Annotated in this window: 46 protein-coding genes; 14 read left to right on the forward strand and 32 right to left on the reverse strand. The window is 47.7% G+C overall.

What is annotated here, in order from left to right:
• Window positions 1-543: 543 nt before the first annotated feature.
• Window positions 544-2,874 carry a multiheme c-type cytochrome gene (locus tag C8N47_RS16190; protein ID WP_170111427.1) on the forward strand — a complete coding sequence of 777 codons (2,331 nt, stop codon included), beginning with the start codon at window positions 544-546 and terminating at the stop codon, window positions 2,872-2,874.
• Between the two features lie 259 nt (window positions 2,875-3,133).
• Here the strand turns inward: C8N47_RS16190 and C8N47_RS19135 are convergent, their stop codons facing one another.
• From C8N47_RS19135 to C8N47_RS16240, 9 genes are all read right to left on the reverse strand, one after another.
• Window positions 3,134-3,436 (reverse strand): type II toxin-antitoxin system RelE/ParE family toxin, encoded by a 303-nt coding sequence (locus tag C8N47_RS19135; RefSeq protein WP_107823620.1) that lies wholly within the window; start codon window positions 3,434-3,436, stop codon window positions 3,134-3,136.
• Window positions 3,433-3,675 (reverse strand): type II toxin-antitoxin system ParD family antitoxin, encoded by a 243-nt coding sequence (locus C8N47_RS16200; RefSeq protein WP_107823621.1) that lies wholly within the window; start codon window positions 3,673-3,675, stop codon window positions 3,433-3,435. The genes C8N47_RS19135 and C8N47_RS16200 overlap by 4 nt, the downstream gene beginning before the upstream one ends.
• A 229-nt stretch (window positions 3,676-3,904) precedes the next feature.
• Window positions 3,905-4,567, reverse strand: a complete 663-nt coding sequence (locus C8N47_RS16205; RefSeq protein WP_170111428.1) for an SIMPL domain-containing protein — start codon at window positions 4,565-4,567, stop codon at window positions 3,905-3,907.
• Window positions 4,568-5,374: 807 nt separating this feature from the next.
• The gene (locus C8N47_RS16210; RefSeq protein WP_107823623.1) at window positions 5,375-5,599 is read right to left on the reverse strand and encodes a hypothetical protein; all 225 of its coding nucleotides are present in this window, start codon (window positions 5,597-5,599) and stop codon (window positions 5,375-5,377) included.
• Entirely contained in the window at window positions 5,596-5,793 is a 198-nt protein-coding gene (locus tag C8N47_RS16215; RefSeq protein WP_107823624.1) for a hypothetical protein, read from the reverse strand. The genes C8N47_RS16210 and C8N47_RS16215 overlap by 4 nt, the downstream gene beginning before the upstream one ends.
• Before the next feature lies 1 nt (window position 5,794).
• Window positions 5,795-6,655 (reverse strand): putative beta-lysine N-acetyltransferase, encoded by an 861-nt coding sequence (gene ablB / locus C8N47_RS16220; RefSeq protein ID WP_107823625.1) that lies wholly within the window; start codon window positions 6,653-6,655, stop codon window positions 5,795-5,797.
• Entirely contained in the window at window positions 6,648-7,961 is a 1,314-nt protein-coding gene (kamA, locus tag C8N47_RS16225) for a lysine 2,3-aminomutase (RefSeq protein WP_107823626.1), read from the reverse strand. Before kamA ends, ablB begins: the two co-directional genes overlap by 8 nt.
• A gap of 766 nt (window positions 7,962-8,727) precedes the next feature.
• Window positions 8,728-9,378 (reverse strand): hypothetical protein, encoded by a 651-nt coding sequence (locus C8N47_RS16235; protein ID WP_107823628.1) that lies wholly within the window; start codon window positions 9,376-9,378, stop codon window positions 8,728-8,730.
• A gap of 11 nt (window positions 9,379-9,389) precedes the next feature.
• Complete coding sequence (locus C8N47_RS16240; protein WP_211316181.1) at window positions 9,390-10,208, reverse strand: metallophosphoesterase family protein; 819 nt, start codon at window positions 10,206-10,208, stop codon at window positions 9,390-9,392.
• 245 nt (window positions 10,209-10,453) lie between these two features.
• Here C8N47_RS16240 and purT point away from each other — a divergent pair, with 245 nt between their 5' ends.
• Window positions 10,454-11,623, forward strand: coding sequence for a formate-dependent phosphoribosylglycinamide formyltransferase (purT, locus tag C8N47_RS16245; protein WP_107823629.1), 1,170 nt, complete (start codon window positions 10,454-10,456; stop codon window positions 11,621-11,623).
• 112 nt (window positions 11,624-11,735) lie between these two features.
• Window positions 11,736-12,842 (forward strand): serine hydrolase domain-containing protein, encoded by a 1,107-nt coding sequence (locus C8N47_RS16250; protein ID WP_107823630.1) that lies wholly within the window; start codon window positions 11,736-11,738, stop codon window positions 12,840-12,842.
• A gap of 3 nt (window positions 12,843-12,845) precedes the next feature.
• Here the strand turns inward: C8N47_RS16250 and C8N47_RS16255 are convergent, their stop codons facing one another.
• Complete coding sequence (locus C8N47_RS16255) at window positions 12,846-13,091, reverse strand: thiamine-binding protein (RefSeq protein WP_107823631.1); 246 nt, start codon at window positions 13,089-13,091, stop codon at window positions 12,846-12,848.
• Window positions 13,092-13,094: 3 nt separating this feature from the next.
• On the reverse strand, window positions 13,095-13,742 hold the full coding sequence (locus tag C8N47_RS16260) for a class I SAM-dependent methyltransferase (protein ID WP_107823632.1): 648 nt from the start codon (window positions 13,740-13,742) through the stop codon (window positions 13,095-13,097).
• Window positions 13,743-14,203: 461 nt separating this feature from the next.
• On the opposite strand from C8N47_RS16260, the gene hypD reads away from it, so the two are divergent.
• Entirely contained in the window at window positions 14,204-16,651 is a 2,448-nt protein-coding gene (hypD, locus tag C8N47_RS16265) for a trans-4-hydroxy-L-proline dehydratase (protein WP_245915734.1), read from the forward strand.
• A 31-nt stretch (window positions 16,652-16,682) separates the two neighbouring features.
• On the forward strand, window positions 16,683-17,585 hold the full coding sequence (locus tag C8N47_RS16270; RefSeq protein ID WP_107823634.1) for a glycyl-radical enzyme activating protein: 903 nt from the start codon (window positions 16,683-16,685) through the stop codon (window positions 17,583-17,585).
• 76 nt (window positions 17,586-17,661) lie between these two features.
• On the opposite strand, the gene C8N47_RS16275 is transcribed toward C8N47_RS16270, so the two are convergent.
• The 16 genes from C8N47_RS16275 to rsmA all read right to left on the reverse strand — a co-directional run bounded on the left by C8N47_RS16275 (window position 17,662) and on the right by rsmA (window position 37,428).
• Entirely contained in the window at window positions 17,662-19,908 is a 2,247-nt protein-coding gene (locus tag C8N47_RS16275) for a DUF4838 domain-containing protein (protein ID WP_170111429.1), read from the reverse strand.
• A gap of 1 nt (window position 19,909) precedes the next feature.
• Window positions 19,910-21,814 (reverse strand): YaiO family outer membrane beta-barrel protein, encoded by a 1,905-nt coding sequence (locus C8N47_RS16280; RefSeq protein WP_107823636.1) that lies wholly within the window; start codon window positions 21,812-21,814, stop codon window positions 19,910-19,912.
• Window positions 21,815-21,846: 32 nt separating this feature from the next.
• Window positions 21,847-23,289: a glycosyltransferase family 2 protein gene (locus tag C8N47_RS16285; protein WP_211316182.1), complete on the reverse strand. Its 1,443-nt coding sequence runs from the start codon at window positions 23,287-23,289 to the stop codon at window positions 21,847-21,849.
• On the reverse strand, window positions 23,289-24,458 hold the full coding sequence (locus C8N47_RS16290) for a HEAT repeat domain-containing protein (protein ID WP_107823637.1): 1,170 nt from the start codon (window positions 24,456-24,458) through the stop codon (window positions 23,289-23,291). Before C8N47_RS16290 ends, C8N47_RS16285 begins: the two co-directional genes overlap by 1 nt.
• Before the next feature lie 11 nt (window positions 24,459-24,469).
• Window positions 24,470-24,847, reverse strand: a complete 378-nt coding sequence (locus tag C8N47_RS16295) for a response regulator transcription factor (protein ID WP_107823638.1) — start codon at window positions 24,845-24,847, stop codon at window positions 24,470-24,472.
• 419 nt (window positions 24,848-25,266) lie between these two features.
• Entirely contained in the window at window positions 25,267-26,694 is a 1,428-nt protein-coding gene (gene rodA, locus C8N47_RS16300) for a rod shape-determining protein RodA (RefSeq protein ID WP_107823639.1), read from the reverse strand.
• Window positions 26,694-28,520, reverse strand: a complete 1,827-nt coding sequence (mrdA, locus tag C8N47_RS16305) for a penicillin-binding protein 2 (RefSeq protein WP_107823640.1) — start codon at window positions 28,518-28,520, stop codon at window positions 26,694-26,696. Before mrdA ends, rodA begins: the two co-directional genes overlap by 1 nt.
• A gap of 2 nt (window positions 28,521-28,522) precedes the next feature.
• Window positions 28,523-29,032, reverse strand: coding sequence for a rod shape-determining protein MreD (gene mreD / locus C8N47_RS16310; RefSeq protein WP_107823641.1), 510 nt, complete (start codon window positions 29,030-29,032; stop codon window positions 28,523-28,525).
• The gene (gene mreC, locus C8N47_RS16315) at window positions 29,025-29,873 is read right to left on the reverse strand and encodes a rod shape-determining protein MreC (RefSeq protein ID WP_107823642.1); all 849 of its coding nucleotides are present in this window, start codon (window positions 29,871-29,873) and stop codon (window positions 29,025-29,027) included. The genes mreD and mreC overlap by 8 nt, the downstream gene beginning before the upstream one ends.
• Before the next feature lie 33 nt (window positions 29,874-29,906).
• Window positions 29,907-30,929, reverse strand: coding sequence for a rod shape-determining protein (locus tag C8N47_RS16320; protein ID WP_107823643.1), 1,023 nt, complete (start codon window positions 30,927-30,929; stop codon window positions 29,907-29,909).
• Between the two features lie 46 nt (window positions 30,930-30,975).
• The gene (gene purH, locus C8N47_RS16325; RefSeq protein WP_107823644.1) at window positions 30,976-32,568 is read right to left on the reverse strand and encodes a bifunctional phosphoribosylaminoimidazolecarboxamide formyltransferase/IMP cyclohydrolase; all 1,593 of its coding nucleotides are present in this window, start codon (window positions 32,566-32,568) and stop codon (window positions 30,976-30,978) included.
• 354 nt (window positions 32,569-32,922) lie between these two features.
• A complete protein-coding gene (locus tag C8N47_RS16330; RefSeq protein WP_107823645.1) occupies window positions 32,923-33,885 on the reverse strand; it encodes a succinylglutamate desuccinylase/aspartoacylase family protein in 963 nt (320 codons plus the stop codon).
• 6 nt (window positions 33,886-33,891) lie between these two features.
• On the reverse strand, window positions 33,892-34,764 hold the full coding sequence (rimK, locus tag C8N47_RS16335) for a 30S ribosomal protein S6--L-glutamate ligase (protein ID WP_107823646.1): 873 nt from the start codon (window positions 34,762-34,764) through the stop codon (window positions 33,892-33,894).
• A gap of 41 nt (window positions 34,765-34,805) precedes the next feature.
• Complete coding sequence (locus C8N47_RS16340; RefSeq protein WP_107823647.1) at window positions 34,806-35,279, reverse strand: ATP-dependent zinc protease family protein; 474 nt, start codon at window positions 35,277-35,279, stop codon at window positions 34,806-34,808.
• Window positions 35,276-36,637, reverse strand: a complete 1,362-nt coding sequence (gene mgtE / locus C8N47_RS16345) for a magnesium transporter (protein ID WP_107823648.1) — start codon at window positions 36,635-36,637, stop codon at window positions 35,276-35,278. The genes C8N47_RS16340 and mgtE overlap by 4 nt, the downstream gene beginning before the upstream one ends.
• Window positions 36,638-36,651: 14 nt before the next feature.
• A complete protein-coding gene (rsmA, locus tag C8N47_RS16350; RefSeq protein WP_107823649.1) occupies window positions 36,652-37,428 on the reverse strand; it encodes a 16S rRNA (adenine(1518)-N(6)/adenine(1519)-N(6))-dimethyltransferase RsmA in 777 nt (258 codons plus the stop codon).
• A gap of 197 nt (window positions 37,429-37,625) precedes the next feature.
• Between rsmA and C8N47_RS16355 the strand changes: the two genes are divergently transcribed.
• From C8N47_RS16355 to C8N47_RS16365, 3 genes are all read left to right on the forward strand, one after another.
• A complete protein-coding gene (locus tag C8N47_RS16355) occupies window positions 37,626-38,621 on the forward strand; it encodes a lysylphosphatidylglycerol synthase transmembrane domain-containing protein (RefSeq protein ID WP_245915736.1) in 996 nt (331 codons plus the stop codon).
• 30 nt (window positions 38,622-38,651) lie between these two features.
• Entirely contained in the window at window positions 38,652-39,902 is a 1,251-nt protein-coding gene (locus C8N47_RS16360; RefSeq protein ID WP_107823651.1) for an ABC transporter permease, read from the forward strand.
• A gap of 234 nt (window positions 39,903-40,136) precedes the next feature.
• On the forward strand, window positions 40,137-40,775 hold the full coding sequence (locus tag C8N47_RS16365; RefSeq protein WP_107823652.1) for an NUDIX hydrolase: 639 nt from the start codon (window positions 40,137-40,139) through the stop codon (window positions 40,773-40,775).
• Here the strand turns inward: C8N47_RS16365 and C8N47_RS16370 are convergent.
• From C8N47_RS16370 to C8N47_RS16380, 3 genes are read right to left on the reverse strand one after another with little or no spacing between them, the layout of a single operon-like run.
• The gene (locus C8N47_RS16370; RefSeq protein WP_107823653.1) at window positions 40,759-42,195 is read right to left on the reverse strand and encodes an MltF family protein; all 1,437 of its coding nucleotides are present in this window, start codon (window positions 42,193-42,195) and stop codon (window positions 40,759-40,761) included. The two genes, C8N47_RS16365 and C8N47_RS16370, sit on opposite strands and share 17 nt — an antisense overlap.
• 18 nt (window positions 42,196-42,213) lie before the next feature.
• Complete coding sequence (locus tag C8N47_RS16375) at window positions 42,214-44,205, reverse strand: putative porin (protein WP_107823654.1); 1,992 nt, start codon at window positions 44,203-44,205, stop codon at window positions 42,214-42,216.
• Window positions 44,202-44,618 (reverse strand): hypothetical protein, encoded by a 417-nt coding sequence (locus tag C8N47_RS16380; RefSeq protein ID WP_146161551.1) that lies wholly within the window; start codon window positions 44,616-44,618, stop codon window positions 44,202-44,204. The genes C8N47_RS16375 and C8N47_RS16380 overlap by 4 nt, the downstream gene beginning before the upstream one ends.
• Before the next feature lie 85 nt (window positions 44,619-44,703).
• Between C8N47_RS16380 and C8N47_RS16385 the strand changes: the two genes are divergently transcribed.
• The 5 genes from C8N47_RS16385 (at window position 44,704) to C8N47_RS16405 (ending at window position 51,706) form a co-directional block, all read left to right on the forward strand.
• The gene (locus tag C8N47_RS16385; RefSeq protein ID WP_107823656.1) at window positions 44,704-45,579 is read left to right on the forward strand and encodes an adenine nucleotide alpha hydrolase family protein; all 876 of its coding nucleotides are present in this window, start codon (window positions 44,704-44,706) and stop codon (window positions 45,577-45,579) included.
• A 354-nt stretch (window positions 45,580-45,933) separates the two neighbouring features.
• Window positions 45,934-47,778, forward strand: a complete 1,845-nt coding sequence (locus C8N47_RS16390) for a DNA topoisomerase IV subunit B (protein WP_211316183.1) — start codon at window positions 45,934-45,936, stop codon at window positions 47,776-47,778.
• Window positions 47,779-47,802: 24 nt separating this feature from the next.
• Window positions 47,803-50,439, forward strand: coding sequence for a DNA gyrase/topoisomerase IV subunit A (locus C8N47_RS16395; RefSeq protein ID WP_107823657.1), 2,637 nt, complete (start codon window positions 47,803-47,805; stop codon window positions 50,437-50,439).
• Window positions 50,440-50,949 (forward strand): shikimate kinase, encoded by a 510-nt coding sequence (locus C8N47_RS16400; RefSeq protein ID WP_107823658.1) that lies wholly within the window; start codon window positions 50,440-50,442, stop codon window positions 50,947-50,949.
• Window positions 50,942-51,706: an MBL fold metallo-hydrolase gene (locus C8N47_RS16405; protein ID WP_107823659.1), complete on the forward strand. Its 765-nt coding sequence runs from the start codon at window positions 50,942-50,944 to the stop codon at window positions 51,704-51,706. The genes C8N47_RS16400 and C8N47_RS16405 overlap by 8 nt, the downstream gene beginning before the upstream one ends.
• Window positions 51,707-51,839: 133 nt before the next feature.
• Here C8N47_RS16405 and C8N47_RS16410 read toward each other — a convergent pair whose 3' ends face one another.
• The gene (locus C8N47_RS16410; protein WP_107823660.1) at window positions 51,840-52,037 is read right to left on the reverse strand and encodes a cold-shock protein; all 198 of its coding nucleotides are present in this window, start codon (window positions 52,035-52,037) and stop codon (window positions 51,840-51,842) included.
• Window positions 52,038-52,047: 10 nt separating this feature from the next.
• The gene (locus C8N47_RS16415; RefSeq protein ID WP_107823661.1) at window positions 52,048-52,401 is read right to left on the reverse strand and encodes an RNA recognition motif domain-containing protein; all 354 of its coding nucleotides are present in this window, start codon (window positions 52,399-52,401) and stop codon (window positions 52,048-52,050) included.
• 451 nt (window positions 52,402-52,852) lie between these two features.
• On the opposite strand from C8N47_RS16415, the gene C8N47_RS19020 reads away from it, so the two are divergent.
• The gene (locus C8N47_RS19020) at window positions 52,853-52,987 is read left to right on the forward strand and encodes a hypothetical protein (protein WP_281257088.1); all 135 of its coding nucleotides are present in this window, start codon (window positions 52,853-52,855) and stop codon (window positions 52,985-52,987) included.
• Window positions 52,988-53,338 lie beyond the last annotated feature (351 nt).

Below are 53,338 nucleotides of genomic sequence, written 5' to 3' on the forward strand. Positions count from 1 at the left end.
AAATCATAGTACATCCTTTTTTTTGTGAAACATCAAGGATGTGAAAATCGAAAGAATAATCCCGAAAGCCTATACGTTATCGTGGAGACGGATACACTTTTTTCGCTTCGTCTATTGCTCAAAGAGGAGCTGCGTTCTGCCGGACGGGGTCCCGTTTATCAGCAATGGCTTTAGCCATTCCCTACCGATTAGCAATTGAATTGAGCCTTATGCGAAACATTGAAAAGCAATTGCTATAGTCTGAGTAGCACGGCACCCCGACAAGTTACGACAACCGGATATCCGAAAATCTCAACTTTCATCCTCTAAAATCAAGGATGTTTTGTGCAGGGAGAAACGTGATTTTCGAAGCCGAACAACTGCCATGCCCAAAACAATTGAGGCGAGCAAGACGTTGATATTGCGTTTGCACCTGACCAGGTAGTGGAGGGGATAGCCGCCAAGGTTGGCAGGAAGGCGATTACAGGACCCTTGCCGGAGATGCGCTTTATTTTTGGGGTGCAGGCAAGTTGTTTGTTCCGGCAGAAATGGATCAGTCCGGCAATGCATATTTTTATCACGATGATGGAGATTCGAAAACACACCTTTTTATACCGGATTTTGCTATTTGTTGCAGTCGTGGCAGTGCCCGTTTATTTGTTGATCGAGTCATTGGGGGAACAAGCCGAACAGGAGGAGACAGAGGTCTTTTTTACAGGCAAGGAAACTTGCAAGGAATGTCATCTTGCGGAATATCGCGACTGGGAACAATCGCACCACCGAAGAGCCATGGATTATGCAACCGAGCAGACCGTTCGTGGCGATTTTAACGGGACAAGCCTGCAGGCGCAGGGACGGACACACCGATTTTTCAGGGAGAGTGGTAAGTTTATGGTCAATACCGATGGGGCTGACGGGCAGATGCATGATTTTGAAGTGAAATATGTCTTTGGCTACACGCCTCTGCAACAGTACCTGGTCGGGTTTCCGGGTGGACGTCTGCAAACCCTGCCGCTAGCCTGGGATGCGGAGAACCGGAAATGGTATCATCTGGCAGATCACCTGTATGCCGATCAGACTATCGATTCGAACAACTGGCTGCATTGGACCAACCAGGCCCAGAACTGGAACAGTATGTGTGCCGACTGTCATTCAACCAACCTGGTTAAGGGCTATGATCCGCAGACGGACTCGTATCAAACCAGCTGGTCCGAGATTAATGTCAGCTGCGAGGCTTGTCATGGCCCCGGTTCCCGGCATCTGGAGTGGGCCTCTTTAGCCGACGAGGAGCGTGGAAGGATGGCCAATTTTGGCTTGCAAGTAAAAACCAGCGGCATCGACCATCAGCAATATGTCAATAACTGCGTTCGCTGTCATAGTCGTCGCGAGGCATTGCAGGATTTCGATCATTCGTCGGCAAGTATTTATGATCATCTGATTCCCAATTTACCGGAAGACCCGACCTGGTTTATTGACGGGCAAATTCAGGACGAGGACTATGTATATGCTTCCTTCCTTCAGAGTAAAATGCACACTAAGGCTGTTCGGTGTAATAATTGTCATAATGTGCACAGCGGAAAACTGTTGTTCGGAAATCAGGGGCGGCAGTACAACCAGCTTTGTGCACAATGTCATCAACCCGAAATTTATGATACCCCTGAGCATCATTTTCATAAAACAGAAGGGATGCCCGGCAAGGGGCTGGTGAGCGTATCGGGGAAAAAATTTGACGTTGGCTCGGGATCCCTCTGTATCAACTGTCACATGCACGGTCGCTACTATATGGGCGTGGACTACCGCCGCGACCATAGTTTTCGCATCCCTCGTCCCGATTTATCGATCAGATATGGGGTTCCGAATGCCTGTAATCAATGTCACACCGATAAAACGAATGAATGGGCCGACGACTATATTACGCAGTGGTTCGGTAAAAGCCGCCGGTATCATTATGCTGAAGCATTTGCCGCTGCCCGGCGGGAAGAGCCCGGCGCTGCTCAGCAGTTGAAAGCGATCAGTGGGGACGAGCTGTATCCGGTAAACGTTCGGGCCTTGGCCGTTCAGCATCTGGGAAATTACTTTCCGGATTCGCTAAAGGCTGCGGGGGATGCTTTCCTGCACGATGGGGATCCAACCATCCGGCTGGCTGCTGTGCGTGCTGTCCCGCTTGCTACAACTGCCGATATTCAGCGCCTGTTGCCCATGCTGAACGATGATACAAAAGCTATCCGAACCGAGGCCGCACATCTCTTGCTGGCAGTGGGCGAAGCACAGATTCCTGCTTCCTATCAAGCGGCTTTTAAACAAGCCTGTGCCGAATACGAACAAACGTTGATGTATAATGCCGACTTTCCGGGTGGTAAGTTTAATTTGGGCAATTTTTACTATAACCAGGGCGAAATAGAACAAGCCGTGCGGTACTATGCCAAGGCGTTGGAGCAGGATCGGGAACTGCATTTTGTGAAGCTGAATATGGCCTATAGTTACAATAAACTTGGTCAGAATGGGAAAGCGGCAGCTTGTTTTGCCGATTATCTGACACACGAGCCCGCAGATGCCGCGGCCTTGTATTCGTACGGTTTGTTGCTGGCTGAGATGGGCAGCTATGAGCAGTCGCTGGAGATCTTGCTTCGGTCGTACCAGCAGGATCGGCATCGTCCGAGAGTGGCTCATAATATTGCCATGATGTACGACTTTATGGGCCAAAAGAAATTGGCCGCGGACTACCTGATCCGGGAAGTTGAATTGATGGGGGATTATAACAGTAAGGCCGAATTGTTACGCTTTTATCTGAGCAACCAGATGAAAACGAAGGCATTGGTTCTGTCAAGGGGTATGCTGGCACAGTTCCCCGGCAATGGCGAGCTGAATGAGCTTGTAGAACAGCTGGAACGATAGCAGCAGTTGGTGGGGACTGGCAGATGGTGCAGCCTGTTTTGCGGAATCAAGAAATCGGAGGTCTGGTTGGTAAGAACGGCTTTGCAAGGCCAACAGTACCGACTAAATTCTACCCCGTAAGGAACCCGCAACATAGAATGACGATACTGTCTCTATCTGGCGGTCTTTGGGGTGGTTATAGCGGTGATTCAATGAAGCCTCCAATGGCCGGCGTATGCTAGCAACGCTTGCTTTGATGTTAAGTGTCATAGGATTGGTTTTATTGCAGGTGTTTTTTAATATTCATTCGTTGATGTAAAATTCGAACGATTTCCACAATGTCATTTCCCACTTTTCGGTAAAAAATAAGATGCGATTTTATTTTAGTCACACGGTAATTCTTTCGAGTATATTCAACTGATTTTCCAGTAGAAAAGTGGTCCGCAATAAATTCGATTTCTCCGATTATCAATTCGTAATATCTGTCCGCCTGCTCTTTCGACCATCTGTTGAGCGTGTAAACCCAAATTCTGTTCAAGTCATTAATAGCCTCTTGACTTATGCGGTATTTATTTCGACTCATAAGTGTTTGCGATGTAATTCAGTCAGATTTTGTTTTGGATCGAAATCTTCAATAAATCCGCTTTGTTCACCTATTTCAAGAGCTTTAATTAATTCTTTTTCTTTTTTTTCTTCCCGTTCTAAAAGTCGTAAGGCAGAACGAATTACCTCGCTAACAGAACTGTATCTGCCCGATTTCACCTCCTCATTTATAAAATTCTCGAAGTGATCGCCAAGTGATATTGATGTGTTTTTCCCCATTTTAACTACAAGTTTAATCAAATGTACCAAATCGTGGTAACGTAGCCAAATTGCACGCAACAGTGAGCAGTCGGCTAAGCAAAGGGGAGGGTAGCCAAGGGGGGCCGCTCATCCGGCTCTTGCAAACAACGCTAAACGTTTTAGCGTGTTGTGCCTCCTTGCCAATGGTCGAGTAAGCCCGTATATGTACGCAACGCTTGATTAGGGGCTAAGTGTTATAGCTCGGCTTTTATTTTTTCCCAATGTCAAATACGACAAATACTTTACTCTCTAATACAATCTTTTTCCCATTTGGAAGACTAGTGTCTTCTCCAGAACCTGAGAGTGAATCACATTCGTATGGTGCATTGTTTCGAGAATACTGTTGAATCGGTTCTATGTCAGAGATTGTATTTGTTCCAACTATTTTAATGTTAGCTAGTTTTGTGTATTGTTCTGCTTTTTCTTGAGCATCTAAAAATGCCAATTCTCTAACCTTCTTTAAATGTTCCTTTTTGTTTTTAAGATTGTAATTTATTTTACATTGTTTCATATTTGATAGTAATCCCGATATGCGACTAATGAAAATCTTTGCCATCGTTTCATTTTCAGAAGTAACATCCATTTCAATAGTTACTTGCTGTTCAACTTTATAACCGACAAAAATATAGGTGTTCTTTTTCCACTCATATTCAAGGTCAAAATTCAAATCAACAACATTTACAATCTCTTTTTTTATCCCAACCGATTCTGCCAACCGATAGAGGCTTGTCATATCTTTGTTTATTTTTTTCAGTGAATTATCCATTGTGTCAGATATGCAGCCCAGGGAAACATCGATTGTAAAATAGTTTGGTTTTACGAAAATTCTTGAATAACCCGTGACTGAAACTATGTATTCTTTTTCCTTCATTGAGGTCATGGTGTTGTTTGATTTATTGATAGGTTGCTGTTCCTTAAAACTACCTGTGGCGTTCTAGTAATTCATCCATCGTTATCGTATGCTGTTAAATTAGCAATAATAATTAACATTGCTATTCTGTTGTTTTGTTTAAAAACGAATGTTGGTAAAAATCCGGTTGAACGATTCCCCGGTCGAGATCCCCCTTTTTTGCGAATTTTTGTTCCCGAAACAACCGGAATTTCGTCGGAGCAAAGCCTACCTTTCTGTAAGGTTCCTGTATGCTTTCTGTAAGCTTACTGTATCTGAAGATAGAGAAAGCTAGTTGAATGCCCGTGGAAAAATGGGCAAAAGTCTGGTGTTTGCATGGAGCAAGCTCGTTGTGGATTGCTGGGTGTTCGGATTATCGGAGGGCTGGATTGTAGGATTTCCGGATTGTTAGATTGCTGGATTGTCGGATTGAGGGATTGAAGGATCGACGGATTGAATGCCTGATGGACCAGCAACCAGTAACCAGCAACCCGCCAGCCTGAAAGGCCAGGTCAATTCAGCCCGGGCTGAGCGACGAAGCCTGCCTGTGGTAGGCAAGGAGCGGCACTCCGGGATAGAACGTCCCCACGTCGCCCATCGATGTCGGGAAAAGCGCCGATGCTGCTGACGATGAATTTCCAATATTCAATATCGAATAAGCTTATGGGCTCCGAGCGAATACGCATCTTGCCAGTTGTCAATGGTAGATTGTTAAATGGTAAATTAACCCTTGCTACGACTGATCACTGGCCCCCGGGAGGATGTAGAAAATGTCACTGTTGGTCAGGTTTATTCTTGCAACCGGCCGTTGAGCTCGTATACCGATGCATGTTCGGCGTTTCTGATGTAGCCCTTGCTGGTAAGTGCATGAATCAGTTTTGCGCCGTTCGTGGGCGAAATATTCAAGTTTTTCAGGATGTTACCGTAGAGGCACTGCCCATCCTGACTAAGTAAGCGGACGATGGCTTGTTCTTCTTCATTTAGTTCATTCAGGCTAATGATATTTGTTGTCATACGCTGTTTGGTTTTTGGTTTTCGGGGATTTCAAATTCCTTGTATTGTTGGCAGTTGTCCCAGCCTTTCTGTCCGCGATGGCAAAAGACATTGCGGTACAGAAAAAGCGGCAGGCCCGGTGTTTTATGTTTTCCGGCAAACACCGGGCATTGGTTGGCATGGGGACAACGTTGTCCTAACTTTCGCTCTGCCATTCTATAGTTGTTTATAATACAAGTTCATACTTTCGAGCTGTCCGGCAATATTGGTGTTCTGAATCAGTGTTCCGGCATACCGGTAATTGCGTCGCAGAAAGGTTTTATTCATCGGCAGCGAGTTGAGCCGCGCAATGGTATAGAGTGTCTTAATTTTCAGACTCAGCATCTCGCGTTCCATATATTCCAACAGGTGTAGCGACAGGCCTTTGCCCAGGTGTCCGGGTAGGGTCGAGAAATCGGTCATTTCCGCATTTCCGCCTTTAAAGTCGATCTCGGACGATGATAAAGCGACCAGCTTTCCATCCTGTTCGGCTCCAAAATACATGACGTTGTCGGCCATGGTTTGGCGAATGTATTCGGGATCGAAAATCGGGAAAGGATAACTGGCAAACACCTGTTGGTAGATGGCTGCAGTCGGTTCTGCATCCTCCGGCGTTAATTGCCGGAGGGTATAGCCTTGTGGTAAACTGCGCTTGTTGCTTGTTGACGTGGCTGTTGCAAACAGTTTCCGCAACTGCTGTAGCTGTTCCTGTTCGCGAAGCTGTGCACGTTCGGCATGGCGGTACCGAGCCATGAAAAAGGCATCTTCCCGGCCCTGGTAAAAGTCCGGGATGATGGCCTCGGCAGTGAATCCATCATCCTGAAAACGAGCTACCAGATGTTGTGGTATTTTGCAAAACAACTTACCATAATCCTGTTCTTCGGCTAGCTGGTTCAGCTGCGTCAGAATCTCCGCTTCATCGCCCGGATGGACCTTCATCAGGTAAATCCGGTCGTTGTGCTTTCCGTGCTGGAGCAGTGAGCCGTGTCCCAGCTCAAGCAGTGTGTCGGTCGTTGTTTGTATTGTTGGGTTAGTCATTGATGTCTCTTCGTTGCAGGCGTTCGTTATTTTCCGGAATCAGCGAGATGGTATCGCAGGAATCCGACAGTAATTTTTCAATCCCAATAGCTTCGTTTTCGTCCACCCCATCGATGTTGAGCTCCAGGGTGCATTCCGAACAATTGCGGTCGCAATTTTTAAGCTCGTAGCTGTCGGGTTCCTGGTAAGTGGTGATAACACCTTCGTAGTTACGAAGCACCACTTTGTTGGTCGACCAGGAAATGATGTAGTTGGGCATCACCGGTATTTTGCCACCGCCGCCGGGCGCGTCAATAACGTAGGTGGGGCGTGCAAAACCACTGGTGTGGCCAATCAGGCTCTCCATAATTTCAATGCCTTTGCCAATGGGCGTGCGGAAATGCGAGAGCCCTTCCGATAAGTCGCATTGGTACAAATAATAAGGGCGTACCCGGTTTTGTACCAGCTTGTGAAGCAGCGATTTCATGATGCGCGGGCAGTCGTTCACATCGGCCAGTAAAACCGATTGGTTGCCCAGCGGAAAACCTCCGTCGGCCAATTTGGCCAGTGCTTCCCGGGAGGAGGCTGTAATCTCGTTGGGGTGGTTGAAGTGGGTGTTGATCCACAAAGGCTGGTACTTTTTCAAGATCGACACCAGCTTGTCGGTAACACGGTAGGGGAGAACCACTGGCATGCGTGTACCCAGACGGATGATCTCAACATGCGGAATTTGGCTGATCTCTGAGAGCAACCAATCCAACTTTTCGTCCGGCAACATCAGCGGGTCGCCACCCGAGAGCAACACATCGCGTACCTGTGGGGTTTGTTTGATGTAGTCGATCCCTTTGCGTAGCTGCTCCTTTGAGGGGACAAAGTCGATATCGCCGACCTTGCGCTTGCGGGTGCAATGGCGGCAATACATGGCGCATACATTGCTGACATGAAACAACACCCGGTCGGGGTAGCGGTGCGTGATTCCCTCTACCGGACTGTCCTTGTCTTCCGACAGCGGATCGGCCAGCTCCGACGGCAGGGTTGTCAGCTCCTCGACAGCTCCGAAGGCTTGTTTAAATACCGGGTCATTTTTATAGTTTTTTTTGTCGATCAGCGATAAGTAATACGGCGTGATGGAAAGCGGAAATTTGGCGAAGGTAGCTTCCAGCTGCGCGCGCTCCTCATCCGAAAACCGAATCCCTGTCAGGTATTCGAATTGCTCCAGATTGCGGATGTGGTGCTTGAGCTGCCATTTCCAGTCTTTCCAGTTTGATAATTGTGGTTTGTCGTCGATTTTGTTTGCAAGTGCCTGTTGCGAATTGGTGTAAATCATAGATTACTCTTTTCCTCTTTTATATGGTTCAAATTTCAGCGATTGCTGTATCGTGGCCTGCATGGGCCTGTTATTTCAGGTGTTGCATGAAGAGGTGCCTGCACTCTGCCCTGAAAGTAGAATAGTTTCTGTGCGAACAAAAATACAAAAATTGATTGGTAAAATGAAGTTGAAGCCGATTGTTCAGGCAGTTGTGTCGTTCGTTAGATCGATTAGTTTGATTGTGTTTTTATCAATGTGTTGAATGTTTTTGTTTTGTAATGGCGTGTATGTGAGATGGTAGGGGCTGTGGTGAGCGGGTTTTGCCCGGTGCGTGGAAACGTCTTCCATAGAATCAGTTTAAATTTCGAGATCCGTAGCGGTCGAATGTGAATTGTTTGTGTAGAAATGAATATATAGGGGACGGATTGACGGACTGACGGACTGAAGGAGTCGCAGCCAGTGATAATTTGCAATTTAACGATTTACTATTGACGATTGGGAGAAACCGCAGTCGCAGTCGCAGTCGCAGTCACAGTCACAGTCACAGTCGCAGTCGCAGTCGCAGTCGCAGTCGCGGACTACTGGATATTCGGATTACTGGATTGAAGGATTGAAGGATTGAAGGATTGAATGCCTGATGGACTAGCAACCAGTAACCAGCAACCAGCAACCAGTAACCAGCAACCAGTAACCAGCAACCAGTAACCAGCAACCAGTAACCAGCAACCAGTAGCCAGCAACCAGTAGCCAGCAACCCGCCAGCCTGAAAGGCCAGTGTCTTTTCCTAAAATACCCGGTAGCGGATGCCCAGCGACAGCCCGATGATGTCCCATGCATGGATGGTTTGATTGCCAATGGCGCTGATCACATAAAGGTCGTTGGTGCTTATTTCGTAATAAAACGACAGCTCCTTCCCAAACAGAGGCGACTTGTCGAGTTTCAGGGTGATGGCCTGCCCCACGAAAATATTGAAGCGTGTGTTGACAGCCCAAAAGTAGTAGCCATTGGGATAACGCTCCGGGAGTTTATTCCAGAAATATTCGCCAAATATTTTATTCAGGTAGGCGCCTGTCGTGAGCGGCTCGAAGCTGAAGTCGTCATTTATCGACAAACGCCAGGGAGTGTATGTTTCTTTTAAGGTGATGGTTACATGGCCATCCTGCCGGTTCATCTTAGGGATAAATCCCAGGAAAAGGTCGGTCTCCCACTGGTTCTTTTTGCCGTAGTACCAGCCTACCGAGCCGGAGAACATCCCCATCGATCCGGCGAACTGAAGCTTATTTTGCTTGGGGATCAAATTGGCCCACTTGCGTCTTATTTGTTCTTCTTTTTGAACGCGTCGGGCTTCGCGGTCAGCGTATTTTGAGTTTTCTTCGGCCCACAGCGGCAGGCTTAGGATTAAAAATGAAAGACATAAAAGGAGTGTTGTTTTCATGGCAGAGGCAATTAAAATTGTTCGATCGTGTAGCTGTAGTTCTCGGGCGTGACGGTAAAGACCATATAGCTTCGTTTGGAAATATCTTCGCAGCCATAGTACAGTATGCCATTGTCGAAGAAATCATTGACCTCTAATTGGTGGTTGTGCCCGTGCAGGCAGAAACGCAGGTTTTTATACTCCCCGAGAATATGATTGAACATCAGTGCCGAATTGTTATTAAACTGGTCGCTGTAGGGTGGTGCATGCATCACAACAATCGTTTGATCAATGTCGGCCGAGTCGGTCATAAACCCCAGCATATAATCGAAATCGGGAACAGGGGTGGAATAGTCAAACTCGAGTGCATTCGTGTTCAGACAAATAAACCGGGTGCGGTGCGAGACGAAGGAGAAGTTGTAATCGCCAAAAACGGTCAGGTAAACTTCCTTGCCATGACCAATAACATCGTGGTTGCCGATTAACGTCACGAAAGGAACTTGCAGCTTGTCTAGGATATCGTACATCCATTCATATTCCTTACTAAGGCCAAAGTCGGTAATGTCGCCGGCATGGATCACAAAATCAATATCGTTGCGTTGGTTGATGTTGTCAACGAAATCCTCTGTTTCGTCGTAATAGCGCTGACTGTCGCCAATAAGCACAAAGCGAAGCGTGTCTGATTGATTGTCCTGGAGTTCAATCTTTGCGATGTTTGCCGCGTTCACCTCAGTTTTGTCAAAGTTTTGAGTGTCATAAGGATGGTACTCGAATAGCTCGCAGGATGCGAGAAATAAGAGCACGACCGGGTAAAGCCACGATCTTTTGATGTGCTGAAGCATTGTTTCCATAACGTTGTTTTCTGTTTTCAGCATCAAAATTACATCGTTTTGCCCAATGTGCAGGGGATGGGCGGTGAGGGTTAATAATTTCGTAACAATAGTTGATCTTGTCAACTATGCTGTTTTTGCTCACTTGCTGGTATTGAAATCATTCCGACAGCAATTAATTGGGACGGCTGTGTTTGTTTGAAATTCGGCAGAAGTCTCGGAAAATCTTAACTTTGCAGCTTATACAAAAAACGAGATAAGGCTATATGCAAAAGAAAATTATGTTGCTGGGGTCCGGCGAATTAGGGAAGGAGTTTGTAATTGCTGCACAGCGTTGGGGACAAACCGTTATTGCTGTCGACAGTTATGCCAATGCGCCGGCTATGCAAGTGGCTGACGCTTGCGAGGTCATCAATATGTTGGATGGCGCGGCACTTGACCAAATTGTTGCCAAGCATCAGCCGGATTTAATTGTTCCGGAGATTGAGGCGATCCGTACCGAACGTTTTTACGACTACGAAAAGCAAGGTATTCAGGTGGTGCCCTCGGCTAAGGCTGCAAACTTCACCATGAACCGCAAAGCGATTCGTGACCTGGCAGCGAAAGAGCTGGGCTTGAAAACCGCCAATTACCGCTACGCCAAAACCTTCGAGGAACTGAAAGCTGCCGTTGAGGTGGTGGGTATTCCTTGCGTGGTGAAGCCACTGATGTCGTCGTCGGGTAAAGGTCAGTCGACCATTAAAACCGAAGAAGAAATTGAAAAAGCCTGGAAAATTGCTGCGGAAAAGGGGCGCGGTGATGCCGAAGAGGTTATTGTTGAGGCTTTTGTTCCTTTTATCAGCGAGATTACCTTGTTGACGGTGACCCAGAAGAACGGCGATACCTTGTTTTGTAAGTCGATTGGTCACCGCCAGGAGCGGGGTGATTACCAGGAGAGCTGGCAGCCCGCCGCACTGCCCGAAGGTTTCGAGGAGCAAGCACAGCAAATGGCTGCTAAAGTCACAAAAGCACTTGGCGGAGCCGGTATTTGGGGCGTTGAGTTTTTCATTACAGCCGATGGCGTGGTATTCAGCGAATTGTCACCCCGGCCGCACGATACCGGTATGGTCACTTTAGCCGGTACGCAAAACCTGAACGAGTTTGAGCTGCACTGTCGCGCGGTGTTGGGCTTGCCCATTCCGGAGATCCGTCAGGAAAAAGCGGGTGCCAGTGCCGTTGTTTTGTCGGGCATTGAAACTAACAATCCGGTTTATACGGGCTGGGATGTTGTGTGCCAAAATCCACAAGCCGATTTCCGTTTATTCGGCAAAGAAGCCGCGCGCGAACATCGCCGGATGGGGGTTGTGTTGTTAAATTCAGAGCCCGATGCCGATACGCTGGAGCTTCAAAAGCAAGCCCGCGAGCTGGCCGATAAAGTAGCGGTGAAAGCGAACTAGCCTGCCGGTTTCGTTTTGTGCAAGCTACGATTGCGTAAAAAGATAAGTCAAGAAGAAGAGAGGTGAAATGCCTCTCTTTTTGTATTTTAGACCTAACCAAAAGCTCAGGTCTATGATGCGTTACCTTCCTTTTTTAGTACTGCTGGTTTTGCTCGGCTGTAGCAAAAGTTCGGACGATACACCGGAACCAGATCCTGTGTCTTCGGATTTGTATTTCCCGCCGGTGACTTCTGATTCGTGGGAAAGTTTGACTCCCGCCAGCTTGGGCTGGAATGAAACAGCATTGAATGAGCTCTACAGCTATCTGGAAGAACAAAACTCCCGGGCTTTGATCATCCTGAAGGATGGAAAGATGGTTGTTGAAAAGTATTGGGGCAAGAATCTGTTGGGAAATGCTGACTTTACAGCTGCCACGCCATGGTATTGGGCGTCGGCAGGAAAGACGCTAACGGCTTTTTTAACGGGAATAGCACAAGAGGAAGGATTGCTGGACATCGCGGATCAAACATCGGAGTATTTGGGTGAAGGCTGGACGAGTGCACCCAAGGCAAAGGAGGACTTGATCACCATTCGCCATCAGCTGACCATGACCACCGGTTTGGACTACGATGTTGACGATCTCGACTGCACCGATCCTTCGTGCTTGCAGTACAAGGCCGATGCCGGTACACAGTGGTTTTATCACAACGCAGCCTATACCTTGATTGAGCAGGTGATTAGCAATGCTTCGGGTGAAACGTATAATGATTTCACGCATGAGAAGGTAGAGCAACCAACCGGTATGAAAGGAACCTGGATTCAAACCGGTGAAAATAATGTGTATTACAGCACGGCCCGCGATGCTGCCCGGTTTGGTTTGTTGCTGCTGAACAAAGGGACCTGGGATAAGGCAGCTGTACTATCGGACCAGGACTATTTTACCGCCATGACCAATACCTCACAAAACATCAACTTATCGTACGGGTATCTCACCTGGCTGAATGGCAAAGAATCGGTTATTTTACCGGGCTTAACCATCCCTGTCAACTATACAATAGCACCTGCTGCACCGGATGATTTATATGCTGCGATGGGGAAGAACGGGCAGTTTATCGATGTAATTCCCTCTGTCAATCTGGTGGTTGTTCGGATGGGTGAAGCACCGAACGACGCCTTGTTGCCCTTGCAATTGCACCTGAGCATGTGGGAAAAAATTGCAGCTGCTATTCCGTTTGAATAGTGGCTATTTGATTTCGCAGGAGTTGGAAATCTTTAGGTTGAATACCGACGGGTATTTGTCCATCAGCTGGCGCATTGTTCCTGTCAGTAGGGCCATCACCGGTTCATATTCGCCACGCAGCAACGTACTCATTGTTCCGGTTTCAGTCTCAACATCAGCTTGCTTGTCAAGCAGGGCCAGTAATTCGTTAACCGGTTCTTCGTAGCGTTCCTGCAGCGGGTAATAGCTTATTTCAACGGTGATGTGCATAGCTTAATCTTCTTTTTGAACACAGGCAGCCAAAAACACCCCCGGAACTGTTTTTGCATCATCTGTTCCATCCAATACTTCCGAATTGGCCGTGAGATGAACACATTCGACAATTTGGGGTATCCCAAAGCTTTCCAGATAGGTTTCCAGATCGTTTTTTGTCATAAACTCACCGTGGCAGTATACCGGATCGTCTGCTTTGTTTTTTCCTAAAACTGAACTGTCATTCAAACAGCCAACGATCAACCAGCCTCCGGGTTTTAAAACGCGGTACATTTGAGCAAAGGCTTGCATTTGGTCTTCAACAAATTCAAGTGCGGTGATGACGGCGATATTTTCAACAGACTCGCTTTCGATCGATAAGTTCATCATATCCGCTTTTCGGAATTCCACGCGTCCGGCCAGTTTTTGGCGGGCATGGGCAAACATGGCATCAGAGACTTCGGAGGCAGTAACCGTAAAGCCCTGTTCCAGGAAAAACTCCGTCCAGTGACCGGTGCCACTGCCCAATTCAAGAAGTTTTCCGCGCGGAACGTCCTTCATTACTTCCAGCAAGGCTGCACGTTCCAATTCGTCTACTTTTTTGCCAAATTCTGTTTCGTAATACGAATCGTAAGCATTGGCAACTGTCTCGTCTGCAAAAATATTCATCTGCTCATTTTATTTCGTTTCAAAAATAGGATGAAATTCGATACCAACGACCTCTTTGTGCTTCAAAATAAAAGAAGACGGATTGAAGCCCTTCCGGTCAGAGGCTTAAACGGATAATTCCTGAATCAGATCTTTTTGTCTGATATAAGTTGGCGTAAAACAAATAGTTAAGTCGAAAATAATTTAGAGGGTGAGCGTATCAGCAACACCAAAAATGTCTACTTTTGATTTCAAATTGATCGACGGTATGCTTATACTTCTGACATTAACACACTCTTATCGCCGCCTTTTCAATTGCCTGATGTTCTACGACCAGGCAGCCTAAATCTCTGTGCCTTGTTTCACGTATCCGAAACAGGGAGCAATCCATTTCTTATTTTTTAACGAGATACTTTGTGCACGACAATGTGTATGAAGGTTTTTCAGGCTTTTTACTTTAACAGACTAAAATATTTAACCAGATGGATAGTGCTATCCTTAATAAGACACCAGAGCGGGCAGCTGGTTCTGCAAGTAATTACAGTTCAAAGAAGAGTGGACTTCCCGGAATGAATGAACGTATTCAGAAGTTACGCAAACTGAGCGTTGAAACAGAGCCTTCGCTGGATATTGAGCGTGCTTTGATTGAAACCGCCTTTTACAAAGAGAACTACGGCAAATATTCAATTCCTGTATTGCGGGCATTGAACTTCATGGAGATTTGCCAAAAGAAAACCATCTATATTGGTGAAGGAGAATTGATTGTTGGTGAACGTGGTCCGAAGCCGAAATGTGTGCCAACTTTTCCAGAGCTGACTTGCCACAGCGTGGAAGATTTAAATGTGTTGAATACGCGCGAACTGCAACGCTATACGATTTCACAAGAAGATATTGATACTTATGAGCGCGAGGTAATTCCTTACTGGGAAGGGCGTACCATGCGCGAGCGTATTTTCAGTCACGTGCCCAAAGAGTGGCAGGCTGCTTACGAAGCAGGTTTGTTCACCGAATTTATGGAACAACGTGCACCCGGCCATACCGCATTGGACGGAAAGATCTATCAGAAAGGACTTTTGGACTTCAAAAAAGACATTCAGGCTCATATCGATCGTCTGGATTTTATGAACGATCCGGAAGCAACCGATAAATTGGAAGAGCTGAAAGCGATGGCTATTTCGTGTGATGCAGCCATTGTGTTTTCTGAGCGTCACGCCGATTTAGCAGAAGAATTGGCTGAAAAAGAAACCAGTCCGAAACGGGCAGCCGAACTGCGTAAAATTGCAGAGGTCTGTCGTTGGGTGCCGGCTCATGCGCCACGTACCTTCCACGAAGCGATTCAGATGTACTGGTGGATGCACTTGGGTACAATCACGGAACTGAATGGTTGGGATGCGATGAACCCGGGGCACTTCGATCAGCACCTGGAGCCATTTTATTACAAACAGTTGGATGAAGGAACTTTAAGCCGCGATGAGGCGAAGGAATTGCTTTGCTGCTTCTGGATTAAAGTGAACAACCAGCCGGCACCTCCGAAGGTGGGTATTACCGCAAAAGAAAGTGGTACTTACAACGACTTCACCAACCTGAACATTGGCGGTGTTCGCCGGGACGGTTCGGATGGTACCAGTGAGGTATCTTATATCATGCTCGAGATCATTGAGGACTTACATATTTTGCAACCGGGAAGTGCCATTCACATTAGTTCACGGACACCGGAACGCTTCCTGAAAGCAGGATGTAAAGTGATTCGCCAGGGACACGGTTATCCTTCGGTTTTCAACCCGGATACTTATATCATGGAATTGGTGCGGCAGGGTAAATCGCTGGATGATGCTCGCGAAGGAGGTTGTAGTGGCTGTATCGAGGTTGGAGCATTCGGTAAGGAAGCCTACATCCTGACCGGTTATCTGAACGTACCGAAAGTATTGGAGGTGACGCTCAACAACGGAATTGACCCGGTAACCGGTAAGGTGGCAGGGATCGCAACCGGCGATCCGCGCGATTTCAAAAGCTACGATGAATTGTATGAAGCCTTCCTGAAGCAGCTCAACTTTATCGTTGATCAGAAGATTCGCGTAAGCAACTACATCGACCGTATGTTTGCCAAATATGCACCGGCGCCGCTGTTGTCGGTTTTGATGGACGACTGTATTAAAAAAGGACGTGACTATTACGACGCGGGTCCTCGTTACAATACAAACTACATTCAGTGTACTGGTTTAGGAACAGTTACCGATAGCTTAAGTACGTTGAAAAAACACGTGTTCGAGGCGAAGACATTTTCGATGGACACGATTTTGGATGCTGTAGCCTGCAACTTTGAAGGCGAAGAGATTTTGCGTCAAACCATCCTGAACAACACGCCTTTCTTCGGAAACGATTCTGAATATGCCGATACGATTGCCGTGCAGATTTACGATGACTTGTTGGCAGCCATCGATGGAAAACCAAATACAAAAGGAGAAACGTTCCATCTGAATATGTTGTCGACAACTTGCCACGTATATTTTGGTAAGGTGATGGGAGCAACGCCTAACGGACGTTTGGCTGGTAAATCGATCTCTGATGGTACTTCACCGTCACACGGTTGCGATACCCACGGCCCTTCAGCGGTGATTCGTTCATTAACCAAGTTGGATCAAACAAAGTCGGGAGGTACGCTGCTGAACCAGCGATTCCTGCCAAGCTTGCTGAAGCGTGACGAGGATATCGCTAAGTTGGCTAAACTGATTCGTACCTATTTTGCGATGGGAGGTCACCATATTCAATTCAACATTGTGGATACCGCAACTTTGCTTGCCGCACAGGCTTGTCCGGAAGATTACAAAGACTTGCTTGTGCGTATGGCCGGTTACAGCGACTATTTCAACGATATGAATGCCGACTTGCAACAGGAAGTGATTGATCGGACCGAAAATGAATCATTCTAATATGCTAACATTCTAATCGTCGAATATTCCAATGAGTTTGATTTTCGATATTAAGAAATATGCGATCAATGACGGACCGGGTATTCGGATAACGCTCTTTTTTAAAGGGTGTCCGTTGTCCTGCGTGTGGTGTCATAATCCTGAAAGCATCAACAGCCAGGCTCAAAAAATGTACACGGCGTCAAAATGTATCGGAGCAGTTAAGTGCATTGAGGTCTGTCCGCATGATGCGCTGACTTTAACGCCCGATGGCATAAAAACGGATGTTGAGCGTTGTACGCTGTGTGGCAAATGTGCTGAAGTATGCCCGACGAAAGCCATAGAGATGTCGGGGCGGGAATATACAACGCCTGAGTTGATGCGCATCATTGAGCGGGAAACGGTCTTTTTTGATCAGTCGGACGGAGGCGTAACGTTCTCCGGAGGAGAACCGCTGATGCATCACCGAAAGTTGATTGAACTGCTCGATCGTTGTGGCGAACGGGACATTCACCGGGTGGTGGATACAACGTTCTTTGCCAAAACGGATTTGGTACTGGAAGTTGCCAAAAGGACTGAGCTTTTCTTGGTTGACCTGAAAGCCTGGAATTCGGATGTGCATCGCAAATATACGGGTGTGCCGAACGCGCAAATCCTGAATAACATTCGGGCTTTAGCTGAAAACGGCAGTGATTTCATTATCCGCATTCCGTTTATTCAAGGGGTAAATGCCGATGAGGAAACCTTGCAAAATGAAGCTGAATTTTTGGCATCGTTGCCGTGGCACCGTAAAGAAGTGAACTTGTTACCATATCATGATATCGCGAAAGGGAAGCACCAGAAGCTGGGTAATAGCTACGAGCCCGGTGAGCTGGCTCCCCCTTCCGATGATGATCTGGAACTTGCGCAGCAGATCTTTGCAGCGCATGGCATCCGAGCCACCGTTGGTGGTTAAAAAAGAGAAACTTTAGGATAGATAACGCAAAAACCTTCATCCTCCCGGCAACGGGTAGGGGTGGAGGTTTTTCATTTTACTCGCTTACCCAAACTTCGTCGCAGGCCAGCATGGGCTTTTTGGTTTTGTGCCCGCGCCATAGAGGAAGCTTAGCCTGGGGCATTGCAGTTACACGAATGTATCTTAGCGTTTGTTGCTTGAATGCAATTGCTAAAGGGATCTTTTGAATAGTGTAGTCTTCAGCCAGGGGACTGGTGGTAAGTTCCCCTAATTGATAAAAATGCTCGCCATCCAATGATCCTTCAACGATTAGTTGCTCGGGCCGGAAAATCCAATGGCGCTGATCTTCCAGAAAATTCAGCTTAACATGACTTACCGATATGGTTGCGTTTAAGTCAAGCGTACATTGTAGCGGAGATCCGTAAAAACAAAGCCAGTTATAGCTGAAATCGTCGAAGCCATACATACCGTCGATCAGCGTTCGCTCTCCTTTGGTGGCATATTCCGCCACGAAAGGAGAAGTCATCTCCCGGATTGTGCCTTCGCTGGCCAGGTTCTTTGCCGGGGGGTGATGAAAACACCATGCCCATTCGTTTTTGTATTGATCGATGGTGGTACCGGCTTCATTGAGCTTGTCAATGCCGTTTTGTTTGCAGGCCTGGTAGAAGCGGTCGACACGTTGCTGCATTCGTGGTTTAAGACTTAGGCTTCCGTCTTTTGCGGTTTGCCAGATGCCATAGCGGTCGCGCCCGTAAAAGCGACTTTGTTGCAGGTAAGCGAACTCATCAGATAATCGTAGCCGGTTAACGCGTTTCCAAAGTTCCGGTTGGCGCTCAGCTGCAATTTCCGCAGAATCAAGGATCATGCTGTATCGATCCATCATCTCAGGCGTCAGATAAGTGTTCCAGTCACCAACCGGGTTGCCGTAAATGTCGAGTTGCGCTCCGCTTTTCACAAGTGCATCTCGTTGAAGGTCGATGTACTGCCGGAGGTATTGGGCAGCCGGTCCATAGTAGCCCTGAAGAAATTCATCGGTTAGCTTTTCAACATCCTGTTCCGGCGACCAAAGCAGCTTCGCCAGAAGGTACTGTTTTAGTTCGGCCAGGTTGCTGTAATCGTAGCCGCTTCCCTGTGCAAAAACTCCGGATACGCCATGCTGCTTAAAATAGTTGAGGTTTGGTTGAAGTGTCGGAATGATCGGGAATGGCGCCAGGTAATTGGTGAACTGGGTGTAATAATCCCAAACGAAGATGTGAGAACTTATCTTTTCCCAATCTTTCAGATTTCGGTTAAAGGCAGCGGCGCTTTTTTCGTTTTCCAGTTCGCGGGTGCGATAAGCATCAATGGAACTGAGAAAGATGTAAACGTTCGGCCGAGGCTTCGTATGCAGCGGTGCACGGGAGGTGCTACCGTAAGCAAGGGTTGTAAAAATCCGCTCGGGGAAAGCTTTGGCAATGGCATTGACAAAGCGGATCAGTGTTCCCTGGTCGCCGCCTTCGCGTTGGTTAATTTTGCTGCAATGGTCGCATTCGCAGGTACCAACATCATCGTTGGCGCTGATTGACCAGTAGATCGCATTGGTATGCTCTTTAATCTTTTTCCGAATTGTGGCAATGGCAATTTTGATCACCTGTTTGTTGGTCAGGCAGAGCTGCAACGGGCGGCGTTCTCCCAGGTAGAATGAGAAATATTCCGGATGATCGCGAAAGTATCTTTTTGCAGGAACAAGCTGATTGAAGCTGTGTCCCCACATTCCCCAAAGATCGTCCAACCGGTGTAGTTTATGCCAATCCAGGTATTCATCGTCTGCTTCGGCGGGGAAGTAGGCTTCGCGATACTCAAAGGCCGGTTTGGAGTGGATCAATAAATTCGAGTCGATTGTCAGATTCGAAACACGCGGGCAAACAGCCGGTTCGTTGGCATTCCATTTTCGGCACCCCAGAATTTCTTCAATGAAAGTGTAAACTCCGTAAATGACACCTTTGCGTTTTCCTCCGGTAATTTGAAGCTTGCCCGCTTTCACTTCAATTGTATAGGCTTGCGGCGCATTTTCGACTTTAGTCCAGCTGGTTTCACCAATGCTGATGTAGGGTTGGTCCGGCTCGCTGACCGATTGGGTAATCGGTAGCTGCACGCTTGTTACCTGTTTAAAATAGGATTGAAATATATGTGCTGCTTGAAGCTCTTCGGCATTGGCTGAAGGTGCAATTACAATCTTGTAGGCTGATTTCCCGTTGTTGGCCAGCTCGACAGGTGCTGCCGGGCTCATTCCCGAAAGATGAGTCAGAAGCATGGTCAGTAACAGCGTCAGGTAGTTGGGCATATCAGAAGTTTCGGAGTAAAGTGAGGTAGAAATCGTACTGATTGTAGCTTTTATTGTCTGGAATACGCTGGTTGGCATAGCTGGCAACCAGGTTGATGGTCCATCGGTAGTTGATGTTTTTTTGATAGCCCAGTCCTGCGGATTTCATCAGGAAGCCCGAAACGCGTTCGGTTCCGAACTGGCGGCTGCGGTCGTCGGGGCTGGTTCCTAATGCACCGATAATAGCGATGTAGTCCAGCTTGTCGTTCAGGTAGAACCGGTGGTTCAGCGAATAAGCCTGATCCCACCGGTTGTCGTCATGGATGGCATACACCCGGATGTTTGTCCAGTTGTTGCCCCAGTATTTACCAACCGACGCGAGTGCCGAAACGGTATGATAGCCCAGCGAATAAACATAGCGCGAACCCAGCTCGCCTTCCCAGCCTTTGTTGAAGCTGCGGAAAAGCGAATAGCCGGCGCGTACTTTGGGGAAAACCAGTTCATCGGACGACCAACCTGCAAGTGCATACGAATAGTAACGCTGGTTGTGCTGGTAGTAAAGCTCCGATTCCAGTTGATAGCCAGTGGCTGTTCCGCGGTCGCGGTAGTTGGCACGGGCAATCCAGCTGGCCTTTTTGAAACGGCGCATATATTGAAGCGAACTAATCCACGAAGGATCCCGGTCATCCGAGTAAATACTGTGCAAATGGATGATGCCGATTTGGTTTTTGTAAGTCTTGCTTTTCAGGTAGTCGGCATAAGTCAAATAGTGCCGGTTGTCCGTTGTTGTTTGCGCTGCTGCATAAGCCGCCTGATAGGCTTTTTCATATTGAGAAAGCTCCTCGTAGGCTGCTGCCTTTTTAATTAAAAGATAGCTGTGCGCCGGAGAAATCTTTAATCCACGGTTGGCATAATCGATCGTTTGTTGGTAGTGCTTCAGTTCAAAGTTGGCGGTCGCTAAATCTTTCATCAGATTCAGGTTTGTCGACGCTATCGGGGCGGCTTTTTCGAGCGTACTCCGTGTTGCTTCCCAGTTTTGTTGCTTCCGGTATGCCGAAGCCTGCCTGATCAGAATGTCAGCATATAAAGCGGAATCTTTCGCCGAGGGATAGCTGGTCATTAAATGATAAGCCGGGGCCAGTGCTTTTTCATATTGACCTGCTTCAGCCAGAAACGAGGCATTCTTAATCAGAAAAAGGCTGTCGTCAGGGGCTTGTTGAAGTGCTGCCGATGAATATTGGATGGCTTCATCCAATTGGTGGTTGGCATAAGCCAGGTTGAAGAGCTGGATATACGCATTCCGGTTGGAAGGATTGTCTGCCAATATTTCGTTGAGAAGCTTTGTTGCCTGTTCCGGGAGCTTATTTTGAATCGCCTCTCCGGCCAATTGGAAACGAAGCTCCGTCAGCGAGTACAAGTATTTTTCATCCTTGGGATGCTTTTCATGTTGTTCGCGAAGTATGGCCAGCGCCTCATTTGTCTTTTGTTGGTTTTTCAATACATCAATTTTCTTGAGCAGTAAGTTCTGATCATCCGGTTGTGCCTGAAGTGCTTCGTTAATTAACTGTTCAGCTTTTGCGTAGTTTCCGGTGAGTATATTCAAACTGATCAGATCGTTTCGCACATTCCTGTTATCGGGCATCATCGTATGTGCTATTGCCAGGTGCACTTTAGCCCCGTTGTAGTTTTGTTGTATCAGAAATAACTTGCCAAGTAATTGGTGAATGTCGGGGTAGTCGGGCGTGATGAACAGCGCTTCTTCACATTTGGCGATAGCCTTCTCGTACTGGCCGTCTTTAGTCAGCGCTAAGGCTTCGGTTAACAACTCGTCCGACGATTTTTCGACCTGAGCGTTTGCCGTGAATAACACAAGCAGCATACAGGCGACTAAAAAATAGCGGGCAGGTGTAATGCTTTTGAACTCCATTTATTTTTGAATTTCCAGGTACGTCAATAAGATCATGTTTTACTGGTTGCGGGCTTTTGTACAAAACCTTTGCGTTGCATATTTCCCCAGCTGTGTTGGCGACCTGTAAGCTGAAATAGGTAGCCTTTCAGCGAAGCGAACAAAACCAGCGGGTGGTAGATGATTGGCTCCCAAAGGGCGGTGAAGCACAAATACAACACCTCGTGCCATTTGTATTGTTTGAAGATAATTTGGTTCCACACCAGCGACAGGGTAGTTAGGGCGATGGAAAAAAAGTAGACAAACAAAAGCAAAATAATGGCGAAGGGCCAGTCAATACGGTCGGTGTAAATCAGGAAGATATAGATGAAGATTCCTCCCACTTCGATGAAGGCGGCCAGCAGTTCGAACAGAAAACTGTAGGGGAGCACAAGCATGCCCAGTTTTTTGTATTTGGGGCGAAACAGTATTTTTCGGTATTGCGCAATGATTTGCAGCAAGCCTCGGGCCCAACGCACACGTTGGCGGGTTAAGATCTTCAGCGACTCAGGGCCTTCGGTCCAGCAGAGTGTCACCGGAATATATTTGATGATATATTCCAGTTTATTGTCGAGCATGTACTGGGACATACGGATGATGATCTCCATATCCTCGCCGAAGGAATGACGGTCGTAGCCGCCGGCCTTCAGGGCAACCTCCCGATCGAAAAGGCCCAGACCTCCCGATACGTTGGGGACCGCGTTCAGGTACGACCAACCCATCTTCCCGGTCACGAACGAGCGGATATATTCAATTTCCTGAAAACGGGGTAGAAGTTTTTTCGGTGGTTTGGCGCGCACCAGCATGCCGGCGTCAAACTCGCAGGAGTTGGCCATCTTCAGTGTTGCCCCAACGGCAATAACCCGTTTGTGACTGGTGATGAAGGGCTGGATAAGCTCCAGCAGGGTGTCGGAATCCAGTATGCAGTCCACATCGGTATTCAGGAAGTAGGGGAAACGGGCTGCATTCAGGCCGGCATTCACCGCATCAGCCTTTGTTTTGCCATTTTCCTTGTCAATGACCAGCAGTTTTTGGTAAGCCCGGTCGACCGATTTGTAATAGCCCCGAACCGGAAAGGTTGAAAGCTCTTGCTGGCAGGCATAATCGGTTTTTATCAGCTTGAATTCCGCAATCAGTTTGTTGAGCGTATCATCTTTGCTGCCGTCGTTGACAATGATCACCTCGAAGCGGGGATAGCTCAGCGTTAGCAGCGAGCGGACATTGCTGATGATGGTCACCCCCTCGTTATAGGCCGGAGCGATGACGCTGATGCCGGGGCTGAGGTACGAACGCAGCAAAATGTCCTTGTCAACGGTGAGGCTCTCGCGTTTGTATTTGCTGATTGCCGCCCGCGACGAGAGAATAAGCATCAGGTAAATGCCGAACAATACCAAGCAATAAATGAAGATAAGGTATTGGTAAAAATCGAAAAGCTGAAGTAGAATATTTTTGAGCACTAATTGAAATTGATTAAAGGATTCTTAATGTATTGGATTAGCGCCGTCTCGTCTGTTGACAGCCGGTCGAAAAAGGGCAGTTCGCGAATCTCAGCCATCGGCATGCTTTTAAAAGCCGACAAGGCGGCATGCTTCTTCAGGTTGAAGTCGGTTTCATCTAAAAATGCACGAACCAAAAAATCGGGTGACAGATCGCCTCCGGTACGTCCCAGGGCTTTCAGAATTTCTTTTTTGATTTCCGGATTTTCTTCATTGGGGTAGCGGGCAATCAGTCCCTTTTCGCATTCCGCCTGCATCAATTTCCCGATGGCATTGATGAGTCGTATCTTCAGCCAGTCGCTGCAAGTGTCCAGCAGTTGGTGCATTTGGCAGGCTGCATCGAACTGCAGAAAATGAACAGCCAAACGAGCCGATAGGGCAACCAGATCTTCGGGGGTTTGCGGTGTGATCCATTGGGCAAACTGAGGAACGGAATCTTCCGACAGCTGCGATATGGTGCTGAACAGCTCCATTTCGTCCCAGGCGCTCAGCTTTTCGCCGCGTTCCACCAGTACATCGATCGAAAAGTTGGAGTGATACAAAAAGTAATAGGTTCGCGCAACGTGGTAAATATACTTGTTCTTGCGGGTCAGCAGTTGTTGCATTTGCTCGTCTTCCAGTACATAACCCATCTTATTCAGCTCGGTGATGGCACGGATTACCCGACGCGGAAACAGGCTGTCCAGATCGCGGATGGCATCTTTCTGCAAGTTCAGCTTTAGGTAGATGTATAGCAGGATCTTCTTGGTATTTCCCGACAGCTGTTCCCGCAGGTCGACAATGCTGTTGATCAGTATTCTTCGCCGATGGTTGTGTTCCGAAAACCGGAAAGGCTCAAACTTATGCAAATGCCGGTCGACGTCAAAAGCCTTATTGCGGGGAAGATCCTGCGTTTCCGAGATAATTTCAATCAGCAAATCCTGGGTGATCGGTTTCCAGCGGGCCTCCCGGATATCAGACAGGTAGTCGGTGAATTTCCGGTTGAAAAGCACCGTGTAGATGATGATTAACGACAAAACCAGCAGAAACACGAAGACAATGGCCAGCTGGATGAAGAAAGGACTTCTCTCGTATAAACCCATGGCTTGCATCAGCTCGCTTCCCCGGATGTTCGACACAAAACATACCATGGATTGTGTCTTTAAGCTGTTACGTTCACTTTTAACAGGCGCGTGACGCGTGACAGTAATTCTCCGGGGGTGAAGGGCTTTTTGATGTAGTCGTCAACGCCGCTGTCGAAACCGGCCATGACCGTTTCCTCGTTAACCACCGCCGAGATAATGATGACCGGAACCTGGTTTTGAGCTTTGTTTTGTTTGATGTGTTCAATGATCTCAAAACCATTGGCATAAGGAAGCATCAGATCGGTGATGATTAAGTCAAAAGGGGTTTCATGCAAGGCATTAATGGCTTCTTTACCGGTTTTTGCCACTGTGGTCTCAAAGCCATTTTTCTTCAATATGAATTCAATCATCTTCAACAACAGTTCGTTGTCTTCAATTATCAAAATTTTTTTCATTCGTTATTCTCTCTCGTTAAGCACTCATTCCGGTGTGAAACTAATAATGTTTTTCGTACATCGGGTTAATTAATCGTCAAATTCAGAATGAAAAAGTTAGCTTGTTGATTGGACCTTTTTTGCATTGAAGCGTGCAGATAGATGCAGTGTCGCCTAAGTGGCAGATAATCAGCTTTGTTTTTAGATTATGAGCACCGGAAATCTGTATTGGATGAGCGGCATGTTTTGTTTCGAGCTAAAGTTCATGTTCCCGATCTTTGCTCTATTGCAGTACGGAACGGGAGTTAATCAGGAGAACAAAATTTCGATGATAGGCATCATTTTTACTTGTGCTTGCTATTGTGTTGAATATTAAAACTATTTTATTGTTTCTGACTAACCAAGTGCGTGTTCTGCAAGTTTCAGACTCCTGTTGTCGCTTAATAACTCAGTTTTTCCATACGGCTGGCATCCAGGCGCAAAAAGATAAACAGCAAGATGGTAAACGACCAAAGCGAGGAGCCTCCGTAGCTGAAAAAAGGAAGGGGAATCCCGATCACCGGAGCCAGGCCAATGGTCATGCCAATGTTGATGGTCAGGTGAAAAAACAGAATGCAGGCCACGCTGTATCCGTACACCCGGCTAAAAACCGAACGTTGTCGTTCGGCCAAAAAGATGAGGCGGATGAGCAGCCCCAGAAAAAGCAGGATAACCGATGTTGTTCCGATAAATCCCCACTCTTCGCCCACGGTGCAAAAGATGAAGTCGGTGCTTTGTTCGGGCACAAAGTTGAATTTTGTTTGGGTTCCGTTTAGGAAACCTTTGCCGGCAAGGCCTCCTGAACCGATGGCAATTTTGGATTGATTGACATTATAGCCCACCCCCAGGGGGTCGGACTTGATGCCCAGCAGCTCCTCGATGCGTGCGCGCTGGTGCAGCTCCAGAATATTGTTGAAGACATAGTCGACCGAGAAAGTCATGAGCACCAGCATCAGGTAAATTCCGATGATGAGCAGTAGTTGGTTGATGCGGTGGCGCAGGGCATATACGGTGAAAATGATACTGGCCAGGATTGCCGATATCAGAATGATTTTGTTGGTGTCGATAGCCAGTTTTAGCAGGGTATTACTCAGCCACAAAGCCATAAAGATGGTGGCGGCAATAGCGACTGCTTTCAGGGCCAGCAGGAACTTGGGGTTGATGAAATAGTAAATGATGATTGCTGCCGCTGTAAGCAGGCTTATTGTCACCAACGGCTGCAGGATGAGCGTTAAAATAAAGACCAGAGCTACTAATACGCCTAGAAAAAGAATGGTTCCCGAGAGCCCTTCGCGATACAGAACGAGTGAAAAGACCGCAAATACCAGTGCCGATCCGGTGTCGTTCTGCAAAAAGATTAAGGCTACCGGAATCGCCAATATCGCGCCAATGACCATTATCGACTGCATTTTTTCAATCTTGAAATTATACGAGCTGGTGAACCTGGCTAGTGCCAGGGCGGTAGCCAGCTTGCTCACTTCGGCCGGTTGAAAGGCAAAGCCTCCGATTTGGAACCATGATTTGGCTCCTTTTACTTCGGAGCCGAAGAGCAGCACCCCGACCAGCATCAGTATGGTTGCAAGGTATATCGGAAAGGCAAAGGAAACATAGAATTTACTGTCGATCAGAATGAGCACGCCGGCTAATGCGAAGGCTGCGATGATCCAGATCAGCTGTTTTCCGTAGCGCTGGCTCATATCCAGAATGCTGCTGTGCTCTTCGTTGAAAACGGCAGCATAAATATTAATCCATCCCATGAAAACCAGCAGGATATAGAAGCCGATGGTTAGCCAGTCCAAATTTGCCCAGATGTTGTTTCTGCTTGCCATTATTTCTTTTGATTCGGATTTAACAGGTTTGCTTCAATCATTCTTTTTTCTGTTGCCAGTCGGTTGGGGGCACCAATCGAGTCGTTCAGGTATTTTTCAATCATCAGGCTGGCAATTGGTGCTGCATACCGTGCTCCCCACACCCCATTTTCTACATAGGCTGCAATGGCAATCTTCGGATTGTTTTTCGGGGCAAAGGCGATAAAGGCCGAGTGGTCGGCTCCATGCGTATTTTGAATAGTTCCGGTTTTTCCGCAAATCTCTATTCCGTCAACATGAGCAGTGTAGCGCGTATTGGTTTGGTCAATCACTTCCTGCATTCCTTCAATCACCTGCTCGAATTTGTCGGCATGCACCATGCAATCGCTTCGCTTGAAGTCCAGCTGATGGATGTTGTTGTCCGGATCGCTGATGGATTTCACCAGATGCGGATCGATATAGTAGCCGCGGTTGGCGATTACGGCTGCCATATTGGCCATTTGCAGCGGGGTGACAATAACCTCGCCTTGCCCGATGGCCAGCGAACGCACCGTTAAGGCATTCCAGTGGTGACGGCCGTAAAAGCGGTCATAGTAGCTTGCCTGTGGGATATTGCCCGGCGACTGACCATAGAACTCGGTTCCCAGCCGCTGTCCCAGTCCAAAGCTCTCCACATATTCGCGCCATTTTTTATAGCCGTCTTCCGCTTTGGGATAGTTCCCGATGATAGATCGGAAGGTATTCCAGAAATAGGGGTTGCACGACTCGCGAATGCCACCGACCAGGTCAATCGGCGATTCGTGGTGGTGTGTACACGAAATGGGTTTGGTGCCCGGACCGCCACACACAAAGGTGGTTTGCGGAGTAATAGTTCCTTCTTCCAGGGCAATCAGGGCGTTGATGGTTTTAAAGGTGGAGCCCGGCGAGTAGGCCGCCGATATGGCCCGGTTGGTCAGTGGCTTCAGCGTATCGGCCAGCAACATCTGGTAATTCTTGCTTCGTTCGCGACCAACCAGCAGGTTGGCGTCGTAGTCGGGTCCGCTGAAATAGCAAAGGATCTCTCCTGTGCTGGGTTCAATGGCCACCACCGCACCGCGTTTGTTCTGCATCAGCAGCTCGCAGTAAGCCTGTAGTTTGGCATCGATTGTTGTGGTCAGGTTATTCCCTAATACGGCTGCCGAGTCGTTTTTCCCTTCGTTATAAGCGCCTTTCAGTCGGTTGTGCACATCAACTAAAAAGTAACTGACGCCTTTGTGCCCGCGCAATTCTTTTTCGTAGGCCCGTTCGATCCCGGTAATACCAATGTAATCGCCCTGAGCATAGTAGGGATCTTTGTTTATTTGCGACTGGTTAACCTCGCCAACATAGCCCAGCATGTGTGCTGCAATGGGGTGAGCATATTCGCGCAGCGTACGGGTTTGCACGAAGAATCCCGGATATTTGTACAGTTTTTCCTGTAGCATGGCATACATTTCGGTCGACAGCTGCTTGACAATGACCGAGGGCTTGTAGCGCGAATATTTACGGGCTTTTTTGAGCTCCTGAACTAATTCGTCTTTCGATATCTTCAGGATGGAGCACAATTGTGTGGTGTCGAAAGCAGATACCTCGCGGGGAGTAACCAGCAGGTCGTAGGCCGCCTTGTTGTATACCAGCAGGTCGCCGTTGCGGTCGTATATCAATCCCCGCGCCGGATAGTTTATGACAGGGCGAAGGACGTTGCGGGTTGCATATTTCTTGTACGAACTATCGAGAACCTGCAGCGAAAACAGGCGGACAATAAAAATGATCGCAATCAATGCGAAAATGACTCCGATAATATACTGTCGTTTGGCGTATTTGTCCACAATCAGTTTTGTTTTGCAGTCATGTACTGGCTAACCAGGATCAGCACAATGGTCAGGGCCGAACTCAGCAGGCTGCGCAATAAGGTGTGAAAGAATCCGCTGAAGGTAAACACTTCGATATAGAACAGGAATAGATGATGGCTCAGCACCATGATCAGGCTGTAGCGAAAGAACCAGGAAAAACCGAGTTCCGAAATGCGGGGCAGCTGGTTTAATTCCAACACATCGCGCGACGAAATGAGATTGATGACCGAAGGGCGGATAAAGGCCACGAAGGTTGTTGCTGCCGCGTGCATCCCCAGGGTATTGGTGAAAATGTCGATATTCAAGCCCAGCAAAAAACCCAATAGCAGCAACAGGTAGTTGGGGGTGTTGAAGGGCAGGGTGAGGATGAACAGAATGTACAGATAAGGGTTGACATACCCACTGATTTGGATGTGGTTGAGCAGCAACACCTGGAGAAGTACCAGGATGAGCCACGAGCCAATATATTTGAAAATGCCGCTATTCATCCGTATTTAGTTCCTGTAATTGTTCTAATTCCTCTAAATGGTTGTTCTTCACAATCTCAACAAAGCTGAGATTGGCAAAGTTAGTCAGCAGCTTCACCTTGATGGCAAAGAAGTTTCGCCCGCTGGCATGATCGAAAGTTTCGATGGTTCCGATGGGCACGCCTTCGGGAAAAACATCGGAGAATCCGCTGGTAACAATGGTATCGCCAACAGCCATTTGCACATGAAAGGGAATCTCGTTCAGCCGGGCGTAGTGCGGATCCTGACCATCCCAGGCTAGTGAGCCAAAGTAATTCGAATTTTGGATCTTGGCCGACACTTTCCATCGCTTGTTCAGGATGGTGGGGCCGGTAGCGTAGTGGCGGGATACGCTGGTGATAATGCCAACAACGCCTCCGGGGCCAATGATTCCCATATCCACTTTTACGCCGTCGTCGCTTCCCTTGCTGAGTGTTATGTAGTTGTATTGGCGAACAAAGGAGTTGTTGATCACTTTTGCCGGTATAAACTCATAGCGCAGGTCGACACTATCGGAGGCCGTAAGTTCTGCGACAATGGCGGTCGAGTCGACAGCCACTGTGCTTTGCCGGTATTGTTCGAGCATGGTCCGCAAGCGGGCGTTTTCCTGCGCCAGATCGGCATTGGACTGTTGCAGGTGAAAGAAACTGCTTACCGCGTTAAAGCTTTTGTAAACCGACGCAATCAGGCTGTTCGACGAGTTGAAAAATTTCACCCGTTGAAAGTTGTTGTAGTTCACAAGCAGCCCAATGCTGATCGCTTCGAACAACAGAAATAATAAAATGAAATAATTTCGCGCCAGAAAGCGTAATAAACCTCTCATTCAGGGGGAAGTTTACTCTTTCCCGGTCTGGAATTACCGGATCAGGAAAGAGAATTTATCAACGTTTTTAAGAGCAATACCGGTACCACGGGCAACAGCACGCAAGGGGTCTTCGGCAACATGGAACGGAATGTTGATCTTTTCGGACAAGCGTTTGTCCAGGCCGCGGAGCAGAGCCCCACCACCGGCCAGGTAGATTCCTTTGTTCACAATATCGGCGTACAGCTCGGGCGGTGTTAACTCCAGGGCACTTAAGATGGCCGTTTCAATTTTCGAAATCGACTTCTCGAGACAGTGCGAGATTTCCTGATACGATACCGGCACTTCGATGGGCAGCGCTGTCATCTGGTTGGGCCCCTGAACGATGTAGTCGTTCGGCGGCGTTTCCAGTTGCGAGAGTGCCGAGCCAACGTTTATTTTGATATCTTCGGCAGTACGTTCACCCACTTTAATGTTATGCTGGTGGCGCATGTATTCCATGATGTCGGCTGTTAAGTCGTCGCCGGCAATACGGATCGACTTGTTGGTCACAATGCCACCCAGCGAGATTACGGCAATCTCGGTAGTACCACCACCGATGTCAACAATCATGTTTCCTTCGGGGGCTTCCACATCCAGGCCGATACCAATGGCCGCAGCCATTGGTTCGTAAATCATATACACTTCGCGGCCGCCGGCATGTTCCGACGAGTCGCGTACGGCACGAATTTCAACTTCAGTTGAGCCCGAAGGGATACAAACAACCATTTTCAGCGAAGGGGAGAACATTTTCGACTTCGGGTTGATCATTTTAATCATCCCCCGAATCATCTGTTCTGCCGCGTTGAAGTCGGCAATCACACCATCGCGTAACGGGCGAATCGTTTTCAGGTTTGGCGGTGTACGACCTTCCATCTGACGGGCTTTCTCACCAATGGCAAAAAGCTTTTCAGTCTTCATGTCGATGGTGACAACCGAAGGCTCGTCCAATACAATTTTATCGTTTTGTATGATGATGGTATTTGCTGTCCCCAGGTCAATCGCGATCTCCTGGGTTAAGAATGAAAACAATCCCATGTATTTTATCTCCTATGTCAAGGGGTTATGCCCGACTTTTTTCAAATTAATGTTTAAAGTGACGGCGACCGGTAAACAGCATGGCAATGCCGAACTCGTCGCAAGCTTCAATCACTTCCTCGTCGCGAATGCTGCCACCCGGCTCAACGATGTATTTCACTCCGTATTCGTTGGCGGCTTCAATACTGTCGCGGAAGGGGAAGAAAGCATCTGAAATCACAACCGATTCTTCAATTTTTACACCTTCTTTCAGGTCGAAACGAGGCATGGTTAATTGACGCATACTGTCCAGACGGTTGGGTTGTCCCATACCGGCACCTGTTAACCAGAATGATCCGTCTTCTTTTTCTGTGACAATCGCAATGGCATTACTTTTTAAATGCTTACACGCTGTAATACCAAACTTGGCCAGGTTCATTTTATTGCTGTCGAACTGAATTTTTGTCACGTTCTTGAACTCGCTGTCCATACCTTCGTCCTCGTCCTGTACCAGCATACCCCCGCTGATTGAGCGGAAGAGTTTTTCGCCGGTTGTTTCGGCTTTTAAAGGAGTTACCAGTAGACGAAGGTTTTTCTTCTTGGCGAAGATCTCCAACGCTTCAGGCGTGAATGCCGGAGCAATGATGATTTCAACGAATTTTTTGCCGAACCAGCTGGCTACTTCAGCAGTTACCGTGTCGGAAAAGCAAATGATTGATCCGAAAGCACTGATTGGGTCGCCTTCCCAGGCTAAATCCAACGACTTCAGGATGTTGTCGGTAACGGCCAGGCCGCAGGGGTTCAGGTGTTTGATGACCGAAACGGCCACCTTGTTTTCGATGTGATTGACCGAATGATAAGCGTCGGAAGCTGATTTCCACGCTGCGTCGGCATCCAGCAGGTTGTTGTACGACAACTCCTTGCCTTGCAGTACCTGGGCATTGGCCAAAGTTACTTTTGAGTCGGCATTGTCGAATTTGTAGAAAGTTGCCGATTGGTGCGGGTTCTCGCCATAACGCAAAACTTTGCCGTCGTTCAGGCTTACGCGTGTTTTGTCGTTGATGCCACCACCGTTAAAGTAGTTGAAAATGGCCGAGTCGTAATGCGACGACGTTGCAAAGGCTTTGCGGGCAAATTCCTTGCGGTCTTCCAATGTGCTTTCGCCATTTTTTGTATTCAGTAGATCGATGAAATCTTCGTATTGGTCGCGTGACGAAACGATGATCACATCGTTAAAGTTTTTCGCTGTTCCGCGGATTAATGCGATACCACCGATGTCAATCTTCTCAATGATATCTTCTTCAGAAGCACCCGATGCTACGGTTTCTTCAAAAGGATAGAGGTCCACAATTACCAGGTCGATTTCAGGAATCTCATACTGGCCAATTTGTTCCTGGTCGCCGGCGTTGTCACGACGGTTCAGGATACCTCCGAATATTTTAGGGTGCAGGGTTTTTACACGTCCGCCCAGAATTGACGGATAACCTGTCAGATTTTCAACAGCAGTAACCGGAATGTTTAAACTCTCGATAAAACTTTGAGTACCACCAGTTGAATAAAGTTCAACACCAAGTTCATTCAGTTTTTTGACAATTACATCCAGTCTATCCTTATGATAAACCGAGATGAGGGCTGATTTTATCTTTTTTAAATCCTTCATTTACAGTTTGTTAAAAATGCGTTGCAAAGATAGTAATTTCTATGGATTTATCTGATTGTAAAACAGAACTATTCAGAAAAACTTAGCGTTGAAAATAGAAAGATTTTTGATGCCGAAAAAGTGATGTTCTGAACTGTTTGAAAATAAATTCGAACGGGGCGGTGAGCTGTCGTGCGGATGCGTTTAATACCGATTAGTGGTTGCGCTGTCCCCGTAAATTTGGTTGGTTTTTATTGGTTTTCAACCCCGGTTAATCGGGATGAGATTTCAGCTGAATAATATCGTGTAAAAATTGGCCGTTTGTTCGGTTTGTAGTGGCCAGCATTCGGTCGTGGGCGTTAAGGTCGGTTGCTGTCAGTCTGTTTTTCCCAGATGGATGAGAGCATCGCCCTGGTAGATGATTGGCGCATGATTTAGCCCAATGATGTAGCCACTTTCGGGAATTTTTACGGCCCGTTCGAACGCTCCGTAGGGGTCGGAAATGCTCCCGATGATGTCGCCTTTTTCAACTTTAGCGCCATCTTTAACTTGGAATCGGAACAGGCCGCCATGTCGCGCACGGATCCAGCTCGATCGTCGGATCAGGATGGGGTCGCTGCCGTTCATGTCGGCAATTTCGTTGGTGTAGTCGCGCATGTCCAGGTGATGCATCAGCCGCAATACGCCGTTTACGCCGCGCTGGGTGATGCGGTTGTGGATGTCGAGGGATTTTCCGCCTTCGAACAGCAGTATTTTTTTGCCGGCCTTGGTGGCGGCTTCGCGAAACGACTTTTCCCGGTCGGGAGCCATTACGATGAAGCGCGGATGAAAAATCCGGGCAAGCTCCAGTAGCTCCGGATGTTCTTTGCCAACCCGGATTTGGGAGCTGTTAAACCGGTTGGCTCCGCCGGTGTGAAAATCGACAATGTAGTCGGCTGCCGGCAGTATTTTATGCATCAGGTTCCAGGCAAAAAGGCTGGCCAGCGATCCGTTTTGTGTGCCGGGGAACATGCGGTTAAGATCTTTGCCATCGGGAAACTCGCGGCTTTTGTTCAGAAAACCAAGGACATTCAGGGCGGGAATGCAGATGACGGTGCCGCGGCTTGGCTTATTGTATTTGTGGGCAATAAGCCCGCGGATTATCTCCACGCCATTCACCTCGTTGCCGTGAATGCCCCCGATTAGCAGGAGCACCGGGCCGGCTTCCTTCGCTCGCTCAACAATAACAGGCACTTCAATTTTATTGTGCGTGTGCAGGCGGGCCGTTTCCAGGTTGATAATTGTTTTTCGCCCGGCCGGGATGGTTACGCCTAAAAGTTGAAGTGGTTGATTTTTCATGCTTGCTTAAACGTTACGTTCTACATAGCGGATGATGCTGTTGGCGATATCTTTGCCGGTGGCGGCTTCAATACCTTCCAGTCCCGGCGATGAGTTTACCTCCAGGATCAGCGGACCGTTTTTGGATTGCAGCATGTCGACCCCGGCAATGCCCAGCCCCATTACACGGGCGGCTTTCAGGGCGGCATTTTCTTCTTCTTCGCTCAATTCGTAGATAGAAGCGGTACCTCCGCGATGCAGATTCGAGCGAAATTCGCCTTGTTTGGCTTGTCGTTTCATGGCGCCAACAACCACCCCATCGACAACAAACACGCGAATGTCGGAGCCTTTGGCTTCTTCCACGAACTCCTGAATGATAACCCGGGCTTTCAGTCCGTTGAAGGCTTCGATGACCGATTCGGCAGCATTTTCATTTTCGGCTAAAACCACGCCCAGTCCTTGTGTTCCTTCCAGTAGTTTGATGACTACCGGGGCGCCGCCAACGCTTTTCACAATGTCCTTCACGTTGCGCGAATAGTTGGTGAAAACGGTTTTGGGGAGTCCCAGGCCGGCGCGGCTCAGGATCTGCAGGCTGCGCAGCTTGTCGCGCGAGCGAACCAGTGCTTGCGACTCGATAGCCGAGAATACCTTCATCATCTCGAACTGACGAACAACGGCTGTGCCGTAGAAGGTTACCGAAGCGCCGATACGGGGAATGACAGCATCGACATTTTCGAGCATCTGCCCTCGGTAGATGATGCCTGGTTTCTTCTTTTCAATCACCAAGTCGCACTTGGAATGATCGACAACCAGCATCTGGTGTCCCTTTTTTTCTCCGGCTTCAACCAGTCGTTGGGTTGAGTAGAGGTTGTGGTCGCGGGATAAAATGACAATTTTCACGGTGTTTTTTGTAATCTAATTAATTTGATGTCTTTTCTTCTTTATTTATCGTCGGTCTGCTTTTTTAGTTCCACAGTCCATTTTTCGTTTTTGGCCGACAGCCGTGTTCGGGCGCTATCGACGACAAAGCGGCGCGACAGAAACTTACGACCCAGTAAAACCGGGAACTTCATTTGTCCGCGTTCGCTCAAGGTCAGCTCGATTGGGAAATTTTGGTTGAACAGTCGGATCTGGGTTTCAATGCAATACCGTTCTTCCATTTGGCCGTTCGAGCTGCGTATCCGCTTCTTTGTAAAGCGGTCAAATATAAATTCTTTGTTGTGATATTGCGCATGGTTGGGGTCCAAAAAATAGCCGTGCAACTTTTTTTCTCCGTTTAGCTCAATCAGCTCAATGCTATGGCAGTGAACGCTGGAGGTGTAGGCTCCGCTATCAATCTTTACTTCAATATTTTCGAGTTGAAGGTCGGGAAAGTCAGCCTCGTCGTACCGCCCGATCAGGAGTCGTTTTTTCATCCTAAAAAGTTGAAAAAGAAATGGGCAACACCCATATAGAGCAACAGGCCCAGTACGTCGTTCATGGTGGTAATAAAGGGCCCTGTGGCAACGGCCGGGTCTACCTTGAAACGATGTAAGACCAACGGAATCAAAGTGCCAAACATGGAGGCAAAGACAATGACAATGAAGAGGGTGCAGCTCACGGTGAGGGTGAGCTTGTAGCTGTCGCTGAACAGGTAGTTGTAGCCGAAGATCAGCAAGGCAAAAAATAAACCGGTGATCAGGCCGACGCCCAGCTCTTTTAAAAGTTTTTTGCCGAGGGTGTCGAATTTGCGGGTGCCGGCAGCCAGGGTTTGCACCACGATGGAAGACGATTGCACTCCCACATTACCTGCTGTTGCCGCAATCAGGGGAATGAAAAAGGCCATGGCCGGAATGTGGTTGAGTGTGTCCTGGTGGGAGCTCAATACCTGCGCGCCGGTAAGTCCTCCGGCCGTACCAATGAGCAGCCAGGGGATCCGCACACGCGTCAGTCGCCATACATTGTCGGTGGACTCCACATCGCCGGTGATCCCCGAAACCATCTGGTAGTCTTTACCGGTTTCTTCGCGAATCACATCCACCACGTCGTCGATGGTAATACGCCCTTTGAGGCGCCCTATTTGATCGACAACCGGAAGCACAACCAGGTCGTACTTTTCCATGATTTGGGCAACTTCTTCCTGGCTGGTGTCGGTTCGTACCGACTGGATATCTTCGTTACTCAGCTCTTTGACTTTGCTGTGAGTGGGTTTCTGGATTAGTTTGGAGAGCGAGAGCACGCCTTTTAGAATATTGTCGTTATCGACAACGTACACGTAGTATATTTCATCGATTTCTTCCGACTGGCTCGAGATTTCTTTCAGGCAGGTTTGAACGCTCCAGTTTTCGTTAACCTTCACCAGTTCCTTGGCCATCAAACCACCGGCTGTATCTTCGTCGTACTCCAGCAGGTCGGCAATGTCGCCGGCTTGTTCTTTGTCGTCAATCTCCGAAAGAACCGCTTCTACGACTTCTTCTTCCAGCTCGCCCATGATGTCGGCAGCGTCGTCCGAGTCCATGTGCTCCACAAACTGGTGGGCAATAACCTCGGGAGGCAGTACGCGCAGAAAGCGGCGGCGCATGTTTTCGGGAATTTCAAGCAGCACATCCGAAGCCATCTCTCCGTCGAGTTGGAGGTAGAGGTATTTGGCTTCGTCCATGGTGAGCTTGTCCATGATTTCGGCAATGTCGGTGGGGTGCAAACCTTCCAGCATTGCCAGTACTTCAGCAGATGATTCGGTTTCAATCAAATCCTGAAGCTTGATGATAAATTCCATGTTTAATTCCACGCTCATGGGCTTGCAGTATTTTAGGGCTGAGCCTGGATCAGCCGGGTTAAGTTCTCGAAGTCGGAAACGCTAAGCTGCTCCGGGCGGAGGTTGAATATTTCGTTTGCCTTTAACGGCTCATCTTTGATGAACTGTTTTAGGGAATTGCGCATTGTTTTTCGCCGTTGGTTAAAAGCTGCTTTCACCAGCGTGGCAAACAATTTTTCGTCGCAGTCGAGCTTTTCGCGACTGTTGCGGCTTAAGCGTATGACGGCCGATTTTACTTTGGGGGGCGGGTTGAACACGTTTTCGTGGACCGTAAACAGGTACTCAATGTCGTAATAGGCCTGAAGCAGCACACTTAAAATGCCATAGGTTTTGGAGCCCGGGCCGGTTGCCAGGCGCTCGGCAACTTCCTTTTGAATCATGCCCACCACTTCGGGAACCTGGTTTTTATAGTCCAGGATTTTGAAAAAGATTTGGGACGAGATATTGTAGGGAAAGTTCCCGATGACGGCGAATTTGTCCGGAAAGTAGTCCTCTAGCTTTAGCTTCAGGAAGTCTTTCGAGATGATTCGTTCACTCAGTTCCGGATAATGCTTTTTCAAGTAGTCGACCGACTCGTGGTCGATTTCGACAACCGATGTTTTAAAATTCGGCTTTTGTAAGAGGTATTGTGTTAAAACACCCATTCCCGGGCCAATTTCCAAAACCTCGGAAACAGACTCGGCTTGCATGCTGTCAACAATTTTGCGAGCAATATTTTGATCTTTCAAAAAATGTTGACCTAAATTTTTTTTGGCTCTAACTGTGGTCATTGTTATGAGACTAGTGGTTTCGAATTTTCGAATATGTTCTTTAAAAGAATGAGGTTTAAAACAAATATTTATTTTTGTCGCCGAATTTGGGCTTTTTTTAAGGGGTGCAAATTTAAAAAAGTACTTATAAAAATGCTTGAAAGTGGTGCTAAACCTTTCTTAAAAATAGCGCATTTTCAGAAATAAACAAGTTGGTTTTGAAACATAAACTATTGAAGACACTTAAGGTCCTGGCTTTTTTCGCCTTGGGGATGGTCATTTTTTGGCTGGTGTACAAAGATCAAGATATTAAGCGGATCGAATCGATCCTGAAGAATGATGTCAACTATTTTTGGGTATGGGTGTCGTTGCTTTTGGGTTTGCTGAGCCATGTTAGCCGCACCATCCGCTGGGCCATCATGATTGAGCCACTGGGGCGTCGTCCGCGTACCTTAAATACTTTTTTGGCGGTGATGGTTGGTTATCTGATGAATCTGGTTATTCCGCGCATGGGCGAAATTTCGCGCTGTGGTGTGTTGGCCCGTTACGAGAAGATGTCCTTCACCAAGCTGGTCGGTACGGTTGTAACCGAGCGCATTATCGATGTGTTGATGATGCTGGTACTTACTCTCATCGTTATTGGTACGCAGTTTGGAAAGCTCATTCAGTTTCTCGATAATAACCCCGAGGTGAAGCAAAAGCTGGAGAATATTACCTTTTCTCCGGTGGCTATTTTGAGTGTGCTGGGCGTGGTGGTTTTGTTTTACTTTTTCCGGCAAAAGATCCGGCATTCAGCGTTGTTCCATAAGCTGCACGAGATACTGCAAAAGTTTGGAGAGGGCTTGCGCACCATTCAGAATATGAAGAATAAGTGGGCTTTCATCTTTCATACGGTATTTATCTGGCTGATGTATTACTTGATGCTGTATGTTGTTTTCTTTGCTTTTGGTTTCACGACGCATTTAACGGCCATTGCAGCTTTAACCACCTTTGTGTTGGGCACTTTTGGTATGGTTGCCCCGGTACAGGGGGGCATCGGAGCCTGGCACTTTATGGTTATTCAGGCCTTGGTTGTTTATGGGGTAAGTAAGGCCGACGGGGTGGTTTTTGCCTTTTTGGCTCACTCGTCGATGACTGCCATGCTGATTCTGATGGGGCTTGTTGCCTTGTTAATTCTTCCGTTTGTTAATCGTCGGAAAGAAGAAAGTTTGTAGCTTTAAGGGCTAACTTTCAACCCCATCGATTTGAATACCGAATTATTTATAGCCCGTCGTTTATTTTCGGCCAAAGAGTCGAAGAAAAACCTCTCCCGGCGCATTGTGCGATTAGCGGTTGCCGGCATCAGTCTCGGGATGGTGGTGATGATCCTGGCTGTGGCCATCGTGATTGGCTTTCAGCGCGAGATTGCCGCGAAGGTAAATGGTTTTTCGGCTCACCTGCAAATTGTTAACTACGATAGCAATCAGAGCTACCAGACCATTCCGATTGATGAAGATCAGGCCTTTTTGCCTGCTTTGGATTCGCTTTCCGGTGTTCGACATATTCAATGTTTTGCGACCAAGCCGGGCATTATTAAAGCCGGCGACGAGATTCAAGGGGTCGTGTTAAAGGGAATTTCATCTGATTTCGACTGGCGTTTTTTTGATCGCTACAAGCTTGCCGGGGAGCGTATTCCGTTGGATTCGTCGCGCACCGACCAGGTGTGGATCTCGGAGCAGATTTCGAAGCTTCTGAAATTGAAGCTGGGCGATCAGCTGCTGATGTACTTTTTGAATTCGGATGAGAAGCTGCCTCGTATTCGTCGGTTTACTGTTGGAGGCCTTTTTCGGACCGGATTGGAAGAGTTTGACCGGATGTTTGTGCTGGCCGATTTGCGCCATATTCAGCGGCTGAATAATTGGTCGGACAAGCAGATTAGTGGCTTCGAGATTTTTATTGATGATTTGGATGACCTGGATGCGGTGAACCGGGAGGTGCGGGCACTGGTGTTGGAAAATCTGGAGGCCGATGCGCCCTTGTTGCGTGTAAGTAATGTGAAGGAAAAGTTTCCCTATATCTTCGACTGGCTGAACTTGCTGGACATGAATGTGTGGATCATTCTGTTTTTGATGGTGTTGGTTGCCGGCTTTAATATGATCTCGGGTTTGTTGGTAATTATTCTGGAGCGAACACGGATGATCGGTATTCTGAAGTCGATGGGAGCAGCGAATGCAAACATTCGCAAGATCTTTTTGTATTTGTCGGCGTTTCTGGTCGGCAAGGGCTTGTTGTGGGGGAATATTATTGGTGTTGCTTTGTGTTTGCTGCAACAGCATTTTAAGATTATCCATTTAGATCCCGCCTCTTATTATGTTAATACAGTGCCTGTGAATTTGCTTTTGTCTCACCTTGTATTGCTTAACCTGGGAGCACTGGCAGTAACCCTGCTCATGATGCTGGGACCATCGTATCTGGTGGGTCGCATTTCGCCGGAGAAAACCATTCGTTTCGAATGATTTTTGGCAGCTTTCATCTTGAATAGTTCGCTGGTGGTTTATAAACGCCTTATTCTTCGTGTTTTGCCTGGTTGCTGATCGGTTTGTCAAGCTGCTTGAAATTAAGGTGTTATGATTGTCTGGTAGTGTGAATTTTTAAAATCTAACAAGCTGTTGATTTCCCAAAATCTTTAATTTCTTGTTAAACGATTGGTGCAAGTCGCATTCTTTCTGAATTTATGATTATCTTTAGCTATGCACGAATTTAATCCGGAATATATTGCCACTTTACTTCGATCGGATCTTCCCGGCAGAGCCTCGCATCTAAAGATGATTCCCCCGGGGCGGAAGCTGGCTGTTGATGCTTCTGAAGCCGGGCAGGTACGGCATAGTAGTGTGTTGCTTTTGTTGTTTCCGCACGAAGGCCGGATATATACCTGTCTGACCAAGCGTGCCTCGGGAATGAAGAACCATCCCGGACAAATTAGCCTTCCTGGAGGGCGTATCGAGGCTGATGAAAAACCGGAAGTTGCAGCTTTGCGCGAAGCCCGCGAGGAGGTTGGGATTGACCCTTCCGATGTGCTGTTGCTTGGTCGCTTGTCGGAGTTGTACGTGCAGGTTAGTCGGTTCAAGGTTTTTCCTTTTGTGGGCTGGGTTGACCGCAAGCCCGATTTTGTGATTAACCGCGCCGAGGCCGAGAAACTGATTTTGTTTCCGATTCAGGAATATGCGGAACATCGGAAGTTGAAACATTACCCGGTGAATACAACAACCGGCGTGCTTCAGGTTCCTTGTTTTCTTTACGAAGGAGAGGTTGTTTGGGGCGCAACAGCGATGATTTTATCCGAGTTCCTGGATTTGTTGGGGAAGCATCAGTTTACGACGACTCAATAATATTGACGTAGTGGTGATAGGTGTTAAGCACCTTGTTCACGTATTCAAAAGGTTCTTCTCCCCGGCAATAGCCCCATTTTACCACCGGATCTTTATAATATTTTGCCGCCGACTTATTGAGCAGGAAATAGTCAACGTTGTTGGTCCAAACAATGGGGATCTTGTTGTATTTTTCAGCCAGTCGTTGGGCGTCTTTTACGTGTCCCAGGCCAACATTGTAGGCTGCCAGCACAAATTTCACCCGTTCCAGTGAGTCGGGAACTTCATGCTTAAAATTATCGTCCAGCCATTTGAGCAGGCGCACCCCCACCTCAATGTTTTTTGCGGGCTTTTCGTAATCCAGAATCCTGAAAAGATCGGCTGATTCGGGCATCACCTGCATCAGCCCGTACGCACCAGCCCAGGAGACCGCTGCGGTATCGAATTTCGATTCCTGATAGATCACGGCCGCTGTTAGTCGCCAGTCGATTCCGTATTGTTTACTTTCTTTTTTGATGATATCGTCGTAGGGCGAAATCTTTCCTCCGCTTAGCGAATGGTAGTCGTCCAGAACGCGCAGGTGAGCCCTGTTTACTTCGAAGTATTTTTTATAAAGGATTGCAAAATCGCGGGTTTGTTTGAAGTTGCTGATCCAGTTGTTCAGGTATGCCCGCCATTCGGGGCTGTTTCGATGAATAGCCCAGGCAATGTTTTGGGGGAAGCTGATGGGGGTGGCAATGTCGAGGTTGGGGAAATAGGTCTGGTTGACTTTGGCGACATTTTCGTCACAAACCGTCAGGTTGATCTCGCCGTTGGCAACCATGCTAACCAGTTGCTCGACGCCGTAAATCGAATCCTGAACAATGTTAATTTCGGCACCAATCTCCTCCGACAGATTCATCAGGCGCCGGTAGTGGGCCGTGTTTTTCTGAACGTATATTGTTTTGCCGGCCAGCTCAAGCTGGTTGCGAATCAGGGAGTCTTCCAGTTGTTGGTGGGTGAGCGATTGCCAATTTGGGGGGCGGCGCTGCACGAGCACCTGCCGCGTTTGCTCCAGTGGTTCTGTGAAGTCAATCAGCTTGTTGCGCGATTTCGTTACCGTCAGGTTTTTTGCGACCAGGTCGTATCGTTTTTTGCGCAGTCCCTCGAAGGTTTCTTCCAGGTTATTGCTGACCGATATTTCCAGCTTAACGCCCATGTCGGCGGCCAGATGTTGCAACAGTTCGTATTTGAAGCCCATGGGGCGGCCTCGGTAAATAAAGTAGTTGGTTGAGTTGTAGTCGACAACAGCCCTCAGTTTGCCGGATTTTAGAATGCGGCTTAGTTCGGTATTTTGGGCTGTTTTCTTCTTTTCGTTCTTCCTGTTACCTGTTGAACAGGCCACGAACGCAAACAGAACCAGTAAAATGAGTGACGGTTTGATGAAATTTTTTCGCTTCATGCATGAAGTTTAGTTTGTCTAATCATAAAATGACCAGGCAATGCCCAAGCGGAAGGTTCTTCTGTAGAGCGGATAATCGGGTGCCGCCCAGTAGTTCCCGTCCAGCAGGCCCGTTGCAGCATTCAGCAACTGGAAAAAGGCCCGGGTTCGCTTTAGTTTTAAGTTAGCATGCAGGTCTACTATGGGGAAGTTACCAATTTTTTGTTGATTTTGCCAATAAAAACCTGCAGTGGCCGGGTCGTAAGCATCCGCATAATAGGCGGTGGTATATCTGGTGTCGAAGCCAAAGTTGGCATACATCACTTTTGATATGAGTAGTTTGAAGTTTACGCTTAAGTAAGCTGTCAGATCGGGGAGATGCAGGTACGATTCCTGGTTGGTTTTCTGCCAAAGTGCGCTGGCCCGAATCAGCCAGTGTTTGCTTTCGATGTCTTTGTTAACGAAAGCCGACAAGACCAACATTTCAGCCGATCCTTGTTGTGGTGTAGCTTCGGCGCCGTTGTAGATGTAGTCGCTGATTAAAGCGTAGTTGAAGGCGGCTGTCAGTTTGTGACGTTTCGATTCGACACGGGCTTTAAGGATCATCTCCTTGGTGTTGTTGAAATGGTTATTCCATTCGAAGTGGTTTGAGTAGTACCTGCTTTCGAAGTAGTCGGGAACAATGGTGTTGAGTTCTCCCGACAAGTGGAGCGATGTGGTGTCCTTGCCAATGACCAGCGGCTTATCGATAAAGGCACTGAGCTCGGTTTGCCCGGAGCGGTAACCGGTCGTGTAAAATTTACCCTGGATATTCCAGCGCCAAAACTCGCCCGCGTCTCTTGAGATGGCTCCCCCGGCAAAGGTGTTGTGAAGTTTTTCTTTCGCCAGCAGGGGGGAGTTGGCACCCATCATTTGTGCTGAAATCAGATCGTGACCAATGAAGGCGCGTTTGCTGAAGGTATATTTGCGATTGGGCGATTCGTAAAACTTAATCTGAAATGTGTTGCTCAGCCTGTTGTAAATCGTCGTGTCGTTGGTGGCCACACTGTCGCGGTAAGTATTGGGGTAATAATCCAGGTTGATGTCGGTATCTTCAAAGATCCGGCGGTTCGAAGAGTATTCTATTTGATGCATAAAGCCGGTGATGGGGCGGAATACCTCTTCGATGTAGCCTTCTTCGTCTTCCCGTTCTTCGGTTTTTCCAAGGCGGTACTCGTTTATCGCGAACACCGTATTATTGCGGAGTTGTGCATTGGCAGTGGTGAGGTTTACAATGTAGGTTTCTGTTTCGTCATATTCGTTCAGGTCCTGATCCGGCTCAAGTCCTCCGTTTTCTTCGTTTTTATTGCGGTTGAAGATAATCCCCGCATGCGAGTTGAACTTGTCGCCGCGGTAGGTGGTCGATAGTCCGATGTTGTGAAATTTATTCTCCTGAAACTGGTAAAAACCAGTCGATTTATCTTGATTGTAAAATAGTTGAAACCCGAAATTTTCATTCACGTTTTGCGCGTGAAAAACATTGAACATGGTTTCGTTCCGGGTATTCTTGTTGTCGCTTTGTTTGTAGTCCAAAAGCGTGTAGGGCGTGGTTGTGTTCATGAACTTCAGGTCGCCCGGGAGCACCGTGTAAGCCTCAAAAGAACGATAAAAATAAAAATCGGACTTGCGTTGTCGGTTAAAAAAGTCGCCGTTCAGGTAGGCCCCACCAATATTGCCGGTAAAAACCGGACGCAGATCCTGCCTGAAAATCGGATTGTGAACATGAAAGAAGCCCAGGGCTGTGTCCAGCTCGGCTTTTGTGTAGGTAGCTCCAAAATTGCCAACCGTCCAGTTGTTGATAATTGAGGGGATATCCTTGTTTTTATTGTCTTCTCCGGCGTGATCATGGCCTTCCTGTGTGTCCTCGTCCTGCTCGTCGTCGCCCAGTTGGGGCTGGTAGCTTCCAAAAGAATTCCGGTCGGTTACCTGAGCCAGTACTTGTTGGCCTGCCAACAAGATTAATATGCTAAAAAGTATCTGTTTTCCAATCATAACCGGGCAAAGATAATTAAAAGTGTCAGTTGCCAAGCTTTTCCAACTTTAAAAAAAGTTATTGTATTTCTTGATCGATGGCGGCTTTGTTTGTTGATAATAAGGCTGTTTGTGATGGGGTTGTGGTTTGTGTTTGCTTTCGGATTCTTTTCCGGATGCGGGATGATCATTTGGGGCAAAGCCGGAAGAACATCGGGATGTGTTGCGGAAAGCCTTTGTGCCTGCCTGGCGACTTGCAAAGGTCGGATGGCAGCATGCTTTGGAGGCTCTGTCTCAGTTAGATTTTCGGCTGTCGGACGGATGAGCTGATAGCTGGGGTGGGCTAATTTTTTGCTGTAAAGAGCAGCTGTTCGGCTTAACCAACCTATCCGGCTGTCGTAAAAGAAACTGGAGCCAGTTGTTTGGTTTTCCACCTCCCGGCAGGCTGATTGTCCTTTCGTAAGTGCCGGTGTCAATCTCCGATTTTGCGTTGTTGAACTAAAAAAAAATACAGAAGTCATGAAAACGAATGTTTTAATGCTGGATACCTTAAAGGGAATGAAAAGTCTGATTTTTTCGGCCTTCTTGTTGAGTAACCGGCAAAAGCGTAAACTTCGGATTGTCTATCTCGAAGATTTTAACTGGGTGAGCAGTGCCAACTATCTGGGCATAACTCCCGCGAGCCTGGGGGCAGGCATGGAGTTGGCCGAGTCGCAAATTCGAAGCGACTATCAGAAGGCTGCCTCCGAAATCCGGCGTGTTTTAGATGAATATCTGTCTGAACACAGTGAGCATGTGCCGTACTCGTACGAGCTGCGGGAGCACAACCGGCTGGAATATATCGAGGAGCTTCTGGTTGACGACCCGGAAATGCTGTTGCTGGTTAGCAATTATAGCAGTGTTTCGAGTACCGCTGGCGGAGCTGTTCATTACCCGAATATTCTCGATAAAGTAGCCTGCCCGGTACTGGTTGTCCCCGATGATCAGACCTTTGATAGCTTTGGTAATTTGTTGTATGCCACGGCGCTTCATCGCGAGGATATTGACGCTATTGGCAGTTTGGTCGAGTTGTTTGGCGATGCTGTTGCGCCTAAGTTGACTGTTTTTCATCATCATCCTGACGATGATTTTGAGCATCAGATGAAGTGGCTTGGCTTTCAGGCGATGGTGACGGAGGCGGTACCTCAGGTAACGCCCCAATTTCATCTGGCAAAAGGCAAGGATCTCGATGCCGAGCTGGAGGACTTTGTCCGGGGTGGCGACTTCGACCTGCTTGCAGCCTTGAAGGAACGAAAGGGTTTCTTTGCCGATTTGTTTGGCAGCTCGCATACGCACGAGTTGATTCGGCACTTTAATAAACCAGTGTTGGTGTATCACGAAAAGCAGAACGAATAGCGGCGGATGTGTCAGTGGCTGAGCTCTGATGTTTTGGGCTGCCCGGCCTGTTTCTGTCTTCTCCCGAAGGCCGGAGCAGGCCGTGTTGTTGCATGATCGCGTAACAACACGGCGGATGCTTGCTTTTCTCGAATATCGGTGCGTGAAAATATTGGGCATTGGCGGGCCGATGACGATTGTGCGGCCCGTACGCTCAGGGCCGGATGGTTTCGGGCTGGCCGGAAACTTGCGCAGGTTGTTCCACCGAGCTGCTTTCCGGAAACAGATCGTATTTTTTTCAACGTATTCCCATTAGTTATTGACATTCGCTTTTAAAATTTCCACACTTTTGCTTTCTTTATATTTGCGATAAATATGAACGAAATTATGACTCCAAGGTACGACGAAGGATCCATTAAAACCTTAGACTGGCAAGAACACATCCGCAAACGCCCCGGGATGTATATCGGAAAATTGGGTGATGGCTCGGCAAGCGACGACGGCATTTACGTGTTGCTCAAAGAAGTTGTCGATAACTCGATTGATGAGTTTATGATGGGCTTTGGGAAAAAGATCGAAGTGAAAGTTTCCAACGAGCTTGTAAGCATCCGCGACTATGGGAGAGGAATTCCGCTGGGCAAGCTAAAGGATGTTGCATCGAAGATGAATACCGGTGCCAAGTACGACTCTGAAGTTTTTAAGAAATCGGTAGGACTGAACGGAGTCGGTATCAAGGCGGTCAATGCCCTGTCGAGCACATTTAATATCAAAGCTTTTCGCGAGGGCGAAGTCAAGGAGATCATCTTTTCGAAAGGTGAAGTGGTTGAGGAGAAGCAGATTGTGCAGTCCGACCAGGCCAACGGAACGGAGGTGAACTTTATCCCCGATGGTGATATCTTCCGCAACTATCGTTTTCGGAACGATTATGTGGAAAACATGATGAAAAACTATTCTTTTCTGAATGCAGGGCTGACCATCTATTGCAATGGCGACCGCTATCAGAGTAAGAATGGCTTGAAGGATCTGCTGGAGGAAAACCTGAATACCGACCCGCTGTATCCGGTTATTCATCTGAAGGGTGAAGATATTGAAGTAGCACTAACCCATGGAAATCAATATGGCGAGGACTATTATTCGTTTGTAAACGGGCAGCATACCACGCAGGGTGGTACGCACCTGGTGGCTTTTCGCGAGGCATTGGTCAAAACCATCCGCGAGTTTTATAAGAAGGATTTCGATCCTTCCGACATTCGGGCTTCTATTATTGCGGCTATCTCCATAAAGGTTGAAGAGCCGGTTTTTGAATCGCAAACCAAAACCAAGCTGGGCTCCCGCGATATTGGCCCCGACGGGCCTTCGGTGCGCAACCACGTGGTGAACTTTGTGCAGAAAGAACTGGATAACTACCTGCATAAAAACGCCGAGGTTGCCGAGGTGTTGCTGCGCCGGATTCAGGAATCCGAGCGGGAGCGCAAAGCGATCTCCGGAATTAAGAAACTGGCTAAGCAGCGCGCCAAAAAAGTAAGCCTGCACAACCGCAAGCTGCGCGACTGCCGGGTGCACTTCAACTCATCGAAAGAGAATCGGGTTGATTCGAGCATCTTTATCACCGAGGGTGATTCGGCCAGTGGTTCCATCACCAAGTCGCGCGATGTGAATACGCAGGCTGTCTTCAGCCTGAAGGGAAAACCGCTGAACACTTATGGGCTGACCAAAAAAGTGGTGTACGAAAACGAGGAGTTTAACCTCTTGCAGGCGGCGCTGAACATTGAGGAAAGCCTGGACGACCTGCGTTACAATAAGGTGATTATTGCCACCGATGCCGATGTTGACGGGATGCATATCCGCTTGTTGCTGATTACCTTTTTCCTGCAGTTTTTCCCCGAGTTGGTCAAAAAAGGACATCTGTATATTTTGCAAACCCCCTTGTTCCGGGTGCGGAATAAAAAGAAAACATACTATTGTTATACCGACGAAGAACGGATTGCGGCCATTGCCGACTGCGGTAAGGCGGCCGAGATTACCCGATTTAAAGGATTGGGGGAAATCTCGCCCGATGAGTTTAAAAACTTTATCGGCCCTGAAATACGACTCGAGCCTGTTGTGATGAAAAAACACGAGTCGGTATCGCAAATGCTGGAGTTCTATATGGGCAAAAATACACCGCAGCGGCAGGAATTTATCATCGACAACCTGTATGTTGAGAAAGATGAAGTTTAACCGAAACATTTAAATGGATTTAAGGTGAGCGAAGAGATTATTAAAGCAGATCAATCCGGATCTGAAAAAGACGATAATATCACGTATCTGTCGGGAATGTACCAAAATTGGTTTCTCGACTATGCGTCCTATGTTATTTTGGAACGGGCAGTGCCCTATGTTAATGATGGTTTGAAGCCGGTGCAGCGGCGTATTTTGCATGCCATGCGAGAGATGGATGATGGTCGTTACAACAAGGTGGCCAACATTATTGGTCAAACCATGATGTATCACCCGCACGGCGATGCGTCAATCGGTGATGCGCTGGTGCAGCTTGGTCAAAAAGACTTGTTGGTTGACAGCCAGGGAAACTGGGGAAACATCTTAACCGGCGATGGCGCGGCAGCCCCCCGTTATATTGAGGCCCGCTTGTCGAAATTTGCGCTCGATGTGGTTTTCAACCCTAAAACCACTAACTGGAAATTATCCTACGATGGCCGTAACCGCGAGCCGGTAACCTTGCCGGTTAAGTTTCCGCTCTTGTTGGCACAAGGGGTTGAAGGCATTGCTGTTGGTCTGGCATCGAAGATTTTGCCGCACAACTTCATTGAGCTGATCGATGCCTCCATCGCCTATCTGGAAGGGGAAGAGTTTGAGTTGTATCCCGATTTCCCGACCGGAGGATCGGTGGATGTGTCGAAATACAACGACGGTCTGCGCGGCGGCGTGGTGAAGGTGCGGGCAAAGGTTGAAAAACAGGATAACAAGACCCTCGTTATCACGGAACTTCCTTACGGGAAGACAACAAGCACGCTGATCGAGTCGATCATCAAAGCCAACGATAAAGGGAAAATCAAGATTAAGCATATCGACGATAACACCTCCGACAAGGTGGAGATTCTGGTGCATCTGGCAGCCGGTGTGTCTTCCGACAAAACCATCGATGCCTTATATGCTTTTACCGATTGCGAGGTTTCTATTTCGCCCAATTCCTGTGTTATTGAAGATGATAAGCCCTTGTTTTTGGGCGTTAGCGAGATTCTGATCCGGAACACCAATCAGACCGTTTCGCTGCTTAAGCTGGAGCTCGAGATTCGCAAGGGCGAGTTGCTCGATGCCCTGCATTTTGCCTCGCTGGAGAAAATCTTCATCGAGGAGCGGATCTACAAGGACAAGGAATTTGAACAGGCGGAGAATATGGATGAAGCGGTTGCTCATATCGATAAGCGCCTGGAACCCTGGAAGCCTAAACTTGTTCGCGAAGTGGCCCGCGAGGATATCCTGAAACTGATGGAGATCCGCATGGCGCGCATTTTGAAATTTAATACCGACAAAGCGAATGACCACATTCAGTCCATAGAGGAAGAAATTAAGGAAATAGACTATAATATTGAGCATATTATTCCTTTCAGCATAGCTTATTATGAGCGTATTAACGCAAAGTACGGAAAGGGTAAGGAGCGGAAAACCGAGTTGCGAAGTTTCGAAAATATTGTGGCTACCAAGGTGGTTGTGGCCAACGAAAAGTTATACCTCGATCGGGAAGAGGGCTTCATGGGTACAAGTCTGAAAAAGGCCGAATATATTTGCGATTGTTCCGATATTGACGATATAATTGTATTCCGCAAAGATGGAACCTACTTTATTACCAAGGTGAGCGATAAGGCTTTTATTGGTAAAAACATCCAGCATCTGGCGGTCTTTAAGAAGAATGATAAGCGCACGATTTACAATGTGGTGTACCGCGATGGGAAGCAGGGCTATTTTTACATGAAGCGCTTTGCCGTCACCGGTGTTACCCGCGATAAGGAGTACGATGTCACCAAAGGCACGCCGGGCTCCAAAGTGTGGTATTTCAGTGCCAACCCCAATGGCGAAGCCGAGATTTTAAAGGTAACCCTGAAACCTAAAGCACGTCTGAAACGCATGATGTATGAAGTGGACATGGGTGATCTGGCCATCAAGGGGCGCGGTGCCATGGGCAATATTCTCACCAAATACGAATTGCATAAAATTGTGCTTAAAGAAAAGGGAGTCTCGACCCTTGGCGGGCGCAAAATATGGTTCGACACCGATGTGTTGCGCTTGAATTCCGATGGGCGTGGTAAATATCTGGGCGAGTTCCAGGGGGATGATCAGATTCTGGTTTTGTTTAGGAACGGCGATTATCAACTCTATAATTTCGACCTGAGCAATCACTTCGATCAGGACATCCTGACGATCGAGAAGTTTGATGCCGATAAAATTCTGTCGGCAGTGTATTATGATGCCGATCAGGAATACTATTACGTGAAACGTTTCCAGATTGACGATGTACAGGGAAAACGGGTGAGCTTTATTGGCGAGAACGAGCACAGCCGGCTAATTAGTGTAACTTGGGTGCATTATCCGCGTTTGCAAATTACTTTTGGCGGTAAAAATGCGGAGCGGGATGCTGAGATTGTTGAGGTGGCCGAGTTTATCGGCGTCAAGTCGCATAAGGCCCGGGGTAAGCGATTAACCAACTATGAGGTTGAAAACATTACCGAGATCGAGCCGATTGTGAAAGATGAAGACGAACACAATGAGCCTTTGGCAGATGAGCCGGAACCTGATCCGAATGATGATGTTCCGTTTGAAATTAACCGGAAGAAGAAAGGTGATGATGAAGAAGATGATAAAAACCAAATGTCGCTGTTTTAAATGAGAATCTATTTAATTGGCTATATGGCTTGTGGCAAAACAACCCTGGGGAAGGAGTTGGCCCATAAATTGGGATTGTCGTTTCTGGATCTGGATAAATATCTGGAAAAAAAGTACTTTAAAACAATCCCCCGGATCTTTGAAGAGGAGGGTGAAGGTGGATTTCGGGAGAAGGAACGCGCTTGTTTGCACGATGTTTCCGATTTTGAGGATGTTGTGATTGCAACCGGTGGCGGAGCACCTTGCTTTTTCGATAATGTACAGCTGATGAATCAAACGGGAACCTGCATCTTCTTGGATGTTGACCCGGAGGAGCTCGCCGACCGCCTGATGACGTCGAAAACGGAACGTCCGCTGGTGAAGGACAAAACGCCCGAAGAGTTGGTGGGCTTTATTGAAGGCATGTTGGAAAAACGGCGACCTTTCTACGAGCAGGCTGAATATTGTATTACCGGATCGAAGATTACGGTGGAAGAATTATTATCGCGGATAGAATTTGAACATGAGTAAACTCGAAGTATGTGCACTGGCCTCCGGTAGTAACGGCAATTGCTACTATATTGGTAACGACAAGGAAGCCTTGCTGGTCGATGCCGGTCTGTCGGCCCGTCAGTTGCAGCTTCGCTTCTTGGAAAAGCAGATCGACGAACGTAAGATCAAAGCCATTCTGATAACTCATGAGCATGCCGATCATGCCCGTGGTTCGCGGGTCCTGAGCAAGCGCCTGCAAATACCGGTGTACATCACCAAGAAAACTTTCCTGGCTCTGAGTAAGGCTAATCGGCCGGCTGACGTGCGTTGGTTCGAGCCCAACGAGCCATTTGTTTTAGGTAAGTTCGAGGTTTTTCCTTTTGCCAAGCAGCACGATGCGGCCGATGCCTGTTCGTTTCGGGTGGCTTATGCCGGTAAGCACGTTGGGGTGATGACTGATATTGGGGAGGCTTGTGCATTGGTGCAGCAGCATTTTGCCCAATGTCATGCCGTTTTTCTGGAGAGTAACTACGATGATGAAATGCTCCAAAATGGCCCTTATCCGTACTATCTGAAAGAACGCGTAGCTTCCAGTCAGGGACATTTGTCCAATCGGCAGGCTTTTGCCCTGGCCGAGCAGTGTGGCGGAGACCAATTGCACACGATCTTTCTGAGTCACCTGTCAGGCGAAAATAACACCCCCGAGTTAGCCGATGCGGTGTTCGATCCGCTGCGTGCCCGCTTTCGGGTCGAGTTAACCTCGCGCTCTCAGCCAACAGCTTTTTTTGAGGTGTAGCTCCCGGCAAGGACGGCTTGACAAGAAAGTTGAAAAAAATAAAAAACCCGAATTTCTTCGGGTTTTAAATAAACAAAGCGTGAAAAATATCTTAATCAGAAAAGCCGTTGCCGGCCTCTGCTTAATCTCGAAATTAATCTACTTTCGTTACGTTTGTAGCAACCGGTCCTTTTTTACCTTCACCGATTTCAAACTCAACAGTTTCGTCTGGTTCAAGGCCGGCAAAAGAGTCAGCTAATCCTGAGTGGTGAACAAAGATGTCTTTGTTTTCTTCAGTTAGGATAAAGCCATAACCTTTGGTAGCATCGTACCATTTTACAGTTCCTTTCATAGCAGATTGCTTAGTAGTTAGATCTGTAGTTGTTGTCTCTGCGACCATAGCCGCCACCGCTGTTGCCGCCGCGGTTGTTGCCGCCACGGAAACCTCCGCCAGCAGGTCTGCGGTTTTCGCGAGGTTTGTCAATAGACTCGTTAACTACCATTGTTCTTCCTTCAAGCTCAGCTCCGTTTAATTCTTCGATCGCTTTTTTAGCTTCTTCTTCATTAGCCATCTCAACAAAACCAAAGCCTTTGCTTTTACCGGTAAATTTGTCAGTAATCAATTTTACAGAGTCTAATTCACCATACTCCTCAAAGATCTCTCTCAGGTCGTCCTGAGTAAGATTGTAGTTGAGGTTTCCTACAAAAATGTTCATAATCAATAAAAAATAAATGTGTGAGCAGCAAATGTAGACTTAATTTGTACGTAAAAAAATTTATTACCGAAATAATTTCAGAATTATCTCATAATTAACGAAAAAGACAGCTTGCAGCCCTTCTGAAGGGGGTGGGCATGAAGTGAAGGCGTCAAGGTTAATTTTACCCGTCGGAGCTGTTTGTGGCGAATGGCTCCGGGGGGCTCGGCAGGTTTCGGCGGCGGGACTTTAGAGGGCAAGGAGGGAGTTTCGCACGTTGGTGGTGCAGGGCATAAAAAAACTTCATGATTCCTGGGAATCATCAATAGGAATGAAAGGCTAGGATTTTTCAATTATACTGTTGTCGTTGTTTTCAAAAGTTGTCGAGTTGTCGTTCCACAGCTATTCAAAACCAGTTATTGGTCTTGCAACTTTGGGTCTCTGCGTAGTAAGACTTTCAGAAAAATCCTTCATGATTCGGAGGGAATCACCAACAGGGATGAAAGTGGTGGAAGACAGCAGAAGGCATTTAAGAGAAGACGGAAGCTCGCTCGGAGCGGGACCGGCCTACTTTTTATCGATGGTGAGAGGCGAACCGGAAGCTTAGTGAATCCGGGAAGCTCCGATCCGGCAGCTGCCGGAAAGGAGATCACCCGGCCGAACTTAGCTTTCGGGAGCTGACACCTGAAGATAAAAATAAGCCTTGAATTTTCTGTTTACTCTTTGCTTCAAGGCAAAGAGTAAAACCCGTCCGGTAGGACAAAAGATTCATTTTTGATCAAAAGTTGAAGCGAAGGAATAGGCTCTAAAGCGCCGGAAAAAGAGACTTTCAGAAAAAACCTACATGATTCCCGGGAATCACCAACAGGAATGAAAGTGAATTAACTTGCGGTATCTACGTACCAATAAAATTTTCTACTATGAATCCTGTCGAAGAATTCCCAAGAATCATTGAGCG

The organism is Mangrovibacterium marinum, from assembly GCF_003046625.1.
GTDB lineage: Bacteria > Bacteroidota > Bacteroidia > Bacteroidales > Prolixibacteraceae > Mangrovibacterium > Mangrovibacterium marinum.

What these genes read in the sequence shown, in the direction of transcription:
- C8N47_RS16190 (WP_170111427.1), top strand. Translation starts at nt 544, where the DNA reads ATGCATATTTTTATCACGATGATGGAGATTCGAAAACACACCTTTTTA.
- C8N47_RS19135 (WP_107823620.1), bottom strand. Translation starts at nt 3,436, where the DNA reads ATGAGTCGAAATAAATACCGCATAAGTCAAGAGGCTATTAATGACTTG.
- C8N47_RS16200 (WP_107823621.1), bottom strand. Translation starts at nt 3,675, where the DNA reads ATGGGGAAAAACACATCAATATCACTTGGCGATCACTTCGAGAATTTT.
- C8N47_RS16205 (WP_170111428.1), bottom strand. Translation starts at nt 4,567, where the DNA reads ATGAAGGAAAAAGAATACATAGTTTCAGTCACGGGTTATTCAAGAATT.
- C8N47_RS16210 (WP_107823623.1), bottom strand. Translation starts at nt 5,599, where the DNA reads ATGACAACAAATATCATTAGCCTGAATGAACTAAATGAAGAAGAACAA.
- C8N47_RS16215 (WP_107823624.1), bottom strand. Translation starts at nt 5,793, where the DNA reads ATGGCAGAGCGAAAGTTAGGACAACGTTGTCCCCATGCCAACCAATGC.
- ablB (WP_107823625.1), bottom strand. Translation starts at nt 6,655, where the DNA reads ATGACTAACCCAACAATACAAACAACGACCGACACACTGCTTGAGCTG.
- kamA (WP_107823626.1), bottom strand. Translation starts at nt 7,961, where the DNA reads ATGATTTACACCAATTCGCAACAGGCACTTGCAAACAAAATCGACGAC.
- C8N47_RS16235 (WP_107823628.1), bottom strand. Translation starts at nt 9,378, where the DNA reads ATGAAAACAACACTCCTTTTATGTCTTTCATTTTTAATCCTAAGCCTG.
- C8N47_RS16240 (WP_211316181.1), bottom strand. Translation starts at nt 10,208, where the DNA reads ATGGAAACAATGCTTCAGCACATCAAAAGATCGTGGCTTTACCCGGTC.
- purT (WP_107823629.1), top strand. Translation starts at nt 10,454, where the DNA reads ATGCAAAAGAAAATTATGTTGCTGGGGTCCGGCGAATTAGGGAAGGAG.
- C8N47_RS16250 (WP_107823630.1), top strand. Translation starts at nt 11,736, where the DNA reads ATGATGCGTTACCTTCCTTTTTTAGTACTGCTGGTTTTGCTCGGCTGT.
- C8N47_RS16255 (WP_107823631.1), bottom strand. Translation starts at nt 13,091, where the DNA reads ATGCACATCACCGTTGAAATAAGCTATTACCCGCTGCAGGAACGCTAC.
- C8N47_RS16260 (WP_107823632.1), bottom strand. Translation starts at nt 13,742, where the DNA reads ATGAATATTTTTGCAGACGAGACAGTTGCCAATGCTTACGATTCGTAT.
- hypD (WP_245915734.1), top strand. Translation starts at nt 14,204, where the DNA reads ATGGATAGTGCTATCCTTAATAAGACACCAGAGCGGGCAGCTGGTTCT.
- C8N47_RS16270 (WP_107823634.1), top strand. Translation starts at nt 16,683, where the DNA reads ATGAGTTTGATTTTCGATATTAAGAAATATGCGATCAATGACGGACCG.
- C8N47_RS16275 (WP_170111429.1), bottom strand. Translation starts at nt 19,908, where the DNA reads ATGCCCAACTACCTGACGCTGTTACTGACCATGCTTCTGACTCATCTT.
- C8N47_RS16280 (WP_107823636.1), bottom strand. Translation starts at nt 21,814, where the DNA reads ATGGAGTTCAAAAGCATTACACCTGCCCGCTATTTTTTAGTCGCCTGT.
- C8N47_RS16290 (WP_107823637.1), bottom strand. Translation starts at nt 24,458, where the DNA reads ATGGTATGTTTTGTGTCGAACATCCGGGGAAGCGAGCTGATGCAAGCC.
- C8N47_RS16295 (WP_107823638.1), bottom strand. Translation starts at nt 24,847, where the DNA reads ATGAAAAAAATTTTGATAATTGAAGACAACGAACTGTTGTTGAAGATG.
- rodA (WP_107823639.1), bottom strand. Translation starts at nt 26,694, where the DNA reads ATGGCAAGCAGAAACAACATCTGGGCAAATTTGGACTGGCTAACCATC.
- mreD (WP_107823641.1), bottom strand. Translation starts at nt 29,032, where the DNA reads ATGAATAGCGGCATTTTCAAATATATTGGCTCGTGGCTCATCCTGGTA.
- mreC (WP_107823642.1), bottom strand. Translation starts at nt 29,873, where the DNA reads ATGAGAGGTTTATTACGCTTTCTGGCGCGAAATTATTTCATTTTATTA.
- C8N47_RS16320 (WP_107823643.1), bottom strand. Translation starts at nt 30,929, where the DNA reads ATGGGATTGTTTTCATTCTTAACCCAGGAGATCGCGATTGACCTGGGG.
- purH (WP_107823644.1), bottom strand. Translation starts at nt 32,568, where the DNA reads ATGAAGGATTTAAAAAAGATAAAATCAGCCCTCATCTCGGTTTATCAT.
- C8N47_RS16330 (WP_107823645.1), bottom strand. Translation starts at nt 33,885, where the DNA reads ATGAAAAATCAACCACTTCAACTTTTAGGCGTAACCATCCCGGCCGGG.
- C8N47_RS16340 (WP_107823647.1), bottom strand. Translation starts at nt 35,279, where the DNA reads ATGAAAAAACGACTCCTGATCGGGCGGTACGACGAGGCTGACTTTCCC.
- mgtE (WP_107823648.1), bottom strand. Translation starts at nt 36,637, where the DNA reads ATGAGCGTGGAATTAAACATGGAATTTATCATCAAGCTTCAGGATTTG.
- rsmA (WP_107823649.1), bottom strand. Translation starts at nt 37,428, where the DNA reads ATGACCACAGTTAGAGCCAAAAAAAATTTAGGTCAACATTTTTTGAAA.
- C8N47_RS16365 (WP_107823652.1), top strand. Translation starts at nt 40,137, where the DNA reads ATGCACGAATTTAATCCGGAATATATTGCCACTTTACTTCGATCGGAT.
- C8N47_RS16370 (WP_107823653.1), bottom strand. Translation starts at nt 42,195, where the DNA reads ATGAAGCGAAAAAATTTCATCAAACCGTCACTCATTTTACTGGTTCTG.
- C8N47_RS16375 (WP_107823654.1), bottom strand. Translation starts at nt 44,205, where the DNA reads ATGATTGGAAAACAGATACTTTTTAGCATATTAATCTTGTTGGCAGGC.
- C8N47_RS16385 (WP_107823656.1), top strand. Translation starts at nt 44,704, where the DNA reads ATGAAAACGAATGTTTTAATGCTGGATACCTTAAAGGGAATGAAAAGT.
- C8N47_RS16390 (WP_211316183.1), top strand. Translation starts at nt 45,934, where the DNA reads ATGAACGAAATTATGACTCCAAGGTACGACGAAGGATCCATTAAAACC.
- C8N47_RS16400 (WP_107823658.1), top strand. Translation starts at nt 50,440, where the DNA reads ATGAGAATCTATTTAATTGGCTATATGGCTTGTGGCAAAACAACCCTG.
- C8N47_RS16405 (WP_107823659.1), top strand. Translation starts at nt 50,942, where the DNA reads ATGAGTAAACTCGAAGTATGTGCACTGGCCTCCGGTAGTAACGGCAAT.
- C8N47_RS16410 (WP_107823660.1), bottom strand. Translation starts at nt 52,037, where the DNA reads ATGAAAGGAACTGTAAAATGGTACGATGCTACCAAAGGTTATGGCTTT.
- C8N47_RS16415 (WP_107823661.1), bottom strand. Translation starts at nt 52,401, where the DNA reads ATGAACATTTTTGTAGGAAACCTCAACTACAATCTTACTCAGGACGAC.
- C8N47_RS19020 (WP_281257088.1), top strand. Translation starts at nt 52,853, where the DNA reads ATGATTCGGAGGGAATCACCAACAGGGATGAAAGTGGTGGAAGACAGC.